Origin of the sequence: Paenibacillus silagei, assembly GCF_017874735.1 — a bacterium.
GTDB lineage: Bacteria > Bacillota > Bacilli > Paenibacillales > Paenibacillaceae > Paenibacillus_AQ > Paenibacillus_AQ silagei.
This window is the reverse complement of record NZ_JAGGLV010000001.1, coordinates 346,030-403,700: the sequence shown is the minus strand read 5'-3', so window position 1 is coordinate 403,700 and position 57,671 is coordinate 346,030. Positions and strand designations below refer to the sequence as shown.

The window sequence follows — 57,671 nt, the reverse complement described above, 5'->3', positions numbered from 1 at the left end:
CGAAGGGGACGGGCTATTTCGATGATCCCGGACTGGTGCAGGCAGCAGCGGAAGTGCAGAACCTCGTCGATATGAACGCCTTCAACAACGGTTTTAACGGCTTGTCGTATGATGAGGGCAAATCGGAATTCATGGAAGAAAAGGCGGCCATGTACCTGACCGGTACCTGGGAGTTGCCCAACTTCACGACCAACCCGGAGATTCCGCAGGCCTTCAAGGACAAGGTCGGCTTCTTCAAATTCCCTACGGTGGAAGGCGGGAAGGGGAATTCGGGCGACTGGGTAGGCGGTCCGGGTGTCGGACTGTTCGTAGCGGAATCGTCCAGGGTGAAGGAGGAGGCCAAGGCTTTTGTCGAATACTTCGTCTTCAAATGGGGCGAGGCTTCAGTGACGAGTGCGGGGGTGATTCCGGCGACCAAGGTCGATACCACGAATGAGGAGCTGCCGCAGCTATACGTGGATCTGCTGAATGAACTGAACAATGCCAGCAGTATTACCCTGTTCGCGGATGTGCAGATGAAGCCGCATGCTGCCCAGGTCCATCTGGATATGATCCAGGCGCTGTTCGGCAAAGCAGTCACGCCGGAGCAGTTCGCAGCCAGACATAAGGTTGCAGTAGCCAAGGGGAACTGAGCATGGGATAAGCTTATGACAAAGGGATGCTAATCAGCCGTATTTCCGGTGGCTGATTAGCATCCCTTATTGGTGTGGCGAGCCGGCCTGAGGTACTGCCGCAGAATTAGTGCGCCGGAGCGGCCGGAGCGGCTTCCGGCGGTTCGTGCTGGATCAGGCCATGCTTCTCCCACGCTCGGCTCTTCCAGCGGAAGTACATAATAACAGCCCGCACCCATTCGTCGAACGCTGTGGCCAGCCATACCCCGGCCAGACCCAGATCAAGTGTGAACACCAGGAAGTAGCCCAGCGGCAGACTCATGCACACCATGGAAATCATGCCCATGTAGACCGGGAACTTGGCATCGCCCGACGCGCGCAGCGAGTTGATAATGACCAGATTGCAGGTCCGTCCGGTCTCCAGGAAGAAGCTGAGCAGGATGACCTGGGCGCCCATAGCGATAATCAGCTCATTATCCGTGAACAGACCCAGCAGCGGCTTGCGGAACAGAATGACGATCAGGTCCATGATGACTGTGACCAGCAGCGCCCACTTCACACTGGTGAACACCCGTGAGTAAGCCTCCTGCGTCCGTTTTGCACCTACAAGATGCCCCACAATAATTGAGGTCCCCATTGCCACCGCTACGCTGAACAGGAAGATGTAGTTCGAGATATTAACCGCATACTGACGGGTTGCCATGGCCTCGGCCCCCAAATAGGTGATGTACAGGGTGAAGACGAGCTGGCAGCACTGGTACATTACGGATTCGAATGCGGACGGAATACCGATTTTGAGAATCTGCAGCACGTATTTCTTGGAGAGGTGAACGTAATAGCTCCATTTCACGCGTACCTCCATAATCCGGTAGAGCAGCAGGAAGAAGATCAAGAGAGCGATGGAGCGGCTGATTACGGTTGACACGGCCGCACCCTCCACGCCTAGCGCAGGCAGTCCGAAATGGCCGAAGATCAGCAGATAGTTACCGCCGACATGGATAACGTTCATCAGCAGCGATACCGCCATCGTCTGCTTGGTGAAGCCATGGGTCCGGATAGTGGCGGCCAGCGCGTTGATGAGGGCCTGCAGGAAGATCGCGCCTCCGACAATGTTGATATACGAGCGGGCGTAGGCGAGAATGTCACCCTTCACGTTCAGCGCCTGCAGCAGGTGGCCTCCGAGCAGCAGCATCACTGTACTAAGTACGATCCCTACGGCAAGATTCAGGGTCACCGCATTGCCGATCACTCGGGCGGCTTCCTTGGGCTGCTTGGAGCCGAGGTATTGCGACACGACGATCGCTGCGCCGTTCCCGATGACACTAAGCGCCAGAATGGCTATGGCAATAATCTGATTGGCCGCGCCGACACCGGAGACCGCATCATCGGACACCGAGCTGATCATGAAGGTATCCATACTGCCCATCAGCATGAACAGGAACAGTTCCAGGAAGATCGGCCAGGTCAGCTTCATTAAGTTGAATGTCTTGGGCTTACTTGTTTCCATCATACACCTTCTTATTAGGATTCCTTGCGGCTGTGAATCTTTGAATCAAATGTATGGTAGCACAGCTGTTGTGAAAATGCAGTAGGATTTCAGACATGCTGCCTGAAAATCCGCCGGCGTCGCCCAATAGTATCCTACAGGTGACTACCTCACTTTAAAGTGCCTACTTCCCTAATCGGCAGTATATCCCTAAACTGAGAAGCAGCACTTCCTAAAATATATTACGGATAAGGAGAACTTACACATATGAAATTACAGTTAGCACTCGATCTGGTGGATATTGCCGGAGCCAAGGCGGTTGTTGCAGAGGTTGCCGAATCTATAGATATCGTTGAGATTGGAACACCGGTCGTTATTAATGAGGGGCTGCATGCGGTGAAAGCGATCAAGGAAGCTTTTCCGGCGCTTACGGTGCTGGCCGATCTCAAAATCATGGATGCTGGCGGATATGAGGTCATGAAGGCAGTGGAAGCAGGCGCGGGCATCGTAACTGTGCTGGGTGTATCTGATGATTCAACGATCCGCGGTGCGGTGGAGGAAGCGAAGAAGACAGGTGCAGAGATCCTGGTCGATCTGATTAACGTGAAGGATCTCAAGGCCAGAGCCGCTGAAGTGGATGCGCTGGGCGTGGATTATGTCTGCGTGCATTCCGGCTATGACCATCAGGCTGAGGGCAAGAATTCCTTCGCAGATCTGAGAGATATTAAGAGCGTGGTTACCCGGGCCAAAACTGCAATTGCCGGCGGCATTAAGCTGAGTACGCTGCCTGAAGTGATTGCTGCGCAGCCTGATCTGGTAATCGTGGGCGGGGGTATTACTAGCGAAGCCGACATGAAGGCAACTGCTGCGGAAATGAAGCGCCTTGTAAGCCAGGCTTAAGCAGCCATGGACACGCAGCAATACGCACAGGAAATTGTGAAGGAGCTGGAGGGCTCTGTCTCCGGGCTGAATGCCGGAGAAGGTGAGGCGCTGACGGAGGAGCTGCTGCGCGCAGGGCAGATCTTCGTGGCCGGTGCCGGTCGTTCCGGCCTGATGGGCCGGGCCTTCGCCATGCGGCTGATGCAGGCCGGGCGGACAGCTTATGTGGTCGGAGAGACAGTAACGCCGGGCATTGGCCCCGGCGATGTGCTTGTACTGGGTTCCGGCTCAGGCGAGACGAAGGGACTGGTCTCCATGGCTGAGAAAGCCAAGGCAATCGGAGCAGCTGTAGTCCTCGTAACCATTCAGCCGGATTCGACGATCGGACGTCTCGCAGATTATACAGTCAAGCTGCCTGGCGCTCCCAAGGAACGGCCGGACGGCGGCTATACTACGCTGCAGCCGATGGCCTCCTTGTTTGAACAGACGCTGCTTGTATTCTATGATGCAGTTATTCTGCGGATCATGGAGCAGACGGGGCAGACCTCCGGCCGGATGTTCGGCAAGCATGCCAATTTGGAATAGCATACGATTTGGAATAGAATAGAGCTTGGAATACAATAAAGCTATCACACGGATGCTTTCCTTGACGGGAGGGCATCCTTTGCTGCTTATGTGCGGTGGGCGATGGATTTGTATTATGATGATAGCCGGAAGGGGGCTAAATATTGGCGACTGAAATTAAAGACCGTATCAACCTGAAGGAGATCAACTGCGAGAAGGAGCTTACGCTCGCTGTGATCGGCGGCAAGTGGAAGCTGATTATACTGTGGCACCTGGGTCTGGAAGGGACTAAGCGGTTCAGTGAACTCAAGAAGCTGATCCCCCATATCACCCAGAAAATGCTGACCAACCAGCTCCGCGAGCTGGAGGAGGATCAGCTGGTATTCAGGCAGGTATATGCGGAGGTTCCTCCGCGGGTAGAGTACTCCCTGACAGAGTATGGACATACTCTGATGCCGGTGCTGCGCATGATGTATGACTGGGGCAAGAATTACGGGGACAAGGTGATCTGGAAAGATGCACCTCACTGTGATAGGTAGCAACTGTAAACGAAGTCGTTCTATTTGTATTGTGCAAAATTAAGTTGTATACTAACATTTGTGAAGATTTAAATAAATGGAGGCTGATAGGTATGCTGAAGACAGAATATAGCCCGCTGCTGGAGACGTTCAAATTCAAGAACGGGATTGAACTGAAGAACCGTGTGGTCATGGCGCCGATGACTAATTTCTCCTCCAATGAGGATGGAACCGTCTCCCGGCCGGAGCTGGATTATTATATCCGCCGTTCGGGCGGGGCGGGGATGGTCATTACCGCGTGTGTCTATGTCTCACGCGGCGGGAAGGGCTTCCCGGGTGAATTCGGAGCTGATCATGACGGGCTGATTCCAAGCCTGCGTGAGCTGGCGGAGGCCATCAAGGGCGAAGGAGCGAAGGCCGTGCTCCAGATCTTCCATGGCGGACGCCAATGCCCGCCGGAGCAGCTGGTTGACGGACAGCCTGTCAGTGCAAGCGATGTGCCGGCCGAGCTGCCGGGCGGCGGACAGGGTGCGGTTCCGCGCCCGCTGACAGACGAAGAGATTACCGGAATTATCGCTGATTTCGGTGAAGCGACGCGCCGGGCGATCGAAGCCGGCTTCGATGGCGTCGAGATTCACGGTGCGAACGGATATCTGCTGCAGCAGTTCTTCTCGCCGCATTCCAACAGACGCGAAGACCGCTGGGGCGGGGATCTGCAGAAGCGTCTCGCCTTCCCGCTGGCCGTTCTGCGCAGTGTCAAGGCTGCGGTGAAGCAGCATGCAGAGGGTGCGTTCCTTGTAGGCTACCGCTTCTCGCCTGAAGAGCCGGAAACGCCGGGGATTACGATGGCTGACACGTTTGCCCTAATCGATGCGCTGACAGCGGAGGGGCTGGATTACCTGCACGCCTCCCTCATGGAGCTGTGGTCACTGCCACGCCGGGGAACGGAGGACAGCCGTCCGCGTATTGAGCAGATCGTAGACCGGGCGGGAGACAAAGCTCCGGTAATTGGCGTAGGCTCGCTCTACTCTGCCGCCGATGCCCTGAAGAGTCTGGACAGCGGCATCAGCCTGGTGGCGCTGGGCCGTCCGCTTCTGATTGAACCGGACTGGGTGCAGAAGCTGGCCGGGGGCCGGGCCGATGAGATTAAGACAGAGCTTGATCCGGCTGCCCAAGCAGAGCTTGTGATTCCGGACCCGCTCTGGAGAGCATTGATCCATACACCGGGCTGGCTGCCGGTTAAGCAATAAAGCGGCAGACGGATAACGGTCTGTGACCAAAGCAATATAAGAACCCCGTGCTCCCTGTTTCCAGGGCGGCACGGGGTTTTTGCTGTTTTTAATATAATCTTATTTACGCTTTATGTTCCGCCAGACGGGCAATCTCAACGATAACCTGTACAGCCTTCAGCATTACGTCTACAGAAGCGTATTCAAATTTGCCGTGGAAATTCTCGCCTCCGGTGAAAATATTCGGTGTGGGCAGCCCCATATAAGAGAGCTGTGAGCCGTCAGTCCCTCCGCGGATTGGACGGATAACCGGCGTGATTCCGAGGCCCTCCATCGCTTCCCGGGCGATATCGACGATATGCCGGACGGGCTCGATTTTCTCGCGCATATTATAGTATTGGTCATTCATCTCCAGGATGATGTTGTCCGCTCCGTATGTAGATTTGAATTCCTCCACAATTGCGGCGATATTCGATTTGCGGTTCTCGAACTGCCCGCGGTCAAAGTCGCGGATAATGTAATGCAGCTTGCTGTGCTCGGCACTGCCTTGCATGGAGATCAGGTGGTAGAACCCCTCGTAGCCGTCTGTGAATTCAGGGGCTTCACCGGCGGGCAGACGGAGATGGAAGGCCATGGCGATTTTGGACGAATGGATCATCTTGCCCTTGGCTGTACCGGGATGGACATTGACTCCGTGGAAGGTGATTTTGGCGGCTGCGGCATTGAAGCTCTCATATTCCAGCTCCCCAAGCGGGCCCCCGTCCACGGTGTAGGCATAGGAAGCACCGAAGGCGGCAACGTCGAACTTATGCGGGCCGCGTCCGATTTCTTCATCGGGGGTAAAAGCGACCCGGATCTTGCCATGCTTAATCTCCGGATGCGCCAGCAGATGGGCCATAGCCGTCATGATCTCAGCGATGCCTGCCTTGTTGTCTGCCCCCAGCAGGGTGGTGCCGTCGGTCGTAATCAGCGTATGCCCCTTGTAACCGCTCAGCTCCGGGAAGCTCTTCGTGGACATGATAACATTCTGGGCTTCATTCAGCACCAGATCCTGCCCGTCATAGTTCTCTACAATCTGCGGCTTCACATTCGTGCCGGTGAAATCCGTAGCGGTATCCAGATGGGCCAGGAAGCCAATCACCGGAACCTCTTTATCTGTGTTGGCGGGCAGCGAGGCCATGACATAGGCATGCTCGTCCACCGTAATCTCCGTCAGTCCCAGCTCCTGCAGCTCCTCTGCCAGCTTATGCGCCAGTACCATTTGGCCTGGAGTGGACGGGCAGCTCTCGCTGTCCTCGCTGGATTGGGTATCCATTTCAGCATACGATACAAAACGTCTAATTAATTCTTCCTTCAATGCGGGTCATCTCCTCTTCAGCTTCGTATGTCTATATTATCACGATCCGGCCCGGGTCTCATACTTTAGGCGGAGGGTGAGGAGTGAAAGGGGATGGAGGCTGGCTGGAGACTAGCTTGGCCGAGAGCAGGTAGCGCTCGGGCGCTGCGCCTACATAAGAGAATGGGTAACAGGTAATCAAGGTGAGTACGGGGTCTCTGCTGGGCTTAATCGCTCCCCGCGTATCTCCGTCAACAATCCGGCTCCCGGTGACTTCATAGGTAAAAGTGCCTTCCGCTGTAGCAAGCTCAAGCCGGTCTCCGGTCTCCAGCTCGCCGAGACTGCGGAAGACGGTATCACGGTGTCCGGCCAGCACGCTGTTGCCTGAGGCGCCCGGGGCGGCACTTGCCTCATCGTGTCCGGCGCCCCGCTTAAGCTCCGCCCGTCCGGTTCCCTCCAGAATGGCGACCCGCTTTTTAAGCTTCGGAAAATAGATCTCCCCGATTACCTCTCCTGCTATATAAGCAAGTTTGTCGCCTGTTGGTGATTCTGCGCTGCTGATCATACCTTCAGGAAGCGGCGTTTCTTCTTCGGAACTTACGGGAAGCTGGGCTTCCTCCCTCTTTTTGTCCCAGATACTCAGGGCTTCGCGGGCTTCGGCGGGCGCTTTGAGGATCTGGAAGGCGGAATATAGCATAACGCACAAGGAGAGCAGGAAGATCAGCTTGACGGCTAAAGTGAACCCGCTGCGTATCTTCATGCTCTCTCCTCCTTACATATACATAAAGTTACTTCTTCTGGCCCAGCCTGCGGAGTACAAGCACACTAATCATGGCGACAACCAGGCTGGCCGCAATCAGATTGTACCAAGGGCTGGCTGTGTCGGGCAGTCTGCCGTCTTCCTCCGGCCCGCCCAGCGGAAGCGCATCATCAGTGAGGTTGACCTCCTTCCCTGGTGAAGGGGCTGGTGTGCTGCCAAGTGCAGCGGCTCCGGAATCCGGAGTCGCGGACGGACGGTTGCCGCCGTCTTCCTCTCCCGCCCCTAGCGGAACAGGCTCCTCGCTTACGCTCACTCCATCCGGTGCTGCCGTAGCAGTTGCCGGTGCCTGTGATGGCGCTGCTGAACTGCCAGGCGATGCACTGCCGGCCGGTGAGGCTGTAGGGACTGTTGTTGCAGCAGGCGGCGTACTGCCAGGGCTGCTGGTGGACCCCGGCGTTGACGTAGGCATAGGCGTTACTGCAGCCGTTGGCGTATCTGTGGGTTGAGGTGTAGAAGTCGGCCCGGCTGTAGGCGCAGGCTCTGCTGTGGCAGTGAATTCAAAGGCGACACTTACCGTCTTCTCCTGGAACTCGTTGCCTGCCTCCGGCGGGAACAATACCTTCATTTCGATCGCTTCCTCTTCCCCTCCGGCGAGCGAGCCGATGGTCACTACCCCCGGGGCCTCGCTCATTACCCCTGAGTAGAGGATTACTCCCTCTTTTTGCAGGGTCATTTGCAGGATATTGTACAGATCTGCGTCCCCGGAGCGGAACTGAAAGGCTACTGCATAATCGAACGGATCATTTCCGTCATTGATAATCTTATAATCCGAAGCCATCGTATCTCCCGGCTGCATGTTGTTCATGGTTGCCGTACTGGTCGTATGTGAGTTGACAGTGAGCTTGATCGTATCCTCAGCGCTGACCCCTCCGGCATGCCAGATTACACCTGCCAGAACGGCCAAAATATACGCGCCAATTATAGATGTATGTCTCTTCTTCACTCTCCCCGCCCCTTCCTGTGCAGACCTTCGGCAGCCACCAGCCACAATCCGCCCCGGTTCGCCCTTCTAAATCATAGTTTGTCGAATAAAGTAGTTTCTTGAAGAACTACTACTAATTAAAGCGATGATATAAATCAGAATGAGTGCGAACGGATCTGGATGTGCCTGACGTGCGTGAATGAGGCGGAATGGTAAAAATACACTGCCGTTCGTTATAACGAATATTAATTACAGTATAATCTCAAATGGGCATAAAGAAAAACCGAAAAAGATACTTTAAGTGAATGAATTGGGGCGTTTATTATAACATAACGGCATTTATTTAATTTTTACTGCTGTTAACTCATTATTTCTCTATATATTAGTTGATTTTGTATTTTATAAAGAACAATTTGATCTGGAAAGGCTCGGCTCCATCATTTCTACACCGAACACATTTGTCTTTTGCTGCAAGACTAAAATAGCCCATTCAGCTACCTCAATGGAGTTCTCCATAGGTAGTTAAATGGGCTGAATATATAGACTGGGCAGTAATCAGACTAGTACAGTGTCAGGTTTAAAAGGGTGGATAAGCTTGTTAAACTCCACCCCGAAATCTAACGGACCGGAGAGACCTTATCCCCACGAAAACGCCACTTTTTGCAGCGTAACGGACTCAGGCGGCCTTATTGTCTCCCTAAGAGACGTTTTGGAGCCGAAGTGTAAAGGATAAGGCCCATGGAGTCCGTTACTCGCCCAGTTGGCGACTTTCTTCCCAAATAAGAGCACCTCAGTCCGTTACGCTAAGCCAAACGCCCCTGAAGAACAATCCCCGCTTGGAAAAGATGTAATTTGAAAGGTAATTGCTTCTGCTCCACTATTTTAAATCTGATGAGCTACTACGGCCTTATTACTTCTTCAACAGGTCGGCCACAAGCTCATACGAATGCAGGCGGGCAGAGTGATCATAGATCTGTGAAGCGATAATCCACTCATCGGCACCCGTCTCTTCGAGAATCTGGAGCAGCCGCTCTTCGATCAGGGCCTGGTCGCCCGCAATGGAGTATTGCTGTTTGCTCATAAGCAGTGCTTTCTCCTGGGAGGTCCAGATTCCGTCCAGACTGTCTACAGGCGGCTGGAGCTTGCCGGTGCGGCCACGAATAATGTTCAGGAATTGCTGCTGCTGGGAAGTGGCAAGTCTGCGCGCTTCCTCCACCGTATCCGCTGCCGTAATTCCCAGACCCACCATAACATAAGGCTTGTCGAGTACTGCTGATGGCTTGAAGCTGGTGCGGTACAGATGCAGGGCCGGCAGCAGATAATCCGGGGCAAAGTGGCTGGCAAAAGCAAAAGGCAGACCCAACTGGCCCGCAAGCTGAGCGCTGAAGCCGCTGGAGCCAAGCAGCCAGATCGGGATATTCAGTCCTTCACCGGGCACGGCGCGGACACCGGCCGGACGGGAGCCTGATCCTTCGGGGTCGAAATACGCCCGCAGCTCGCTAAGCTGCTCAGGGAATTCACTGCCATCGCTGCCGAGACTGCGGCGCAGTGCTCTGGCGGCTGCCTGGTCGGAGCCGGGGGCTCTGCCCAGACCCAGATCTATCCGTCCCGGATACAGAGACTCCAGCGTGCCGAATTGCTCAGCAATCACCAGCGGTGCGTGGTTGGAGAGCATGATGCCGCCTGAACCCACGCGGATGGTCTTAGTTCCGGCTGCGACATGTCCGATAACAACGGAGGTGGCGGAGCTGGCAATGCCGGTCATATTATGATGCTCTGCCAGCCAGTAACGGTTATACCCCCATTTCTCAGCATGACGAGCCAAATCAAGGGTGTTATGAAAAGAATCCGCCGCCGTTCCGCCCTCCCGGATAGGGGCTAAATCCAGTACGGAGAATGGTATGTCGTGCAATTGCTTCACATGAATCCCTCCTATAGTAGATGCATTCCGCATCAGTAGCATTATTTGCAGCCATGAATCAATATACCCGCCAATTATAACATGAAATAATATAATTTACACACTTTAAGTAAGCGGCATTACGGGGAGAGGGAGTGTGAAGGGAGAAAGGTCCAGTTACTGAAGGGATGAATTTGGAGTATTTGGACTGAATTTGGACGGTTACAACCGTACAGCAAGAGCTCAGTGGACAAAAATGTAAGCGCATAACAATTTGCTTGCCAATTTAAGGGAGCCTTGCTATAATCGCTTTGAAAAGCTTTTCTAACTTAAGCGGCTAGGCCAATCCTGATAAGGAGGGCACACGTTTCGGGCTAAAAGAATCAAGAAGGAAGTCAGACTATGAAGCCAACAATCAGAGATGTTGCCAAGATGGCCGGAGTATCCATCAGCACTGTGTCCCGTGTAATGAATGCCCCGGATACGGTCGTGGAGAGTAAGCGCAGCCGGGTCATTGAAGCGATAGAAGAGCTCAAGTATCAGCCTAATGCATTCGCACGGGGGTTAATTTACAGGAAGTCATTCACTCTTGGGCTACTCATTCCCGATATTGAGAACCTGTATTTCGCAGGGGTGATCCGGGGAATGCAGGATGCCTGCATTAAGCTCGGTTACAGTCTGATGATCTGCAATACAGACCGTGACAAGGAGCGGACATTGTCCTATATGGATACTTTTCATGAGAAGCAGGTGGATGGTGTTGTGTTCGCCAGTGATATTCTGCACCCTGAGTATTATGAGAAGCTTATAGGCTGCCGAATCCCATTCGTGCTGGTCTCTTCCCATTCCGATGAGTATGAGGTAGCGTCGGTCGAGGTGGATGATGAGCAGGCGGCGTATGATGCTGTGAAATTCCTGATTGAGTTGGGGCACCAAGAGATTGGGATGATCGGCTTCAATCATGATAATTCGGTGTCCGGACCACCGCGGATGGCGGGATTCGTGAGAGCCTTGAGCGAATCGGGGCTGGAGCGTAATATCGGGAAAATCAAGTACGCGAACCACCGCTTTGAACACGCCTATCAGGCAACGCACGAGCTGTTCACTGAATATCCGGAATTAACAGCTGTATTCTGTGTAGCGGATGAGTTCGCCATGGGAACGATCTCTTACTTAAAGGACCGCAATATTCTGGTTCCCGGGCAAGTGTCGGTCATCGGCTTCGACAATCTGCGGATGTCGGGGATGTTCATTCCGAAGCTGACAACAATCGCACAGCCTATCTATCAGCTGGGGTACCGGGCGGCCGAGAAGCTGCATGAATTGCTGACCACGGGCAAGGTGGCTGTCATGAAAGAGAAGATGGAGCATAAGCTAATCGTAAGAGAATCCTCGCGTGAGAAATGAGATGTAGTTCCTGCGGGCTGAAGCACGGCTGCCTGGGGATAGGGCAGCACGGTTTCTTTACACTCTTCTGAAAAGCTTTTCAGAGTGACGCGTTAGAGGAATGTGAGCTAATCGTTTCGGGAACCGTTTCAGGAACCGTACCCACTGAAGAAGGTACTAACTGACTAATGGAAGCGCATACATTATTGTGGGATATGGAGAATGTACGTTTGAATTAGCGGTGTTAATGGGTGTGGGCGCCTGTTGTCCGTGAATTAGGTTAAGGAGGTGGGTTACTGCTCTGCCGGAACGGATTCCGGTAATGAAGCTGGTTCAATGCAGTCTCTAAAAACAATTAAAGGGGATGTATGAAACAATGAAGAAAGCTCCAGCACGTAAACTGTCACTTGCGATGGTGCTGTGTCTATCCTTCACCATGATGCTTAGCGGCTGCGGCGGCAATAACAACGCTGCACCAACGCAGGCCCCGGCGGCTACAGAAGCGCCAACAGCAGCACCTTCGGCAGATAACAACGCAGCATCAACAGATAGTCCTGATCCCGCTGCGGCAGGCAGCCCGTTGGACTTGGCGATGAAGGGTGAATACAAAGGCACGAAGGTCACGATGTTCGGCCCGTTTGTCGATGCGGACCAGGTGAAGTTCGAGAGCAGCATTAAGGAATTTGAAGAGAAAACCGGCATTGATATTCAATACGAAGGCTCCAAGGAATTCGAAGCTACGATTAATATCCGGGTCGATGGCGGCAATGCGCCGGATATCGCGGACTTCCCGCAGCCGGGCCTGCTGGCCTCTATTGCCAAGACCGGCAAGGTCATTGATCTGACCGGGGTGCTGGATCAGGCGAAGCTGACGGCCAATTACAATAAGAGCTGGCTGGATATGTCCACCATGGACGGCAAGGATGGCAAGATTATGGCCGGGATCTGGAACCGCAGCAATGTGAAGAGCCTGGTCTGGTATCCGAAGAAGCAATTTGACGAAGCGGGATACACGGTTCCGCAGACTTGGGATGAAATGATGGCCCTGACGGAGCAAATCGCCAAAGACGGTGATCCTGCCTGGGCGATCGGCATCGAGAGCGGCGCGGCAACCGGCTGGGCGGCAACCGACTGGGTAGAGAACATCATGCTGCGGACCACGACGCCTGAGAATTACGACAAGTGGGTAAGCGGTGAGCTTCCGTTCACCTCGCCGGAAGTGAAGAACGCGGTGGAAGTGATGTCCAAGATCTGGATGAATAAGGATTATGTCTACGGCGGTGCTAAATCCATTGTCACTACTGCATTTGGCGATGCTCCGAAGCCGATGTTCGAGAATCCGCCCAAAGCCTGGTTCAACCTGATGGGGAACTTCATTACCAGCTTCTTCCCGGAAACGGCCAAGGTGGATACAGACTATGACTGGTTCTATCTTCCGCCGATTGATGAGCAGTACGGCAAGCCGGTCCTGGTGGCAGGCGACATCTACGCTATGTTCAATGACCGCCCTGAAGTACGCGCTGTAATGGAGTTCTTCACTACTGGCGAATCGATCAAAAGCTGGGTGCAATCCGGCGGTGTCATTGCCCCGATGAATGATGCTTCCCTGGATTGGTACCAGTCCGAATCCGACCGCCGGATGGCGAAGCTGGTGCAGGATGCTTCGACCCTGCGCTTCGATGGCTCGGACCTGATGCCAGGCAAGGTGGGTGCAGGTACCTTCTGGAAGGGCATGACTGACTATGTGAGCGGAACGGCTACGCTGGATCAGGCCCTGGAGCAGATTCAGTCAGGCTGGAAGAACTAAGAAGCAGGCAGCACGGGACTTAGACACCAAGAGGTTGAAGGGGCGGTCTTGAGCAATCAGGCCTGCCCCTCAGCTGGTGGTAACGGGTGCTTATGAAGAGGGCTCTGCTCTAACAGAGCCTATAGGAGGAACCGATATGGATGCACAAATAAGGCCGGAACCGGGTGCCGCCGGGGCGCAGGCCAATCAGAGAATCAGCGGCAGGGCAGTCCTGCTATCGCTGGGCGTCTTGCTTGCGAATATTGTGGTCAACGGGCTGATTTTCCTGTTTTTCCGCGATTCAACGCTTCAACCGCTGTTGACAGCGGTGCTCGCAGTGTTGTGGGGCGTGCTGGGCGTATATCTGATCTACTACACCTTGACCTGGGCCGTGGAGCAGTACCCGGACCATGTCCGCAGGAAGGTGCTGCCATATGTTTTTGTCGGACCGGCTGTCCTTATTCTCGGTTGGCTGCTGATTCTGCCTGCCCTGCGGACGCTGTACTTAAGCTTCTTCAACGCTTCCTCCGAGAAGTTCGTCGGACTCAGCAATTACGCCGCCATCTTCAGCGACCGTCTGATGGCTACGGCTCTGCGCAACAACCTGCTCTGGGTGTTCGTGGGCACGCTGGCCTGTGTCTGCTTCGGGCTGCTGATTGCCATTCTTGCCGACCGCAGCAGCTATGAGCGGATCGCCAAATCGATTATTTTCATGCCGATGGCCATTTCCTTTGTTGCCGCCGGGGTCATCTGGAAGTTCGTCTATTATTATCAGCCGGGCGATGAGCAGATTGGATTGCTGAATGCGATTGTCACTTATTTCGGCGGTGAACCGCAGGCGTGGACGAGTATGCTGCAGCCATGGAACAACTTCTTCCTTATTATCATTCTGATCTGGATGCAGACGGGGTTTGCGATGGTTATTTTCTCAGCGGCCATCAAAGGAGTGCCCGAGGATATTCTGGAGGCTGCACGGGTGGATGGCGCGGGTGAGGTGAAGATCTTTTTTGGCATCATGATTCCTTACATCTCTACGACGATTCTGACGGTGACCACCACGATTATTGTCTTTACGCTGAAAATATTTGACGTTGTCATGGTGATGACAGGCGGTCAATACGATACAGAGGTTGTAGCGACGCAGTTCTACCGACAATTCTTCATGTACCGCAACTTCGGCTACGGCTCTACGCTGGCTATCGTGCTCCTGATCGCGGTATTGCCTGTTATCCTTATTAATCTGCGGCAGTTTCGCAAGCAGGGGGGATTCTAATGGTGGGTACCAAGAAAAAAAAGGGCAGCAAAACGGCCGTCAATCTGATTCTGGGCGTCATCTGCTTCCTCTGGATTCTGCCGACCTTCGGACTCTTCGCCTCCTCCTTCCGTCCCGCAGCGGATATTCTGCAGACGGGCTGGTGGAAGGTGTTCCCCCATCAGGAATGGAAAGCGGGCGAGACGGTGCAGCTTCCCAAGGAGGTTGATCTGCGAGAGCCGATTGAGGTGAACGGCAAGACCTATACGGATGAACAGCTCAAGGCAGGGGTGAAGGCGGATGGCAGCCGCCTGATGTGGGAGAACCGCAGGGCACGCACGGTGAATATGCAAGAGCAGGGCTGGCAGGCGGTGCCTGACCTCACGCTCGACAACTATAAGAATGTGCTGTCCGGCAAGGAGTACACACTCAAGGAAGCGGACGGCAGTGAAACGGTGCAAAAGGGGAGCGGATTGTCGCAGGCGTTCTGGAATACACTGACGATTGCTGTTCCGGCGACGGTGATTCCGGTGCTGATCGCCTCTTTTGCCGCCTATGCCTTCGCCTGGTTACGGTTCCCCGGACGCAAGACGCTGTTCGTCATTATTATTGCGATGCTGGTCATTCCGATTCAGGTTGCGCTAATTCCGGTCCTCAAGGATTACACGGCGCTTGGGCTGAACGGCAGTTATCTTGGAATCTGGCTGGCACATACGGCCTTCGGGCTGCCGCTGGTTACGTACTTCATGTACAACTTCATCAGCCAGCTGCCGAAGGATCTGTTTGAATCGGCTTTTATTGACGGCGCCAGCCACTTTACTATTTTCAGCAGACTGATTCTGCCGCTCTCCGTGCCCGCGCTCGCTTCCATCGGGATCTTCCAGTTCCTCTGGGTATGGAATGATTATCTGGTGTCGCTGATCTTCATCGGGAACCAGCCGTCGGTGCAGGTCATGTCGATGAAGATCGCCGATCTGGTCGGCTCGCGCGGCAATGACTGGCATCTGCTGACCTCGGCAGCCTTTATCTCGATGCTGATGCCGCTGGCGATCTTCTTCCTGCTGCAAAAGTATTTCGTCCGGGGTCTGATGGGCGGCTCAGTCAAAGGCTGATCTGCGGCTGGGACAAGAGAAGCCGGCAATCGGGAGGAGAATACGAAGATGAGACCGGAGACAAATACGGAGATAAGTACGGAGATAAGTACGGAGATAAGTACGGAGATGAAAATAAAGATGAAGTCCTGTGAGAATCCTTCCACCTTATACCCTTACAGGGAGTGGAGTATTGAAGAGGAACACTACGAGGATGAATACAATCAGCGGAGCGAGAGTGTCTTTGCACTAGGCAACGGCTATATCGGTATGCGCGGGAATTTCGAGGAAGGCTATCATGGCAAGGCGGGGGCTTCGGTAGCCGGAAATTATCTGAACGGCTTCTTTGATTCTGAGCCGGTTGTCTATCCTGAGGGAGCCTTCGGGTACCCCTCCCGCAACCAGGCTATGCTGAATGTCAGCGATGCCCGTATCATCCGGCTCAGCATCGAAGGCCATGAGTTCCGGCTGGATCAGGGGAAGCTACACCGGTATAAGCGCCGGCTGGATATGCGCAGCGGTATGCTGCACCGGGAGCTGGAGTGGGAATCTCCCGCCGGGCACCGGGTACTGCTGGTGATCCGCCGGATGGTTGCCTTGACGCATAAGCATCTGGCCGCTATCGACTATGCGGTGACGGCGCTGAACTTCTCCGGGACACTGAAGTTCGATTCTGCGGTGGACGGCGAGATCCGGCGGCCGGAGGCGACGGATGATCCAAGGCTGGGAGCGGGCAGTGCGGTGCCCAGCCTGCTGCTGGAGGATACCGGTTATGACGAAGCCTCCGGGAACCTGTGGATGAAGCAGCGCACCCGCCACACGCGGTTTGCGCTGTTGACCGCTGTCAGCCATGCGCTGCAGGCGAAGTCCGGGCGGGAGATGAGCCACCAATTGATCGGGCAGCGCATCTCCGTCTGTTACGCCGCTGCTGTCCGCAGCGGAGAGACGGTGACGCTTACCAAATATATAACGTATCATACCTCCAGAGATTACGGGGAGGAGGAGCTGGCCGGCAGGAGTGCTGATGTCTTGGCGCTGGCCAAGGAGCTGGGCTTCGCCGGTCTGGCCGGGGAGCAGCAGGCGTATCTGGACAGCTTCTGGGCACATGCGGATGTTGAGATTAGCGGTGATCTTGCACTCCAGCAGGGCATCCGCTTCAATGCTTATCAGCTGCTGCAATCCGTGGGCCGGGACGGAGCAACGAATATCGGAGCCAAGGGCCTGACCGGCGAAGGCTATGAGGGGCATTATTTCTGGGATACGGAGATGTACATGCTGCCGTTCTTCACCTTCACGCAGCCGGAGATCGCCCGTGCGCTGCTGGAATTCCGTTATGCTACGCTCGGCAAGGCCAGAGAGCGGGCAGCGGTCATGTCGCAGAAGGGGGCACTGTACCCGTGGCGGACCATTGACGGCGAGGAGAACTCCGCCTACTTCCCCGCAGGCACTGCACAGGCGCATATCAATGCGGACATTGCCTACGGCCTGAAGCAATATATCCAGGCCACAGGCGATATGGAATTTCTGGTTAGCCGGGGTGCGGAGATGCTGTTCGAGACCTCAAGGTTCTGGGCCGATCTGGGCCACTATAACCCCGCGCGCGGAGGGGCCTTCTGCATCGATGCAGTAACAGGGCCGGATGAATACACGGCGATTGTCAATAACAATGCTTACACCAACCTCATGGTGCAGGATCAGCTCCAGTATGCCTATGAGACAGTTCTGCTGCTTCAGCGGGACTATCCCGCGGATTACGAACGGCTGCGGCAGGCGATCAGGTTAACTCCCGAAGAGGCAGAGGGCTGGAGAGAGGCCGCAGCACGGATGTTTATTCCTTTTGACGAGCAGCTCGGGATCTATGCCCAGGATGATACCTTTCTGAGTAAGCAAAAATGGGATTTCGAGCATACGCCTGCGGATAAGTATCCGCTGCTGCTTCACTACCACCCGCTGGTGATCTACCGGCATCAGGTGCTGAAGCAAGCCGATCTGGTAATGGCTCTGTTTCTGCTCGGAAACAAGTTCAGCCTGGCGGATAAGCTGCGCAACTACCATTATTATGAGCCGCTGACGACGCATGACTCCTCGCTGTCTCCTTGCATCCACAGTATTATGTCTGCGGAGATCGGCGATCTGGCCGGGGCATACCGTTATTTCAGCCGCACAGTACGGATGGATCTGGACGATATCAACCACAATGCCAAGGACGGGCTGCATATGGCAGCGATGGCCGGGTCCTGGATGTCGATGGTGAACGGCTTCAGCGGCATGCGGCTGTCTCAGGGAGAACTGGGTTTTGCCCCTGTCCTGCCGGAGCAGTGGGAGAGCTACCGCTTCAAGGTTACAGTGGGCGGTCAGCTGCTGGAAATCTCCGTTGAACGTGAGGCGGTAGTGTATACGCTGCTGGAGGGGACGGCGCTTGAGATCAGGCATAAGAAGCAGGCGCTGCAGCTGCTTCCGCAGGAGCCGGTGAGGCTGTCGCTGGCGCAGCGGCTGGAGGCTGTAATCTTCGATCTCGACGGCGTGATTACGGATTCCGCCGAAGCTCATTATCTTGCCTGGCAGGCCCTCGCGGATGAGCTGGGTATCCCCTTCAGCCGGGAAAAGAATGAACGGCTGAAGGGCGTCAGCCGGGTGGAGTCGCTGGAGATCGTGCTGGAGGGCAGCGCCCTTGCGAAGCTGCCTGAAGCCGGGAAGCTCCGGCTGGCGGAGCAGAAGAACGATCATTACCGGCAGATGATCGGCCGTATCACCCCGGCGGACCTCCTGCCGGGGATCCGGGAGCTGCTCGATTCCCTGCGCGAGCGGGGAATCTCCGTGGGGCTGGCCTCGGCCAGCCTGAATGCGCCGCTCATTCTGGAGCGCCTCGGCGCAGCCCGGTGGTTCCAGGCCGTTGCCGACCCGGCTGCGCTCCGGAAGGGCAAGCCCGATCCGGAGATCTTCCTGCAGGCGGCAGAGCGGCTGGGTGTTCCGCCGGGCAACTGCATCGGCGTGGAGGATGCAGCCGCAGGCGTGGACGCGATCCGGGCGGCGGGCATGAAGGCTGTAGGTATTGGGTCGGCCGAGCAGCTTGGCGCGGCCGACCTGGTGCTGCCCACTACGGCGGAGCTGGACGCCGGGAAGCTGCTTAAGCTGTTCGCGCGTTAGCCGCTGGCGGAGGGGGCATCGGGCAGCGAGTTTGTTGTCCGTATAGTAAGGGAGCAGGCGCGTGGCTAGATGTATGCCGAAAACCGAACACATTGTGCTGCGAGAAGGCACGCGGCCGCAATGTATGCGGAAAACCGAATACAATGTGCTAGTGCGAGGGCTAGTGGGCCGAATGTATGCGGAAAACCGAATACAAATTGCGGCGAGAGGGCACATTGGCTCAATGTATGCGAAAAACTGAATACAATATGCTGGCGAGAAATAGAACGTTATTTACTCAAAAGTTGCTGTCTTCATAATTACACACCATTTACTATGAGATTTTTAAAAAGCCTCTGCAGGTATGCAGAGGCTTTTTGGCTAGCAGGGCATGAGCTCTAAAGAAGTGAATACATTCATAAATGCGGCGATGGTTGGAGTTTAGTTCGAAGCGAACTTTCGTTGATAGATGTATTCTGTACAATTAAAAACCGTAAAATGGCAGGATTTCCTCTTCTAAGTGTAGTCTGTACAACTAAATTTGCCCAAATGGGTGATAACCAGCCACAGCTGGAATTTTAGTTGTACGAAATACAGCTAAGTGGATTTTCGGCGGCACATCGGATGATTTAGTTGTACGGAATACAGTTAAGTACCTCACCACTCGCGCCTTTATCGGGTACAGCCAGCAAACCCTCAGCCCCCACCTACTTTAAGTGGCAGCCTTTCCGGGTAGTAGCCCCCTCAGGTAGTGGCCCTGACAGGTAGTAGCCCTGACAGGTAGTAGCCCTCCCAGGTAGTAGCCCTCCCAGGTATCAACCCGCTCAAATAGCAGCCTCCTCAAATAGTAGCCCCCTCAGGTAGTGGTCCTTCAAGTAGCAGTCCCCTCAAGTAGTAGCCCCCTCCTCCAGCTCCACAGGCAGAATGTGCGCAGCGGCTACGCTGTGGCCCTGCACCTGCTGCAGGATCAGGTCCACGGCGAGCTTGCCGATCGCTTCCATTGGCTGGCGGATGGTGGTGATCGGCGGGTCGAGCAGGCTGCGGAGCATGATGCCGTCGTAGCCGACGATCTTCACATCCTCCGGGACGCGCCGTCCTCTGGTGCGGCAGGCCTTCAGGGCATAGGCGGCGATGATATCGCTGCCCGCAAAAATCCCGTCCACCTCAGGATGCTCCGCAAAGAGCTGCCCGAGCAGCTGCTCGTAAGCTTCGAAGTCGAAGCTGTTGTTGTCGGTATGGAGGGTGACATACTCCAGATTGTGCTGCTTCGCCATATCCTCGAAGGCCACACACCGCAGATGGGATAAGATATTCAGCTTGGGATGCCCGCCGATATGGGCGAGGTGCCGGCAGCCCTTTTGAATCAGAAGAGTGGTAGCCAGCTTGCCTCCCTCATAATTATCCGAGCAGACATAAGGGATATCCGGTGAGATCTGCCGGTCGAAGGTCACCAGCGGCAGATTCATCTGCCGATAGGCTTCCACCTCCAGTGTATGGCTGCCCATAATAATGCCGTCTACCCGGCTCGCGCGCAGCATGTGGATGTATTCCTGTTCCTTCTGCTTGTCCTGCCACGAATTGCAGAGCAGCAGCTTATAGCCTTCCCGGTAGGCATGTTCTTCAATATGACTGGTCAATTCGCCGAAAAAAGGCAAAGACACATGCGGAATAATCAGTCCGATGATGTTGGATTTCGAGCGGCTAAGGGAGCGGGCCAGTTCGTTCGGCCGGTAATTCAGCTCCTCCATCGCCTGGTGAACCTTGTGCTTCAATTCCTCGCTTAAGTAACCCCTGTTATTCAGTACCCGGGATACGGTGGTTGCCGATACGCCAGCCTTTAGCGCAACGTCTTTAATGGTCGGCATGGCCTGGCCTCCTGTCTGAGCAGTCAACTGCAGATTCATTCTAACGTGAGCGGTCGGCTCTGTCCAATATCGACGCCTGCTGTCGCTTTTTGTTGTTTCTAAAAACACCTTTTCCCCCTATAATTGTATCAAAGCAGTCCCCGTAATGAAGCCCCATGTATACATTATCCTTCAACTTGTCAGATTCCGATTATGAGATAGATGAACGGGAGTGTGCGAATGAGTGTAGATCATATTCATCTCAGGTTGTTAAGAAGCTTGCTTGTGCCTCTGTTGATCTTCCTGTGTACAACAGCCCCGGCAGGAGCTGCATTCGCTGCAGCCGAGGAGCTTCCCGCCCGGAACGTGCTGGTGCTGCATTCCTATCAGAAGGGCTTTGCCTGGACCGATGACCAAAGTGCCGGAATAGAGGAACGTCTCAAGGGCACAGCTAATCCCCCCGTCATCTACACTGAATATATGGACTGGAAAAGGTACCCCACGCAGGGGAACCTCGAACATTTCTACGAAACCATCCGCTTCAAATATCAGAACATCCCTATTCATACGATCATCACAACGGACGATGCGGCGCTGAGCTTCGCGATGAAGTACCGCCATGAGCTTCTGAACGATGCTCCGATTATTTTCAGCGGGGTCAACGAGCTGGGGGTGGACAGCCTACCGGATAAGCGCAACATGACAGGCGTTATTGAGAAAATCGATGCAGCGCCCACCATCCGCATGGCCATGGACCTTAACCCTTTGCTGAAAAAGGTGTATGTCGTCTTCGATAATTCGGAGAGCGGGCTGTCGACCGGCCGGATGGTGATGGATCAGATTAGCTCCTTGAATCCGGGGCTTGCGCTGTTCCCGATGAACCGCATGTCCATGGAACAGATCAAAGCTACGGCATCGGCGCTGTCCCCGGACAGTATTGTGCTGATGACTACATATTATAGTGACTCTACCGGAAGAATTGTGGAGTTCGACAGGTTCGCAAGCGAGCTGGGCAAGAGCAGCAGTGTTCCGGTGTATCATATCTATGATTTTGCATTGAATCATGGCGCCTTCGGCGGGAGCCTGATCAGCGGCAGAATGCAGGGGCAGACGGCGGCCGATCTGGCGCTGCGTATCCTGAAGGGGGAGCGTGCCGGGGATATCCCGGTGGTGACCGACAGTAATGTACGCAAGGTGTTTGATTACAATGAGCTGCAGCGGTTCAAGATATCACCGGATAAGCTGCCGAAGGGCAGTGAAGTGATTAACGAGCCGTTCTCCTTCTATCAGACGTACAAGGTGCTGGTGCTGAGCATCGTGGCAGCCTTTGCAGTGCTGGTAACCTTCATTCTGGTGTTGTTATTCTATGTGCAGCTGGTCAGAAGGATTAGAAGCAACCTGGAAAAAAGCAATGAACGCTTCAGCCTGGCAACCTACGGCTCGGATGCGGTAATCTGGGACGTTGATATGTCTACGATGATCTATTATTTCTCGGACAGCTGGTATGAGGTGCTAGGATATGCCCGGGATGAGCTGAATGAGAGCCGCGGCGGCTGGCGGGATATTCTCCATCCGGAGGATGCCGAGCAGGAGAATCGGCTGCGCATCCAGCATCTGGAGGGGCGTTCTTCTTACTACTACGCTGAATACCGGATGCGGAGCAAGGCAGGCGAATACAAGTGGTTTCAGGCCCGGGGCAAGGTGCTGCGTAATGCGGGCGGCGGATATATCCGGTTTGCCGGGTCAATGGTGGATGTCACGGACCGCAAGGGTTATGAGAGTAAGCTGCAGACGAGCTATCAGGAGCTGGAATCGACCTATGAGGAGCTGACAGCTCTACAGGATGAGTTGCTGGAGCAGTATAACAAGGTGGTGGAGAATCAGGCGCTGCTGCAGACCAGTGAGGAGAAATACCGGCTGCTGGCTTATAATGACGTGCTTAGCGGTCTGCCGAACCGGCTGTCGTTATCCGAGGAGCTGGAGCAGTTCATTGAAGAGCATTCCGGCGGCCATGCGGCGCTGTTCTTCCTGGATCTCGATAACTTCAAGTACATTAATGACTCCATGGGCCATACCTTCGGGGATGAGCTGCTGGTGCAGGTCGGGGAACGGCTGCTTAGCCGCTCTGACGGGCGCAGTAAGTATTTCCGCTTCGGCGGCGATGAGTTTGTGATTCTGTTCAAGGATGTGGCGGAGGCAGGTGAGGTTATCCGCTATGCGGATTCCCTGGTACAGGGCTTCATGGAGCCGTTCCAGCTTCATGCAAGTGTGGTGCATATCACGGCCAGTATCGGGATTGCCCAATACCCGGAGAACGGGAAGAGTGCGGAGGAGCTCCTGAAGAATGCCGACATTGCCATGTACAAGGCCAAAGAAGCGGGCAAGGGCAGCTATATGATCTACGGGCAGGAGATGCAGCAGTATTTTGACGAACGGATGATTATTGAGAATCACTTAAGAAGCGCGGTCTCCAATAATGAGCTATCGCTGCATTACCAGCCGCTGGTGGATACCGGCACAGGTGAGCTCTGGGGCTTCGAGGCGCTGATCCGCTGGAACAGCCCGGTGCTCGGCTTCGTCTCCCCCTTATCCTTCATCCGCATTGCCGAGGACTGCCGCCTGATCGTTCCCATAGGGGAGTGGGTGCTGCGCGCCGCCTGCCGGTTCACCAAGGATCTGCAGAATCAGGGCTATGAGGGCTACCATATCTCGGTTAATATCTCGGTCATTCAGCTGATGCTGGATGACTTCACGGAGATGGTGCTGAGCGTGCTGGAGGATACCGGACTTGCGCCGGAGTATCTGGAGCTGGAGATTACAGAATCCATCTTCATGGAATCCTTCGAGGCGATCAGCTCCAAGCTGGAGGCGCTCAAGGAGAGGGGGATTGGCATTGCGCTGGATGACTTCGGAACGGGCTATTCCTCACTCAGCTATCTGAAGCAGCTCCCGATTACTACCCTGAAGATCGACAAGTCCTTCATCGACAGCATCGATACCCCGAACAATAGGTCGCTGGCCAGCTCCATCGTCACCATCGGCCATGATATGGGACTGAACGTTACGGCTGAAGGAGTAGAGACCCCGGAGCAGCTTGCTTTTCTGGAGCGGACCCGCTGTGACAAAATTCAGGGCTACTATATCAGCAAGCCTATTCCGGAGAAAGAGGTCGCGGGCTGGGTGGCTGGGCGGATGGCGGGTTGAGGTGAGGGTCAATCCATACTACACCACAAAGGAAACCTTCCTTCTATATAAAAAAGGTTTCCTTTGTGCTTTTTGCTTCTGCCCCGGCGCTATTTCAGCAGCTTCCGCGCCAGCTTGACCTTGCTGCCGTAGGGTGGGTAGACAATGCCGAGGTCCAGACGGGTGCCTCGCTTAACAATGCTTTTGTGGTGGGAGAAGAGGTCGAAGCTGTATTTGCCGTGGTAGCCGCCGATCCCGGAGTTCCCGACACCGCCGAACGGCAGCCGGGTGCTGGCTACATGGGAGATGGTATCGTTGATGCAGCCGCCGCCGAAGGACACCTCGGTCATCACCTGTTGCTCCACCTGCTTATCGCAGGTGAACAGATAGAGAGCGAGCGGCTTCGGACGGGCGTTGATGCTCTGGATGGCCTCCTCCAGCCGGGTATACTCCATAATCGGCAGCACAGGCCCGAAGATCTCATCCTCCATGGAAGCGTCACTCCAGGCCGCCGGATAGATCAGAGACGGCTCGATATATAGCTCCTCGGGAATGACCGTCCCGCCCAGAATCAGCTTATCGCGGTCCCGCTCCAGCATCTCCCCGATCCGCCGCAGCTGGCGTTCATTCACGATCCGTCCGTAGTCTGTGTTCTTCCGGATGTCTGTGCCATAGAAATCAGTGACGCAGCGCTTCATCCGCTCAATCAGCTCGGCTGCTACCTCCCTATGGACCAGCAGATAATCAGGCGCAATACAGGTCTGTCCCACATTGATCAGCTTCCCCCAGACAATCCGCTTCGCTGCAGTCTCCAGGTCGGCGCTCCGGTCTACGATTACTGGGCTTTTGCCGCCCAGCTCAAGGGTGACGGGTACCAGGTTCTTCGCCGCCGCTTCCATGACAATTCTGCCGACAGGCACACTCCCGGTGAAAAAAATATAATCGAACGCCGCATGAATCAGCAGATTCGTCGTTTCCTTCTCACCCTGTACTACCCGGATATAGGCGGGATCAAAGGTCTCTCGGATCATATCCTCAATGACAGCGGAGGTAGCGGGCGTGCTCTCGGAGGGCTTCAGTACGGCGCAGTTCCCGGCGGCAATGGCGCCGATTAACGGCTCGATCAGCAGCTGGAACGGGTAGTTGAACGGCCCGATAATTAGCACCGTCCCGTAAGGCTCGGCTATGATTCTGCTCCGTGCCGGGAACAGGTGCAGCGGTGAGCCTACCTTCACCGGCTTCATCCAGCGCCGTAGATGCTTCATCATATAGCCGATGCTGTCCAGCGTGAATCCGATCTCTGTGGCGTAAGCCTCGAATTCGCTTTTATGCAGATCCTGGTTCAGTGCAGCGATAATCCGGGCTTCATTGCGTGAGATGGCATCCTTCAGCTTCTGAAGCTGCTCCAGCCGGAAGCCGGGGGTTCTCGTGACTCCGCTGGCGAACCATTGTCTATGCTCAGCCAGCAGCCGGTCGATCTGTTGTGCAGTGTATGGTGGCATGCTTGTATCCTCCTTGGTTATTTGCGGTTTCTATAGATTGCCTGCCGAAGAGGGCAGAGTCTGGATGTAATCATGCATCCGGCTCCGGTTCAGCAGGGTGATTTCATTGCCCTTGAATTCGATCCAGCCCTGGTCGCGCAGGAATCCCAGCTCCCGCGACAAGGAGGGGCGGGCTGTATTCATATGCTCGGCCCATTCCTTCCGGCTGAAGGGGAGCTTCAGCCGATCGGACTCCTGCTGCTCTCCCTGCTCCAGCAGGAAGTCTACGATACGGCGGCGCAGCGGCCCGGCGGACAGGTTCTCGATCTTCCGGTTCACGAGCACCAGCCGCTCGGACAGATTCTCGATGAAGCGGGTGAGGATATCGGTGTCGGCCGCGAATAATCTCAGCAGCTCCTGCTTGCTGATGAACATCACCTTGCAGGGGCCAGTGGCTGTGACGGTGGCGGGCACGGTGTTATTCCTGCGGAATAATACAGCTTCGCCTATGGTCTGCCCTTCCTTCAGGTGGGCGATGGTTACACTGCTGCCGGTAGGGTGTGTCTTCTGCACCTCAATGCGGCCGGAGAGCAGAATACCAAGCCGGTCCGCCGGATCACCCTCTGCCAGAATAATCGCATTCTTATGGTAGGAACTTACAGAGTAAGCCAGTGTATGCAGCAGCTGTTCGATCTCATCTGCGGACTTTCCGCGAAATAGCAGGCAGGATTGCAGCGAAGCAGGCTCCGGTCTCATACTTTTCCTCCCGATGTGTTGTAATTGGTAACATTCGTTACCGATTGATAGACGAAAGTCTACTACAATTATTGGTAACTGTAAAGGCGAGGCACAGAGCGATTCCATTAATGATAAGGAGTGATTCAGGTAATGAGCGAAATGTTTTGTTTCCAGTGTCAGGAGGCAGCTAAGGGGACCGGTTGTACGATTCAGGGGGTGTGCGGCAAGACCAGTGAGGTAGCGAATCTGCAGGATCTGTTGGTGTATACACTCAAGGGCATTGCCATCTTCGCGCGCAGCGGGCGTGAGCTGGGGATTACTGATCCGGTGACGGAGAAATTTATGATAGAGAGCTTGTTCGCTACCATTACCAATGCTAACTTTGTGCCGGAATACTTCACTGCGAAGATCCGGGAAGGACTGGCCCTGCGGGATCTGTGGCACAGCAGAGTGGCTGATGCCGGAGTGATGGCCTATTTGTCGGAGCATGACGCGGCGAACTGGAATGCAGTGACCGATGAAGAGCTGATGGACAAGGCGGCAACGGTAGGTGTGCTAGCTACAGAACATGAGGATATCCGCTCTTTGCGCGAGCTGCTGACCTATGGCCTGAAGGGAATGGCTGCTTACATGGAGCATGCTGCGGTACTGGGCTTCTATGAAGCAGGAGCACATGCTTTTATGGAAAAAGGCTTGGCAGCTGCGCTAGATGACAATCTGAGCGGCGGTGAGCTGACAGCGCTGGTGCTGGAATGCGGCAAGTTCGGCGTGGATGTGATGGCGCTGCTTGACCGTGCGAACACCGCAGCCTACGGCAATCCGGAGATTACCACAGTCAATATTGGGGTAGGCACGAACCCTGGTATTCTGATCAGCGGTCATGACCTCAAGGATATGGAGGCGCTGCTGAAGCAGACCGAGGGTACCGGAGTGGATGTGTATACGCACAGTGAGATGCTGCCAGCCCACTACTATCCGGCCTTCAAGAAGTATAGCCACTTCGTAGGCAACTACGGCAATGCATGGTGGAAGCAGAATGAGGAATTCGCCAGCTTCAATGGTCCGATTCTGATGACTACGAACTGTATTGTGCCGCCGAAGGACAGCTACAAAAACCGGCTGTACACGACAGGCAACACCGGGTATCCGGGAATTCAGCATATCGCGGCAGGCGCGGACGGAGAGAAGGATTTCTCGGCGCTGATTGAGCAGGCCAAGAGCTGCAGCGCTCCGGTGGAGATTGAGACAGGCGAGATTATCGGCGGCTTCGCGCATGCGGCTGTAATGAATGTCGCGGATCAGGTGGTTGGAGCAGTAGAGAGCGGCGCCATCAAGCAATTCTTCGTCATGGCTGGGTGCGACGGACGGATGAAGAGCCGGAATTATTACACCGATTTCGCGGCAGAGCTGCCGAGTGATACGGTGATCCTTACCGCAGGCTGTGCCAAATACAAATATAACAAGCTGGCGCTTGGCGATATCGGCGGAATTCCCCGCGTGCTTGATGCCGGCCAGTGCAATGACTCCTATTCTCTTGTGGTTATAGCGCTTAAGCTGAAGGAAGTGTTCGGTCTTGCGGATATCAACGATCTTCCGATCTCCTATAACATTGCCTGGTATGAGCAAAAGGCGGTGATCGTGCTGCTGGCCCTGCTGCATCTGGGTGTGAAGAACATTCACCTGGGTCCTACACTTCCGGCCTTCCTGTCGCCTAATGTAGCTAAGGTTCTGGTAGATACCTTCGGCATCGGTGGTATTACTACCGTACAGGAAGACATGGAGCAGTTCATTGCTGCGGTATAATGCAATACAGCTTCAGCATTAGCCAAAATACACAAAAGCGAGTCTCCGTATACGGGGGCTCGCTTTTGTGTATGGATATGAACGTCACCGTCAGCGCTTACGGCAGCCGGTAGACTGCAAACGGCTCGCCGGTGCGGAAGGCGGCGCTGGCCTGGTCAAGCTGCTCAAGTATTCCCGCATCCGGTGAAGCGGAGAGACTCTGCAGATTGTGTTGTACCTGCTCTACTGTAGTTGCACCGACAATCACCGTGGAGACGGCGGGCCGGTTCATCAGCCAGGCCAGGGATAGAGCTGCAGGTGAGGTGCCCAGTCGCTCCGCAATGGCCTGAACCTGCTCCCCGAGCGAGATGCGCTCCGGGGTAAGGAAGTGGCGGAAGTTCGGATCGGTCTCTGCTCTGGAGCCGGCAGGGACCTTGCTGCTGCCAGTATATTTGCCGGTAAGAATGCCGCCCGCCAGAGGGAAGTATGGGATGATACCCAGACCCTGATCCAGGCAGAGCGGAAGCAGCTCCGCTTCGGGCGTGCGGTCAGCCAGCGAATAGCTGCACTGGATAGAGATGTATTTCGCGAAGTGCCGGGCTTCGCTGATTCCAAGCGCCTTCATCAGCTCCCAGGCGGCATAATTGGAGGCTCCGATATAGCGCACCTTGCCTGCGGAGATCAGATCATCCAGCGTACGCAACGTTTCCTCCAGCGGTGTGTAGGGATCGAAGGTGTGAATCTGATACAGATCCACATAGTCGGTCTTCAGCCGGCGCAGGCTGCCCTCCAGCTCCTGCATCAGATGATGGCGCGAAGAGCCGCTGCCGCCGGGTCCCTCATGCTTCGGCAATCCGGCTTTGGTCGCCAGCACTGCGTTATGGCGTTTGCCTTCAAGCGCAAGGCCGATGATCCGCTCCGATTCAGATCCGGCATAGATATTGGCGGTATCGATGAAATTGATGCCCTGATCCATAGCGGTGTGCAGAATGCGGACCGAGGTCTCCTGATCTGCCCGTTTGCCGAAGGAATTGGTTCCAAGACCCAGGGCGGACACCTGCAGGCCGCTATTGCCCAGACGGTTATATCGCACGCTCTCACTTCTCCTTATATAGTAGTAGTCTTAGCAGGAATCACGCACAAGCAGCTTGCCGCCGGACTCCAGGCGGCTGTCCTGTGACCGGGCGAGATTAATCACCGCATGCTCCTCCTGGAGCAGCTCAATCTCCTCACCCAGCTTAAGCAGCAGCCTGGAGAAGCGGCTTAGGACACTGTCCGTGATGTACCCGGTGAATTGTCCCGGATGGGCGAATACCTCAAGCATCTGCCAGAGCTGGTCCGTGCCGGAGCCGAACGCCCCGTTCATACGGCTTAGCGCAGCCTGAAGATCACGGATCAGGCTGCCCAAGTGGCTGTATTTATCCTCCAGCAGCAGCATGACTACCAGGCCGTAATTCACGGATTGCTGGCGGGATTCCACATTCTTGGCCAGCTGGCGCGCCGCCTCAAGCAGTCCGTCCGTCTCTGTCCGCAGCAGGCTTGCGAGGCTGTGCAGACGATGCTGCATTACCCCGGCGTGCCCGGCGTACAGGCCGCTGCCGGTGACCTGGCCGCTAACGTAAATACTGCCGGTGGCTATAATTGTAGATTGGCGGATATCGCCATAGACGTACACATTCCCGAGGGCTTCAATTCGTACAGGTCCTTCCAGATCTCCCGGTACAATGATGTCACCTGCGAACATAACATCGCCCACAGGATCTGTCATCTCTCTGGCCAGAAGACTGACCGGAGGGAAGTCACATATCCGGACGCTGCCGCTTCCCCCGCAGATACGGGGCCTGCCGGTGTGCCGGGCTACGATATTACCACAGGGAAGGAGCTTGGCATGATTACCGGCAGCAAAGTAGATATCCTGCGGCGGGGGAGGGGGCAGGACCCTTCCGTCTGTGTCGAGGCCGGGAATGCCTTCTTCCGGCGGCAGCTTGCGGGCGAAGACTTCGCCTGCAAAGGCAAAGGGGGCTCCCGGGAAACGGAGATACTCCAAGGGTTCCGCAGGCTTCTGGCCCCGGGCTCCCTGTCCCTGAAGCATCCGGTTCCCCTCCAGTGTATGCTCAGGCAGCAGGAATTCCAGCCGGGCTTCCTTGCCGGGCAGCGGGGCTCTGCCTTCAGCGATGCATACGGGGAGATATGTAGGGTTCTCCAGCTCCGCGTACAGGGCGGGAATGTTCAGGTTGCGCAGAATAAAACGGTTGTCCAGTGAGGCGATAATCTGTTCTATGGTGAGCGTGGACAGCAGCATCGCCGGATTGGGCTGGGCACGGACGACCGCTTCGAAGGCGGCGGGGCAGTTGACCAGATTCCAGGCGTACTTCTCTGCACGGTATAAAGTGAAGTGGACCTTGAGCTTGTCAGGCGATACGGTAATTTCATATTGCGGCTTCTCACAGATCTCCCAAGTGATATAATCCGCTCTGGTCACCTCGGTTGGCTCTGTAACGGTCTTCCAGTTGATCTTCAGGACAACAGGGTGGACCGCAGAAATGCGGGCGGGAGCACCTCCGGGGAGCGGGGGAGTAATGAATATCTGGTTGTCCTGCACGAGGATAATTCCATTCTTATCTCCAGTTGTCCCGTCAGAAGCTCGGCCCTCCACAGAGAATGAATCCAGGAGACCTTTACGTTCGAGCATCAGGGACTCTACGAATTCATATCGGCTTGGTTCGATATCCTGCTGCGGCATGGTTGTAACCTCACTTTTTCGTATGATCAATGGCAATTCGTACAGAAAAAGAACATCATCAAGCCTGGGAGGCTTTCCCTCCTGAATAGCTGGCTTAAGTGGTCTCTATTGGCAGCCTGGCAACCGTAAACGCAGATTCCGGCGTTCTTAGGCCCATAGCTTTGCGTCCTGCCCTTTCGGGGAGTTTGCCTTTAGAAATAGATCAATGATATACATCCTGTAGAGGTGGGAGTTATGGTCGACTGTAATCGACAAAAAGAGTCATAAATAGTTCTTACGCGTCATTAACTTCTGCAAACAAGCTTAATTCTAGTACTTAAAGAGCTATTTTTCAACTATATTATGCCTATTTATCAAAAAACTCGAAATATGCAGCTCTATTTCGACAAAAAAACTGGTTTCCCAGCGCTTACAGCTTATGGAAGAGGCAGGGGGAGGAAAGTATGAGCATTCAACTGTTGGGACACCCTGGGCTTGGTAAGACTCAGAGTGTTCTTTTTTGATAAGCGGTTTTGCGAGTGTTAATGTTATGTATATGTTAACTATGTAAATAAACACAAACATTCAGTGTATTATTTCGTAATAAAACCGAAGACATCGCAAATTCATTGTAATATAATCTAACTCATACCAAGGAAACACGAATTAATGTTAACTAATGTGACATTAATAGAGATAGCGACATCAGGAGAGGAGCATAAACCATGCAGATTGCAGCAACACCTTACATCTGGCCTTATGACGGGGCTGTGGACCCGGCGAAGACAGCGCTGATGATTATCGACATGCAGACGGATTTTTGCGGCAAGGGCGGTTACGTCGAGAGAATGGGTTATGACCTCTCATTAACAGCGAGGGCGATCCAGCCCATTCAGCGGCTGCTGGCCCGTATCCGGGACATCGAAGGCTTCACCGTGATCCATACCCGCGAGGGGCATAAGCCGGATCTGTCGGATCTGCCGGCGAACAAGCGGTGGCGCAGCCGCCAGATCGGGGCCGAGATCGGCTCCGAAGGACCGGCGGGACGAATCCTCGTGCGGGGGGAGCGCGGCTGGCAGATCATTGATGAGCTGGCGCCTGCCCACGGAGAGTACATTATAGACAAGCCGGGCAAAGGGAGCTTTTACGCAACAGACCTGGACCTGATCCTGAAGAATAAAGGAATTACCCATCTGATTCTGACCGGTATTACTACCGATGTCTGTGTACACACCACGATGAGGGAAGCCAATGACCGCGGGTACGAGTGTCTGATCCTTGCAGATTGTACAGGAGCGACGGATGAAGCGAATCACCTGGCGGCGCTGAGTATGGTTCAAATGCAGGGCGGAGTGTTCGGCAGTGTAAGTGATTCACAAGCGGTGCTGAAGGCGCTGGAGCAATACTAAATCATTTATAAACGGGGGAATAACCATGTGGAACAAGTCCAGAACAAAAGCGCTGATGCTGTTAACCTCGCTAATGCTGCTCCTGACCGCCTGCGGTAACAATACGGAAGCCGGGAAGGCTGAAGGCCAGGGAGCGGAAGGCTCGGGCGAGCTGAAAAAGGTGGTGCTCCGGCTGAAGTGGATTCACCAGGCGCAGTTTGCCGGCTTTTATACCGCGGTGGAAAAAGGCTTCTATAAAGATGCGGGGCTGGATGTTGAGATCCGCCCGGGGGGCTCGGATTTCCCGGCTGTGCAGATGGTAGCTTCCGGCAGTGAGGAGTTCGGAGTTACCGGTGCCGACCAGATCGTCATCGCCAGAGAGAAAGGCGTCCCGGTCAAAGCGTTGTCCGCGATCTACCGCAAAACCCCGTTCGTCATGTTCACGCTCAAAGAGTCCGGGATCAAGACGATGGAGGATCTGGTCGGGCAAAAGGTGGGCATTAAGCTGGGCGGCAATGAAGAGCTGACCTTCCGTGCCATGGAGAAAAGCGCGGGTATCGCCCCTTCGCAAATCGAAGAGATGCCGGTCAAATATGATCTGAGTCCGCTGTTAACCGGTCAGGTCAAGGCCTGGCCCGGCTATGTTATTAATGAAGTGCTGGCTGTAGAGGAGCAGGGCAAGGAAGTGAATATTATCGACCCGAACGACTACGGCATCAATTTCTATGCCGATACCTTGTTCACTACGGAGTCTATCATCAAGAAGGACCCGGAGATGGTCACAAGCTTCGTGCAGGCGTCTATGCAGGGCTGGGATTATGCAGTGAAGCATCCGGAGGAGGCAGCCGAATTTGGTCTGAAGTATGGCGAGAAGCTGGATCTGAAGCATGAGGTCAATATGATGAAGGCCAGCATTCCGCTGCTTGATCCGGAGAAGCTCCCGCTGGGCTCAATGGACGAGGCATCTTGGGAGACATTGCAGAAGAATCTGGTCGAGCTGGGATTTGTGAAAAAGGAACAGGACATCGGCGGATTGTTCACCAACGAGTTTTTGAAATAAGGAGGGGACCGACAATGACAACAGCGATCAAAGAACAGTTGGATGCTGCCGCCGCGCAGCATCCCGGTACCCGGGAAACCATGCTCTCCCTGCGCAATTGCTCTCTGTCCTTCGGCAACGTGCCTGTGCTGAATCAGGTCAGTCTTGATGTATACCGCAATGAGTTCATTTCGATCCTCGGACCGAGCGGCTGCGGGAAATCCACAACACTCCGGTTGATGCTGCGGCTGTTAAGCCCGGAGGCCGGTGGAGAGGTGGCGTATGCTTCACCTGATCTGTCCCTGGGCATGGTCTTCCAGAAGCCTGTCCTGATGCCGTGGCTCAGCGCGCTGCAGAATGTCATGCTGCCGCTGGAGCTGGGCGAGAAGAAGAAGTTCAGCAAAGCCGAGGCACGTGAAAAAGCAGAAAGTGCCCTGCGCCTGGTCGGCCTCCAGGATTATCTGAGCCACTTCCCGCATCAGCTCAGCGGCGGGATGCAGCAGCGGGCAGCGATTGCCCGGGCTCTGGCGGCCGATCCGACGGTGCTGCTGATGGATGAGCCGTTCGGCGCGCTGGATGAGCTGACACGCGAGAAGCTTAATTTCGAGCTGCTGCGGCTATGGGAAAGCCCGGAGACCAGTCTAAGCAGCATTGTGATGGTCACCCATTCGATCCATGAATCCGCGCTGCTGTCGGACCGGGTCGTGATGATGTCTCCCCGGCCTGCCGGTGTGACGGATATCATTCCGGTGACGCTGCCCTCCCCGCGTGAGGCGGGCATGGAGGAGCTGCCGGAATTCCACCGGATTGTCAAGGAACTGAGAAAGCGGGTGAAGCATCTATGACGGTCAAAATCAAAGACACCCTGTACCCGGTCACGTTTGCGCTCGGCTTCCTGCTGCTGTGGGAGCTGGCTGTACGTCTCCTGTCGGTTCCGATGTATCTGCTGCCTGCGCCTACGCAGGTAGTCTCGGCTATCAATGGCTCGCTGTGGTCGCATACGCTGGTTACGCTGGGCGAAGCGCTGACCGGGTTCATTCTCGCCAATATCCTCGGCCTGGCTACCGCAGTGATTTTTGTTCATTCCAAGCCGATTGAGAAAGGGATGTTCCCGCTGGCCATCGCCCTTAAGACTACGCCGCTGGTGGCGCTGGCCCCGCTGCTGGTCGTCTGGCTGGGGACCGGGTATACCTCGAAGGTAATCGCTTCGATGCTGATCTGTTTTTTCCCGATTCTGGTGAACAGCGTCAAGGGTCTTAAGGCGATTGAATACGAAGCCTGGGAGCTGTTCTCCACCTACAAAGGGACGAAAAGCGAAATCTTTTGGAAGTTGCGCCTGCCGACGAGTCTGCCTTATATCTTCTCTGCCCTCAAAATCTCCACCTCGCTCGCGATAGTCGGTGCCATAGTCGGCGAATTTGTCGGAGCGAATAAGGGACTCGGTTATGTAGTGCTTGTCTCTTCCTATCATATGGATACGCCGGTGATGTTCTCGGCCATTATTGCTTCGGCGCTGTGCGGCCTGCTGCTGTTCTGGTGTATCGGGCTGCTGGAGAAACGGGTTATTTTCTGGACAAGGAGCGATGATCTATGATGAACTGCTCGGTCATTCGAATCCCGGCAGGCGCGCCGCATGATATGTCCGGCCTTGGCGCAGCGGTGGAAGCAGGCCTGTTCCGGCCGGAGGAAGTGGTCGCGGTGCTGGGGAAGACGGAGGGCAACGGCTGTGTGAATGATTTTACACGGGGTTATGCTGTGATGGCCTTGAAAGGATTCTTTGCTGAAGCGGCAAAAGGAGGAGCTGCCGACATCTCTTATGTGATGTCCGGCGGTACGGAAGGGGTGCTCAGCCCGCACTTCACGGTTATCAGCCGCAGCGGGCAGAAGGAGCCGGGTGTGGTCACTGATGGCCTGAAGTCACTCGCCATTGGAGTCGCCAGAACCCGGAGCTTCCGGCCGGAGGAACTGGGACGGCTCCCTCAGGTGGACGCCGTGGCGGATGCCGTGGCCCGTGCGGTCATGGATGCGGGCATCACCTCACCGGAGGATGTGCATTTTGTACAGATCAAATGTCCGCTGCTTACCGCTGAGCAGATCTATGAGGCACACAGCCGTGAGGGTTCGCTCGTCACAGAGGATACTTATAAATCGATGGGCTATTCCAGAGGAGCTTCTGCACTGGGTGCCGGGGTAGCGCTGGGTGAGGTGGATCGTGCGGCCTTGCAGGAAGAAGAGATCTGCACGGACTGGACTCAATTCAGCGCGGTAGCCTCCACTTCGGCGGGCAGTGAGCTGTCCTGCTGCGAAGTGATTGTGTTCGGGAACTCACTGTCTGCGGACGGCCCGTACCACATCGACCATGCCGTGATGCAGGATGCTGTGGATGGCGCTGCGCTTCAGGGCCTGCTGGACCGTTATCCCGGTGAAGAGCTGGTGCAGGTGCTGGCCAAGGCGGAAGCCGATCCCGATGGCGTCATCCGCGGACGCCGCCATATCATGCTGGATGACTCGGATATCAATCATACCCGCCATGCGCGGGCTGTAGTCGGCGGTGTGCTGGCCTATGTCGGCGGCGACCCGATGATCTACGTCTCCGGCGGAGGCGAGCATCAGGGGCCGAAGGGCGGAGGACCGGTGGCGGCTGTGTTCCGCCGCAGGTAGCAGAGCTTTTTGACAGGAGCTATGTATTATCACTATCCATCATGGGGGAATCGAATATGCATACACAGGAAACGAAAGTGCTGGCAGCAGCAGATATGACATGGGAGCTTATGCCGAATCACATAGAGCTGTATCACCGGGAGATTGTCTCGGCAACGGAGGCGGACCGCCTGGGCATCCGCATGAGCTCGATTCTGTGGGAGAAGCTGGGGATCGGCGGCCAAGTCTTGCCGCATTATCATGATGTAGTCGAAATCATTCATATTACCGTAGGAGAGGTCAAGCTGCTATGTGACGGGGAGTGGTACAGCTACCGGGCCGGAGATACGTTCCATGTGCCTGCGGGCGTAGTCCATTCTGTTAGAAATACAGGGGATTCTCCTTCGGAGCAGATCAGTATTTTTGTACCGGCGGAGGCGGAGGTGCCGTCCAACAGCTTCTTCGGCACTACACTAATCGAGGATATCTATTCTTCCAAGCTATAGTAAAGGCGGCGGAGCCATGGGCAGCAATGTAATTACCGGTTTGACCTGCAGCGATATCCTGCTGATTCCCGACCTGAAGGAAGCGGCCCTGCTGGCTGGGGCCGGGGGCCTTGGGCGTTATATTAACCGGGTCAATGTAATGGAGGTTCCCGATGTCATTGACTGGGTGCGTCCGGGGGAGTTCCTGATTACAAGCGGCTTCCCCTTTCATAACCGGCCGGAGCTGATCGCAGAGATTATTCCCCAGCTGAACCAGAAGGGAGTGTCCGCGCTCGGGATCAAAACCAAACGTTATATCGATGAGATTCCGCCGAGGGCGTTGGAACTCGCGGATCAGCTGGGCTTCCCGATCTTCGAGCTGCCCGCCTCCACCTCCTTCTCCGATGTGGTCCGCGACATTATGGAGCGGGTGCTGGTGCAGGAGGCGCGGGAGCTCTCGCAGCTGCAGAGCCGGTTCCAGAAGCTGTCGAAGCAGCTTCTCCATGGCGACGGGATTGAGGATTTCCTGCTGACGCTGGACGGGATGCTGCATAATCCGGTCGTCCTGCTGGATGATACCGATCAGGTCTTCTGTTCTCCGCAGGCGGATGCGCTACAGCTGGAGGAGCAGCTTCCGGCCTGGATACAGCTTCGCCAGGAAGGCAGTCTCGGCATTACATTCCTCACAGTTGGAGAACGGCGTATCCGAGCTTATGTCTCGGCTGTCAATGACAAGGGAGCAGAGCAATGTCTGCTGGTGCTGCTGGAGTGGAACAGCGAGCTATCGGTAGTGGATCAGTTAACGATTGACCGGGTCGGTGTACTGGTCGGACTGGAGATGATCAATGCCGGGGCCCGCCGCGAGGTGGAGCTGAAGTATGTGGACCAGTTCCTGCAGGACTGGATCAGCGGGCGGATTGCCGCTGCCGAGGATCTGAAGCTGCGTGGCGCAGCCTGCGGCTGTCCGCTACCGGAGCGTCCGCTGCGTGCTGTAACCATCGGATGGCTGGAGGATAAGCCGGAGCTTAAGCAGCTGCAGCAGGTAGTGAAGCGGGTGCGTGCCCGGGCAGACCTTCAGCATGTGAAGCTCACCATCCTTGAAGGGGAGCTGGTGCTGACCGTGCCGGAGCAGCCGGAGCTTCCGCTGGAGGAGACGCTGGGTCGTCTGCTGGCCGAGATGAACCGGATAGTTGTCAGCGGGAGCTGCGCCTTCTGTATTGGCGATCTTGCGGACGGCCCTGATCAGGTGCGGTTCAGCTATGAATCCTCCCGCAAAATCGCCCGCATCCGCCAAATCAGCGGCTACAGCGGGTCTTATGTCGATTACCGGAAGCTGGGTGTCTTCCGGCTGCTGTACCATCTGCCCGAGCTGGAGGAGATTACCGAGTACAGGGATCAGTATATTGCTCCGCTGCTGGAGTACGACCGCAAGCATAATGCTTCGCTGCTCCAGACGCTCCAGCTGTATTTCAAATGCAACCGCAACGTCAAGCGGACCTCCGGCGAGCTGTTCACTCATTATAATACGGTCACCTACCGGATCGACCGGGCCTGTGAGCTGCTGGGATTAAGCCAGGATGACGGTGACGATATGCTGGAGCTGCAGCTTGCGCTGAAGCTGCATGAGATGGGCAAGGGCCGCAGGTCCGGCACCGATACGCAGAGAAGGAGATGAAGCCTGATGACAGCAATAACAGAATGGCCCGCGAAGCTGACAGCCGGCTGGCTGCGGGAACAGTATTTGAGCGGCACGCTGGACCCGGAGGAGGTTATCCGGGAGATCATCCGCCGCGCTGCGCGGGATAAGGACATGAACATCTGGATTGAAGCGCCCGCCGTGGCGCAGATCGCTCCCTACCTGGCAGCGCTCAAAGAGCTGAATCCGCAGGAGCATCCCTTGTGGGGCATTCCATTCGCGGTGAAGGATAACATCGATGTGAAGGGGCTGCCCACGACGGCGGCATGTCCTGAATTCGCTTATCAGCCGGAAGCCGACGCAGCGGTCGTGGCGAGATTGGTGGCTGCGGGGGCGATCCCTGTCGGCAAAAGCAATCTGGACCAGTTCGCCACCGGACTCGTCGGTGTGCGCAGCCCTTACGGCGAGACGCATAATGCCCTGCGTCCCGAATACATCAGCGGCGGCTCCAGCGCCGGTTCGGCGGTTGCTGTAGCCCGGGGCCAAGCGGTATTCAGCCTGGGCACTGATACCGCCGGCTCGGGCCGTGTGCCGGCCGCACTGAACGGGCTGGTCGGCTACAAGCCCAGCCTGGGCGCCTGGCCGGTGCGCGGCGTAGTGCCGGCGTGTGCCAGCCTGGATTGTGTCACCGTATTCGCGAACAATCTGGAGGATGCACTCACGGTGGACCGCGCAGCACGCGGCTTCGAGGCAGCCGATCCGTGGTCACGTTCCGTGAAGCGGGAGGCTGCCGCTCTGCCGGGCAAGCTGCTGCTGCCGGAAGCGCCGCTGGACTTCTACGGGCCCCATGCGGACGAATACCGCCGGACCTGGGAACGGGCCGAAGCGGCGGTTCAGGCGCTGGGGCTGCCGGTTGAACGGGTGGACTGTACGCTGTTCTCCGAAGCGGCAGCCATCCTGTACGACGGCCCCTGGGTAGCCGAACGCTGGGCGGATCTGGCCGGATTCGTAGAGAGTCACCGTGAAGCAGTGCTGCCGGTAACGGAGTCGATTCTCTCCTCCGGGGCCGCGGAGCGCCACACTGCTTCGAGCCTGTTCCAGGCCATGCACCGCTTGCAGCAGTATAAGCGGGAAGCGGAGCTGCTGCTGCGGGATGCGGTGCTGGTCCTGCCGACCTGCGGCGGAACCTGGACCCGGGAGCAGTTGGCTGCGAACCCGGTAGGGGCCAACTCCGATATGGGCCGCTACACCAATCACTGCAACCTGCTCGACCTGTCGGCGGTGGCAATTCCCGCCGGGGAAGCGGCGGGGAACCTGCCGTTCGGCATTACGCTGTTCGCTCTGGCGGACAGTGAGCATCTGCTTGCCGGAGCCGGGGCGCGGTTTCTGGCGGAGGGGGATGATGGTGAGAGTGGGGGGAGTTCTGCCGGGGCCGAGGCCCAACTTCTGGCAGAGCACCAATCGCTGGAGCCGGAAGCTGGCGGAGGTACTAGTGGTGCAGGTGGTACTGCTGGGGCTGACGTTGGTGAGGCTGGAGGTATTGGTGCTGCTACTGGCGCTGCTATTGCTGCCGAATCACCAGCGTCCGGCATGGTTACACTTGCGGTCTGTGGGCTGCATATGCGCGGCTTCCCGCTGGAGAAGCAGATGCTGGAGCATGGCGCGCACTTCTGGCAGGAGGCGCGGACCGCTGCCTGTTATGAGCTGGTCAAGCTCCCTACCGTGCCAGCGAAGCCGGGGCTGCTGAGACAGGCTTCAGGGGGAAGTGCTGTCGAGCTGGAGCTGTGGCAGATGCCGGTGGAAGCGCTGGGCGCGTTCGCTGCGCTTATCCCGGCTCCGCTGGGTCTCGGGCGGGTGGCCCTCGCGGATGGGCGCGAAGTGACGGGCTTCATCTGCGAAGGCTATGCCGCCGCCGGAGCTGAGAACGTTACAGCCTACGGGGGCTGGAGATACCTGCCTGCTGAATAAATACCGCTTTCAGCGTGCAGCTCTGCATGCCGATTAACTGCCGCTTTCGGCGTTCACCTCTGCGTGCGTTATACTAAGGTGGAATTTGGATATCCCATTTTGCGTCACCGGCATACATGTAGTAATTAGTTGGATTTTCTCCATTTGCTGCTGGTGGAATACCTCCTATGGGAACAGCAAATGGATAAACAACACTTATTTTCCTCGCTTTTAAGGGATTCCATAGAATTCGGCGGATTAGGTGTACTTTATCCAACCGCTTCAGTCAAACCGGTTAGGTTGGCTGAATTAAGTGTCATTTTTCCAACTACTATTACTTTACGTCTGCCATCCAAGCTACTTTACCCGCGCGCATCCCATCCCGTCAACAAGTTACATCAACGGCAACGTTCTGAATCAAGACGGCAACCGCTTCTGTGGGGAGCTTGAGAGTCGGAGGGGTGCGGAGTGACTGACCTGGATAGAATACAAAAAAGGACTCTCCCAAGCTTATAGCTTGTGGAAGAGTCCTTTTTGTATGAATTGGATGGCGCGTGCAGGCTGTGCCTTGACATGCTGTGGTACGGTGGAAAGGGCCGCATAATCGGCGCGTTCAATCTCTTCAAGAATCCGGTTCAGGTGGGAGAATACCGCACCGAGATCACGGAAGGCGGCGAGCGGGCACTGATCCTGCAGCTCCGAGAACCAGGCGAGCTGCACATCGCGGGCTCTTCTCAGACTCTCGGGGAGTGACCGTCCGCTGCATTCGGCATCCGATAGCGTTCGTGTGCCGTACAGGGCGATACAGTCTGCCGTTGCGGTTACAACCTCCAGCATCCAGTCGGCTGCGGCATAATGGGCCGGCAGCAGGGCGATCTCTTCGCTTATGGCTTTGACATAGGAGTGGACCTTGATGAGATGGGTGGTCGTCTGTGTCAGCTTGCCAATGTCCTTGCGGCACTGGTAATGAGACAGCGTGTAATGCATCTCCTTCTGCAGCCGGTCGCTCTTCTTCAGCAGCTCGCCGGAGCTCTCAAGAGCAGCCTTGGCCTGTGCGGCATCCCGGCCGCTTGCAGCGAATCCGGTTAAGGCATCGGATAAGGTCAGGCTGCCCTTCAGCGCCAGGTCCTTGACCTTGACGAAGCTCTTGGGCGGCACGATAATCATATTGATGATGAGGGCAATCAGCACGCCGATCAGCGTCTCGGCGACTCTCCAGACGATATATTGGTCATGATAGAAGGTAAGTGCGAGAACCGAGGTGACGCCCACCTGGGAGACGGCCTGGATATTGATCCGGCAGGCTGTAGCCACCCCGATGCCGATCAGCAGCATCAGCAGAATCGACAGCGCACCCACATCGAAGAATTTGCCTACGATCAGGCTGACGATGCCGCCAAGAACCACGCCGGTCATGCGGTAGACGCCTTTTTCAAGGGAGGCCTTGACACTGCTCTGGGTAATCAGAATCGCCGCCAGCGGCGCGAAGTACAGGTAATGGTCCCCGTAGATAATGTGCACAGCCAGCCACGAGAGCGAAGCGGCGAGCGTAATCCGTATCATATATAAGGATAATCCGAACTTTTCAAGGCGCTCCTGTAAGCCCTCGTTCATGTTTGTCATCTTCTTTCATGTAAATAGGAAAAATTTTATGGTTTTCATCCGTTTTCATTATAGCACCTCAAAACAGGCTGGAGGCGGGCAAGATTTTACGAACTTGTTAAGTTTTTGTGCGCGATTTCACAATGTAAGCTATCGCATATATTGCAGGATTCATTTATGCTATATATATTGAAGTCTGTCGAACCAAGGCAAGAATTGTCGCTTATCCGTGCTAAGCATGCTGCTGCCGGATTGTCTCCCGTAAGAAGCGGGTAAAATAGGTTGTACTACATAAGTAAGGGAGGTTGTTAGCTATAGCTACCCCGGAAGGCACTATTATTTCTTTTGACCAGGTGATTAAGCAATACGACGACGAAGAGGCTGTACTCAAAGGCGTGAGCTTCGAAATTGAACGCGGTAAATTCTACACGCTGCTGGGCCCTTCGGGCTGCGGAAAAACGACCATTCTGCGTCTTATCGCCGGCTTCGCGGAGCCGACTGAAGGTTCGATCTATCTGAACGGCAAAATTATCAACCACATTCCCGCCAATGAGCGGCAGGTCAATACGGTATTTCAGGACTATGCGCTGTTTCCGCATCTGAACGTATTCGAGAATGTGGCGTTTGGACTGCGCATCAAGAAGATGAAGAAGGATGTCATTCAGCAAAAGGTGCAGGAAGCGCTGCGCTTCGTCAACCTGGTCGGCTATGATCAGCGGGCCATTAATGAAATGTCCGGCGGGCAGAGGCAGCGTGTCGCCATTGCACGCGCCATTGTCAACGAGCCGCAGGTGCTGCTGCTGGACGAGCCGCTCTCGGCGCTTGATCTGAAGCTGCGTACGGAGATGCAGTATATTCTGCGGGAGATGCAGCAACGGCTGGGCATCACCTTCATCTTCGTCACCCATGACCAGGAAGAGGCGCTGGCGATGTCCGACTGGATCTTCGTCATGAACGGCGGCAAGATTGAGCAGAGCGGCACGCCTAATGATATCTACGATGAACCGATTAACCGGTTCGTGGCTGACTTCATCGGAGAGTCGAACATTGTACCGGGTGTGATGATTGAGGACTATGTAGTGGAATTCAACGGTCACCGGTTCGAATGTGTCGATGCCGGTCTGCGGCCGAATGAAGCGGTGGAGATTGTCATCCGTCCCGAGGATCTAGAGATTGCTACAGTTGAGGCGGGCAAGCTGAAGGTGCGTGTGGATTCGCAGCTGTTCCGCGGGGTTCACTACGAGATCAGCTGCTATGACGGCTCCGGCCATGAATGGCTCGTCCATTCCACCCGCAAGGCGGAGGTGGGCTCCGAGATCGGGCTGTATTTTGACCCGGAAGCGATCCATGTTATGCGGTTCGGTGAAACGGAGGAGGAGTTCGACAAGCGTCTGGAGGCTTACGCCGAGGTGGAGAGCCATGATGACTAAGGGCAAGTCGTATTACCTCATTCCGTACTACCTGTGGATCGCGCTGTTTGTCATTGCGCCGGTGCTGCTGGTGGTCTACTATTCCCTGTTCGATCTGGAGGGGAAGCTGACGCTGAATAACTACGTCAATTTCTTCACACCGGTCTATATGCGGATGATGCTGAATTCGTTCTGGTACGCTTTTCTGATTACGCTGTTCTCGCTGTTGGTGGCTTATCCGGCCGCTTATCTGCTGACGCGAACGAAGCACAAGCAGCTCTGGCTGCTGCTGATTATTCTGCCGACCTGGATCAACCTGCTGCTGAAGACTTATGCCTTCATCGGGATCTTCGGCACCTTCGGTCCGGTCAATAATTTCTTTGATTTATTGGGTCTGGGCGAGCAGCAGATTCTGTTCACGGGCTTCAGCTTCGTGTTTGTGTCGGTCTATATTTTCATTCCATTCATGATTCTGCCGATCTTCAGTGCCCTGGATGAGATGAATCTGTCGCTGGTGGATGCCGCGCGCGATCTGGGTGCATCGGGATGGACAACGTTCCGGCGGGTGGTTTTTCCGCTGACGATCTCGGGTGTACGCTCCGGCTGCATGGCGGTATTCATTCCGGCGCTGTCGCTGTTCATGATTACGCGTCTGATTGCCGGGAACCGGGTGATTACGCTCGGCACCGCGATTGAGCAGCACTTCCTGGTCACACAGGATTGGGGTATGGGCTCCACCGTTGCGGTGTTCCTGATCGCCATTATGGCGCTGTTCATGATTCTGACCGGCGGCTCCCGGAAGGGGGTGCGCGGATGAAGAACAGACGCAGGATTAAGAACAAGAACGGCATCGCCAATATCTATCTGGTGCTGGTCTTCCTGGTGCTGTACGCGCCGATCTTCTATCTGATGTACTACTCGTTCAACAGCGGCGGTACGATGCACAAGTTCGAAGGCTTCACGCTGGATTATTACCGTGAGGTAGTTGCCGATACCCGGCTGATGATTATTGTGATTAACACACTGGTCATCGCCCTTCTGTCATCGGCCATTGCGACCATCATAGCGGTAATCGGTGCGCTGGCGATCCATCATGTCCGCAGCCGCCGGGCCAAAAACACGCTGCTCTCGCTGAACAATGTGCTGATTGTCAGCCCGGATGTCATTATCGGTGCCTCCTTCCTGATCCTGTTCACGATTGTCGGGATCAAGCTCGGTTTCACCTCCGTGCTGCTCTCGCATGTGGCGTTCAGCATTCCGATTGCGGTCATTATGATCCTGCCGCATCTGCAGGAGATGAGCCCGACCCTGACGGATGCCGCGCGTGATCTCGGCGCTACGCGCCGGGATGTGCTGACAAAAGTCATTCTGCCGATCATCAAGCCGGGAATCTTCAGCGGATTCTTCATGGCCCTGACCTATTCCCTGGATGATTTCGCAGTCACCTTCTTCGTCACGGGCAATGGCTATTCCACCCTGTCGGTGGAGATCTATTCCCGTGCCCGTCAGGGGGTCTCGCTGTCGATTAACGCGCTGTCGACGCTGATTTTCCTCTTCACAATTCTGCTGGTCATCGGTTATTACTACCTGAACCAGCGTAAAAGCCGCCCGGCGGCACAGATTGCCGAGCCGGTGGCCGAAGCGGGGGTGCCTAGATGAAGCAGCTAGTCAATACGTTCCTGGCGATTCTGATCGTCGCCTTCGGACTGATGTTCCTGGCCTCCCGGCTGAACTCGGCCCAGGGCTATTCTGGCGGCAACACGCTGACTATCTATAACTGGGGCGACTATGTGGACCCCGATCTCCTGAAGCAATTCCAGGAGGAGACCGGGATTACGGTCATCTACCAGACGTTCGATTCCAATGAAGCGATGCTGACCAAGGTAGAGCAGGGGGGTACGATCTTCGATGTCGTAATCCCGTCTGACTACGCGATCGCCAAGATGCGGGAAGAGAATCTGCTGCTGCCGCTGGATCACAGCAAGCTGCCGAATCTCGCCAACATCGATTCCAAGTTCATGAATCTGTCCTTCGATCCCGGTAACAAGTATTCGGTTCCTTATTTCTGGGGGACGGTGGGGATCATCTTCAACCCGGAGATGACGAAGGGCATCGATTTCAGCAGCTGGAATTCCTTATGGGACAAGCGGCTGAAGAATAATATCTTCCTCGTGGACGGAGCCCGTGAGGTCATGGGCATGGCGCTGAACAGCCTGCACTATTCCGTCAATGACACGAAGGAGGAGCATTTGCAGGAGGCGCTCGCGAAGCTGAACAAGCTGTCCCCAAATGTGAAGGCCATTGTGGGTGACGAGGTCAAAATGCTGCTCGCCAACGAAGAAGCGGCGGTCGGTATCGTCTGGTCCGGCGACGCTTCGGAGATCATGGATGACAACGACAAGCTGGACTTTGTCGTGCCGGAGGAAGGCTCGAACAAATGGTTCGACAACATGGTCATCCCACGCACCGCCGGCAATGTCGAAGGCGCGCATAAGTTCATCAACTTCATGCTGCGGCCTGATGTGGCGGCCCAGAATACGGAATACGTCGGCTATTCCACGCCGAACGTTCCCGGCCTGAAGCTGCTGCCGGAGGACATCTCCGGTGACGAGCGCTTCTACCCGCCCGCCGAGCTCACCGACCGGCTGGAGGTCTACGACAACCTCGGCAAGCGGATACTTGCCCACTATAATGAGCTGTTCCTGATGTTTAAGATGAATAAGAAGTAGCTGGCGTAAGCGCCGGAAGAGTACAGAAGCCCCCTGCATGCGCGTATTGCGTAGGCGGGGGGCTTTTGCTTGCCAGGGGGTAAGGTGGAAGTGGGTGGCGGGAGTTGCATAGGGGATAGGAGCGGGACTATAACGGTGTGGAGGAATGGGGACTGACGAGGATTGAAAAAGTGGGGTGCTGGCGGCTGATGGTTTGATAGAGGATAAGAACGGTGTTGCCGATGCTTGTGGAGTAATCTATGTTGGTGGAATCGGGTTTTTGTGGCTGCGGAAACGGAAAATAGTTGGATTTTGTCCACCTGCTGATAAGTATTAATGGGTTGTGGGGGAGAGAGTTGGAAAAACAGCACTTAAATTTCCCCAGATCGTTCTATAGCGGCAAAACCAGGAGCAGCAGTTGCTGTTTTTCCACTTGTTGTCGAGTATTCCTTGGGAATAGCGAAATTAAGATGCGTTTTTCCAATTATTTGCCGAAGGCTAATTAAAATATTCCAGTACACCGCGCTTCAACTCATATCGTGCGGTTCGTTCCTGATTGCTGGTGGGAACCGGTACGAGCCAGCCCTTGTCAGACAGACTTCGCAAGGTGCGGACAGCGGTTCTGTAATCAATTGAGAAATGCTGCTTTACATCCTGCGGGCGAATAGGCCGGGCTAGATGAACGGTTAACCGGATGACCTCCTGCTCCATCAACTGTACGCGCGATACTGGGGTTGCCGCAGGCTGATATCTGCCCAGCACCATCCGCAGCAAGGTTATGCAGAGCTCGGGACGCTGTTCAACATCATCGTATGCGAAGGAAATCACATGATAGCCCATGGCGTACAGGAAGGTCTCGCGGTTCAGCTCGCCGCAGTATTTGTTGCGGTCCATATCACGTACATGCGAAGCATAGCCTTTGATTTCGATCAGCAGCTTTACGTATCCGGGCAGCCAAGCAAAGTCAGCGAAATAAGATCGTCCCCGCCAATCCATCACCTCATACTCCGGGTGAAGTCCGGTAAAATGTCCCCGCAAAGGCCACCATACATTCTTCAGGAACAGCACCTCGGCATGCCGATGCCCCCTTTCCAAGCGTGCTCTTCGTTCCCCCTCAGGTCTGCAATTCAAGTGTCCGCTGATAAATTGTTCATGTGCTTCTTCAAAAGTCATGCTCCTCATCCTCTCCGGAAAATAGAAAACGCCCCGGCTTCCCCTAAAGGGGTAACCGGGACGTTCTTCGTCTCGCTGATGTTAAGTATAGGGTAAATTTGGAGGCTTGGCTAGATGTGGAGCGAGCAAAATGTTACTTCACAGCGGTCCGCATCCGGTAGCTAACCGGTACCTGCAAGGTCCGGCCCTGGAAGAACTCCTCTACCTCTGCCGAGAATTCGGCAATATCCTGTTCAAGTGAGGCCGGGCTGAGCTTCAGGAGGGACTGGAGGCCGCCCTGGCTGAGGGCCAGCCCGATATAGCGCTGTGCATCGCATGACTCCATATTGTGAAAAACAATCTCTCTCGCGTACGTAAACCGTCCGCTGGCTTTAATCCGGTTCAAATGACCTTCCTTGTCCCATTTGCTGGCCTGGTCGGCACCGGGCTGAAGCTCCGCAAGCATGGCATCCGAAGCCGCAATCAGCCGGTTGTAACGGGCTTCAATAGCGGGATGCAGCACCAGAGGCCAGTCACAGTCATAGGCGGCAAAGACTCCGCCGGGCCGCAGACAACGGGCGATTTCCTGAAGAGTGCTGTCCGGGTCCATCCAGTGGAACGACTGGGAGCAGGTGATAATGTCCACACTCTCCGTATCGAAAGGAAGCTGGTTGGAGTAGCCCTGCACAAAAGACAGGTTATCCGCTCCGCTGCCGAGAAGACGGAGCTTGTCCTGAGCCTTGCCCAGCATATCCGGGTTTGGCTCCACTCCGGTCACTGCATTGGCGGCATCCTTCCACAGAAAGGTGGACAGGCCGGTGCCGCAGCCAATATCTGCAACATGGGCAGGACGGTGGCCCAGGTAACTGGTGAGCAGTTCAATCACCATCGGCGGCGCTTCCGGCCGGTAACGGTCGTAGTCATTTTGGTACCCCAAAAAACGGTCGATATTAGCCTTGCTGTTGCCTGAAGGAATCATAGGAAGGGCCTCCTCGCTATAGGTAGCTAAGTGTAGGATAAGTTAGTCATGCCTGCTGTTCAAAAGGAACGGAGGGTCATGAAGCTCCCCCCCTGCTAACGCAAAAGCGCCGGATCAACCGCAGGTACAAGCCCTTCGGCAGCAGCCCGGTTCAGCAGTGCAGAGATGGCCGCATAGCCGTCCTCGCCAAGGCTCATCGTGAATTCATTGACGTACAGATCAATATGCGATTTGGCCACTTCCGGCGATAGCTCCTGGGCGTGGCTTAGCACGTATTCCTGGCAGTCCAGAGGATGGTCCCAGGCATACTGGAGTGAGCTGCGAATCCAGCCGGCAATGGCTTCAGGGTCCAGATCGCGGCGGGCAATAATCGCACCGAGCGGAATAGGCAAGCCGGTATCGCTCTCCCACCAGCTCCCGAGGTCAGTCAGCAGGTTGAGATTGTAAGACGGGTAAGTGAAGCGGGCTTCGTGGATGACGAGTCCGGCATCGATCTCTCCCTTCTGTACGGCAGGCATGATCTCATCAAAAGGCATAACGACGATCTCGGCCGGACCGCCCTGCACCTGCTGTGCTACCCAAAGACGGAACAGCAGGTATGCCGTAGAGCGTTCGCTCGGGACGGCAATTCTGCGGCCGGACAGCTCGCGCGGATGTTTGATGGCGCCTGCGCCTTTGCGGGTTAGTACAAGCGGGCCGCAGCCCCGTCCCAGCGCACCGCCGCAAGGGAGCAGCTTGTACCTGTCCAGCACCCAAGGAAGGGCGGCGTAGGAAATCTTGAGCACTTCAGGCCCGGCGCCGTCTGCTGCAAGCCCGTTCGTAATATCGATATCGGCAAACATTACATCCAGCTTGGGTGCGCCGGGAATCAGGCCATGCGCCCAGGCATGAAAGACAAAGGTATCGTTAGGACAAGGGGAATAAGCAATATGAAGCTCTTGTGTCATTACAGCACCTCCCGTAAAATAGCCGCCGCCGCTGCCAGAGCGTCGAGCGCTTCATTGATCTTCCACGCGGCCCGGTCGCGCGGGCCGACCGGGTTCGAGATCGCGCGCAGCTCCAGCGCCGCGATTCCCAGCGCCTGGGCGGCCACGGCGACCCCGTGGCCTTCCATCCCTTCCGCCGCCGCCTCCGGGTGGCGCGCGGCCAGAGCCGCGGCCGTCCCGGCGGTGCCGGTCGCGGTCGACACGGTAAGCACGGTGCCCGTGCTTACCGTGAGGCCGGCCGCTGCCAGCGCGGCCGCAAGGGCCTGTACCGTGCCGCCCGGCGCAGGCACGGACACGCTGCCGAAGCCGAGCTCGGCAGCGCTGCGGAAGCCCTCCGGCGTCTCTGCGCCGAGGGCCGCGTCCCGCATCTCGCTGGCGACGACCAGCGAGCCTACGGGTGCGCGTCCCGGGAAGCCGCCGCCGATCCCGGCGCTGACGACGCAGCCGTACGAGCCGGCTGCCAGGGCGGCGGCGGTGCCCGACGCAGCCGCAGCGGGGCCGGCGCCCGCCGCGATGACGTCGAACCTGCGGCTGCCGGCGAGGCCGCGCAGGACCGCCTCGCGCTCAGCCGCGACTGCCGTCACGATCAGCACGCGCGGCGCGGGGGCTTCTTCCGCCGCAGCACTGCGCGCGGCGGCCCCGGAATGATGATGATCCTTCGATTCCATAATCAGCCTCCTTTTGTAGCCTTGGTATAAGTTAGGATAGGATTCATTTGAAGTATTAGGAATAACCGATAAGTTGCTTGCTAAGAGCCGTTTGCTTCGGTGTATACTCACCTTTTGAAAGTCTACGCCGTTTTAGAGAACAAATCAAATATGCGGAGCGGGAGATAGATGAATTTTCTCCACTTGCTGATGAACGAATAAACCCTGCTAAAACAGTAGCTGGATAAAAGGCACTTAATTAAGGATGATCCGCCCAAAGTGGCGAAATTCAGCTCTATTAGATGTAGATTTTCCACTTGCTTCCGTATAAATTACGAAAATAGAATAACTAAGATACAGTTTTCCACTTGCTTATTGCGGGAGTTGGAGGGGGTGATTGTTGCGCGGGTTGGGGGGGATTTACCCGCAGAGGTTAGCTTTTTTGTAAGAATTAGGCTTCACATGACCGCAGCATAGAGCGATCCTTCCTTGCGCCGGGCGGAATGAAAATTAATTCACCTCCCGCGCTTGACAGACTGCTTCCAATAACGTATATTTATCTTAACTTAAAGATAATTAACTTGAAGATAAATGCAGCCGGTCAGGAGGTGTACCAAAATGAGCAGCAAGAATAAGACAGCAGGAACAGAGACAGATACTACGCTGGAGCAGGAGCAGGCAGCATCGCTGAAATTGTTCGTCGTTCTGTCGAAGGCGTACAAGAGCCTGATGGATCAGGCGGTGAAGGATATGAAGAGTCACGGGCTGGCCTCGGCGGAGTTCATGGTGCTGGAGGTGCTGTATCATAGAAACCGGATTCCACTTCAGCAGATTGGCGAGAAGATCCTGGTCACCAGCGGCAGCATCACCTACAATATCGACAAGCTGGAGAAGCGGGGACTGCTGAAGCGCGTTCCTTGCGAGGATGACCGCCGTGTTACGTATGCCGAGATTACGGAGGCGGGACGGGAGCTGTTTGATGATATTTTCCCGCAGCATGTCGATTCTATACACAGCCTGATGGGCGGACTGGACAGCGAAGAGAAGACTCAGGCGACGCTGCTGCTGAAGAAGCTGGGCAAGGGCATATAGAAGGAAGTCCGTAGCAGCCCAGCGGCGGTAAGGTTGTCTGCTTGTTAGCAAGCTGAATGAATGAAGAGAATAATAGCTCAGCAATTTTTTTAGCCAATATCTTAAGGTTAAGATAATTAAAATCAAGAGAATGGAGAGTGTTTAAAATGGTTAGTGTAGGTTTATTGTTGATGAGATTGGTGATTGGTGTAGTGTTCATCGGGCATGGCGCACAGAAGCTGTTCGGCTGGTTTGGCGGATATGGGCCGAAGGGAACAGGCGGCTGGATGGAGTCGATTGGTATCAAGCCGGGCGTGCGTATGGCGGTGCTGGCAGGTCTGATGGAGCTGGTCGGAGGCCTGCTGTTCACTCTGGGTCTGCTGACTCCGGTGGCTGCGGTGCTGATTGCGGCAACGATGCTCGGTGCCATTGTGAAGGTTCATGCTCCTAACGGATTCTGGTCCACGGCGAACGGGATTGAGTTTCCTTTAACGGTGCTGGTAGTCGCTGTAGGTATAGCGCTGACAGGCGCGGGTTCGATTTCACTAGACGCAATATTCTTCAATTAAAATAAGCGCATCATCATCACAACTATCAGGAGGGTTCACTCATGACTATGCATACTGCAGGGATTCATCATGTTACCGCTTTTGTTGGAGACGCTCAGCGTAATGCTGATTTCTATGCCGGAATTCTGGGCCTGCGGCTCGTCAAAAAAACCATCAATTTCGACGCCCCCGAGGTCTACCACCTCTACTTCGGCAATGAGCAGGGTGCGCCGGGTACGATCATCACCTTCTTCCCTTGGGCTCATGGCCGCAAAGGCAGAATCGGCGGAGGACAGGTCGGTGTGACCACTTATGCTGTACCGGCCGGCTCTTTCGGATTCTGGGAGCAGCGGCTGGCCGCTTACCAGATTCCTGTGACTAAGGTTACCCGGATTGGCGAGTCGTATCTCTCTTTCGCGGATTTTGATGGGCTGCGGATTGAACTGGTAGAGCGGGAAGAGGGTGCGCTGAGCACCTGGTCGTTCGGCGGCGTTCCGGTAGAGCATGCGGTTAAAGGCTTCGGAGGTGCTCTCCTCTACAGCACGGCCCCGGACCGGACAGCGGATACACTCTCCCGCACCCTGGGAATGGAGCGTATCGCTGAAGGGGACGGCTACATCCGCTACAGAGCTTCAGGCAATATCGGCAATATTATTGATCTGAAGGCCACTCCGGTTCCGCAGGGCGGCGGCGGTACAGGTACCGTTCACCATATTGCTTGGCGGGCCGCAGATGACAAAGAGCAGCTGGAGTGGGGACGCCGGGTTCAGAGTCACGGCTACCAGCCGACTCCGGTGCAGGACCGCCAGTACTTCAATGCCATCTACTTCCGGGAAGAAGGCGGAATTCTGTTCGAGATTGCAACCGATCCTCCGGGCTTTGCCCGTGATGAAGCACCTGAGGCGCTGGGGCAGAAGCTGATGCTTCCGGCTTGGTTTGAGCCGCAGCGTGCGGCGATTGAAGCGAATCTAAGCCCGTTTGAAATCCGTGAACTGGAGGTGAAGCCGGTATGATTCATGTATTTGAGCAAGGTACGGACCTAACCCAGCCAACACTGGTTTTATTCCACGGCACAGGCGGCAACGAGCGTGATCTGCTGCCGCTGGCAGAGCTGCTGGCACCCGGAGCCTCTGTGCTGGGCATCCGCGGCAACGTACTGGAGAATGGCATGCCCCGCTTTTTCCGGCGGCTGGCGGAGGGGATTTTCGATGAGGAGGATCTGATCTTCCGCACCCATGAGGTGAAGCAGTTCCTGGAGGAAGCGGCTGCAAAATATGGCTTCGATGCCGGTAATCTGGTGGCTGTCGGCTATTCCAACGGTGCGAACATCGCAGGCAGCCTGCTCTTCCATTACGGAGCCCTCTTCCGGGCGGCAGTGCTGCTGCATCCGATGGTTCCGCTGCGCGGCCTGGCGATTCCTTCGCTGCAAGGGGTTCCGGTCTTTATCGGGGCAGGGACCAATGATCCGATTATCCGCTCCGAGGAGACCCGGGAGCTGGAAGCACTGTTAAGCGGCGCCGGGGCAGAGGTTACCTCGCACTGGGGCCATCAGGGGCACCGCCTGAGCGCCGCCGAGGCGGAGGCGGCAAGAGATTGGCTGGCCGCTCTTACAGATTCTGAGGAGTAACAACAGCACCACCCGAGATAACCGCCTGCGGGCCTGCCGATCACCGAGAGGATTGGCGGCTACGGCAGGCGGTTTTTTGTTGCACTTGAATTGATGCTTATCGTCTATTGTGTGCTGGCGGTGGGTAGGGGACGGACAGGATGTAAGCGAAAAACCGAACACAATGGGCAGAGTTGGGGGTGTGCGGGCTGCGAATGTTGCACTTCGTGCAGGATTTGCGCGCAGGCCGCGCCTATCTAGCTGCATTGTTGCACTTCGTGCAGGACTTTTCTAAATTTGTTACTGGCTCTGGCGCATTGTTGCATCTTTTGCAGGAATTCTGGCGATTTGGGGCAAGTTAGGACTGCGAATGTTGCATTTCGTGCAGGATTTGCTGATAAGCCGCCCGACTTGAGCAACATTGTTGTATTTTCTGCAGGATTTCCATGCAGGCCTGCCGAGCCACTCCTCCTAAGCCACACCAATCAAGCCGCCTATCAAACCCGATTTTATCAGACAGCACCTACTCATCTGCACCCTCTGCATCAGTCCCCCTAATTTCACCGGCCACCCGCTGCCGCACTTTCCCTCCAACTAGAAATTCATTGAACATTCCGGCGGTAATCGGTAGTATGGAGAAATATATTAACGGACCTGAACATAAATGGCACTGCCGTCTTACTAAAGGTTACGGGCAAGAAAGGATGTATCCTGTTCATGATGAAGCAAAATTCGGTGACAAGCCTGGCTGAGGGCGGGCCGTCCAGAAGCCAGCGGCTGCAGCTTGCCGTGATTCTGGGAGCCATCGCTACCATTGGTCCCCTGTCGATTGATATGTATCTGCCTGCCCTGCCTGCTCTTGGTCTCTATTTCGATACCAGTCCCGCCATGGTTCAACTTACCCTGACCTTCTTCCTGCTGGGACTGGCTTCGGGCCAGCTTGTGGCCGGACCGCTCAGTGATGTGCATGGGCGCCGGATTCCGCTGTTGTTCGGAATGATGATCTATGCGGTATCCTCGCTGCTCTGTGCGTTCAGCCCGTCCATCGGACTGCTGATTGTGCTGCGCTTCATTCAAGGCCTGGCCGGATCGGTAGGGGTGGTAATCTCCCGTGCGGCGGTCCGCGATATGTACAGCGGCTCGGAATTAACCAAGTTCTTCTCGCTGCTGATGATTGTCAACGGACTGGGTCCGATTGCAGCGCCGGTCATCGGGGGGCAACTGCTGAGAGTGACGGACTGGAAGGGGGTATTTATCGTCTTGTTCGTATGCGGGCTGCTCTTCGCGGCGGTCATCCTGTTGCGGCTGCCGGAGACTCTGCCTAAGGAACGGCGTATCCGCAGCGGGCTCAGAGGGACCCTGCGTACCTTCCGCATCCTGCTCGGCAATGCCGGATTCATGGGCTACGCGCTCTCCCAGGGCTTTGTTATGGCAGGCATGTTCGCTTATATCTCGGGATCATCCTTTGTTCTGCAGACGATTTATGGGGTATCCCCGCAAATGTACAGCCTGATTTTCGCCGTGAATGGCCTCGGCATTATTCTGACCGGGCAGATTGCCGGGCGGATGTCGGCCAGAGTGGGTGAGCGTAAGCTGCTGATCTGCGGCCTTCTGCTCAGTACCTCTGGAGGTATTCTGCTGCTGATTACCCTCCTCGCCGATGGCGGGCTGCTGCCGATCCTAATCTGTCTGTTCGCTGTGGTTGCAAGTGTAGGTCTTGTGGGTACGACCAGCTTCTCGCTGGCGATGCAGGATCAGGGGGAGACCGCTGGCAGCGCCTCTGCGCTTCTGGGTCTGCTTCCCTTGCTGCTGGGGAGCTGCGCGGCTCCGCTGGTCGGACTTGGCGGCAGCGGCTCGGCCCTGCCGATGGCGCTGGTCATCGCGGGAGCGGGCCTCCTGTCGGTTCTGTCCTATCTGCTGCTGTGCAGAAGAGAGGTTAAGCTGTGAGCCGCAAGGACTTTGCTACCCTGTTGCTGCTTGCTTTTGCCTGGGGGGCTTCCTTCCTGTTCATGCGGATTGCCTCGCCGGAGCTCGGTCCGGTCTTCACGACAGAGCTGCGCGTTACGATTGCCGGAGCTGCTCTGCTGCTCTATGCGCTGCTGACCCGGCGCAGGCTGGGCCTCCTGAAGCACTGGAGATCTTTCCTGCTGCTCGGTGCGGTTAACGCGGCGCTTCCGTTCACGCTGATCTGTATGGCTGAGCTGCATCTGAGCGCCTCCCTGGCGGCGATTCTGAATGCTACAACTCCGATGTTCGCGGCACTGGCGGCGTGGGGTACCCGGAAGGAGAAGCCGGGGGCGGCCAAATCAGCCGGGCTGATCATAGGCCTGGTAGGTGTGGGTGTGCTGGTCGGCTGGAGTCCGCTCCCGCTGACCGGCACGGTTCTTTTATCCGTAGGTTACTCTCTTGGAGCCGCGCTCTGCTATGCGTTCGGAGGATTATACGCATCACGCGTAGGCTCCGGTCTCACTCCGCTGGCGCTTGCTGCGGGACAACAGCTGGGCGCAAGTGTGGTGCTGCTGCCGCTGGCGGTGATTTTTGCCCCGGATCATCTGCCTTCTTCCGCCGCTGTATATTCTGTCCTCGGCCTCTCGCTGATCTGCACCTCAGTGGCGTATCTGCTGTATTTCCGGTTGATTGCCAATATCGGCCCGGTCAAGACCGTTAGTGTTACCTTCCTCGTGCCTGTATTTGGCCTGTTGTGGGGCGTAATCTTCCTGCAGGAGCAGGTCTATGCCAATACCATCGCCGGGCTGGTCATCATCCTGCTGAGCGTTATGCTGGTGAACCGGAGGGCCAGGAAGGGTTGAAGGGATATTCAGCAAACTTTCAGCGCATTTTAACGTTCATTGTAGAGAAAAGGGATATATTGAAGAGGTGAAAGGAGGGACACCCATGAATGTCTCATCCGTTGCCGCTTCATCATCTGTATCTTATACATCCTCCAGCGCCAGCGATACCGCTGCACTTGAGAAGCAGAAGGCGAAGCTGGAAGCTGAGCTTGAGAAAGTAAGCGCAAGCAAGGACAGCGAGCAAGCCAAAGAAACCAAAACCAAGCAGCTAGAACAGCAGATCAAGCAAATCGAAGCACAAATTACCCAGAAGTCACAGGCTGCGGGCAGCTCCGCTTCTGCCCAGAGCGCTGCTGCGCCTCCGGACAAGCCTGCCGGTAACCATAAGCTGACAGCAGCATCCGTTCAGGAGATTGCTAACGCAACCACCGACAGCGCAGGGAGATTCGACATCCGAGTATAGCCTGAGCGAGAACAGCATGTCTCTGAAGGGAGCCGCCATTGCCATGGTGACAGGCTCTCCGTTAGGGGATGACAACCCTTGGTACGATGATAAAAGCACCCGGACTAACCGCAGTCCGGGTGCTTTTAAAATATAGATGTATACGCTTCCCGCCATCACCGGATAAATATAAATCTGATGCAGGGACTTATCCTCCGCCCGCCGTCTAACTCTTATAGGCATGTGACCATTATACGGGAGTTCTGTTGCGGATCTTGTTATAATGGGTTCGTATGAAGAGGGCTGAATATGTTCAGGCAACAAGAGCGTTCGGCAGTGAGGACAGGTGAAGTCATGCATACTGTAATCAAAAATAAATTGGAACGCTTCAAGCTCGTACGGCTGCTGATATCCATCTACCGGATTAAGGCGGTGCGTGCGCTTTTTCCGCTGCTGATTATCGGTCTGGTCTATCTGGAGGGGCAGCATGAGCTGAAGCAAATTCATTTAGGCAAAATTATCCGTGATCTGAAATCCGTTCCCGTACCCTCTATTATGCAGATGCTGGGAATTTCGCTGCTGTCGGTGGCGGTCATGAGTACTTATGATTACTTGATCCGGCGGCATTTCCGCCTGCAGATCGGCTGGTTGCGGACCTTCCGCTATGCCTGGATCGCCAATACGTTCAATAATATGATCGGGTTCGCCGGTCTGGCTGGCGCGGGCCTTAGAACGCTGCTCTATAAGCGGAGCAGTGTGCCTGCATCCTTGCTCGCGCCGGCCATTGTGTTCCTGTCACCGCTGATGATTACGGGGCTGTCGCTGCTTGGGTGGGGGACGATAACCGGACTTCTGCCGGCGGACCGGCTGCTGGAGGCGCATCGCTGGCTGGGTTTTGCAGTCTGGGGGATAGCACTGTATCTGCCGTTCTTTGTACTCCTCCAGCGCTCTGCGCTCTTCGCCAAATGGGTCAACCGGGGTGAGGGGAGAACCGCCTGGCTTACTGTGGTTGCTTCTGTGGGTGCCTCCTTCCTGGAGTGGGTGTTCGCCGGGCTGACCTTCTGGTTCATTGCCGGTGAGATGCTCGGGAGCGCTCCGTTTCTCACCGTCTTCAGTATCTATGTAGTGGCTGCGATAGCGGGAATTCTAAGTATGGCTCCCGGCGGCATCGGCGCGTTCGATCTGATTGCGCTGCTCGGGCTTACCCAGCTTGGCATTAAGAGCGACCATGCTATGGCAGTTCTGGTCATCTACAGATTATTCTATTATATTATCCCTTGGCTGCTCGGACTGGTGCTGGCTGCGCTGGAGTTCGGGCTGCCGGGTACGAAGGGCGCTGAACGCAGCGGCGACAGAGTGGAAGCCCCCCTGACGGTCTGGCAGAAAATATGGGGCTGGCCCGGTCAATATACCTTCCTCAGCGATCTGGGCGTATGGGCACTCGGCAAGCTGGTCTTGGCCAGCGGTCTGCTTCTACTGCTGTCGGCAGCTACGCCTGAGCTGCTCTACAGGCTGAAGGTGACAGAGGAGCTCCTCTCGCTGCCAGTGATGCAGATCTCGCACCATCTGTCCGTGCTAATCGGCTTTATGCTGATTCTGCTGTCGCGGGGAATCTCCCTGCGTGTCCGCAGGGCTTATGTCTGGACGAGCCTGCTCCTATTGGGTGGGGCGGTATTTGCATTCACGAAGGGATTCGATTACGAGGAGGCTCTGTTCCTGCTGGTGGTGGCGATGATCCTCTGGATCTCACGAAGCCGGTTTTACCGGGTCAGCGTTCCGTTTAGCGCCAAAAGTACCTTATGGTGGCTGCTCCTGACTTCGGCTGTAGCCCTCAGCTATTACGGGCTGGCGAGTTATACCCATCACGGCTTCCTGAAGCATCTCCCGCCCGGCATCCAGCCGGAATGGCTGCGGCAGCACAGTAATGTGGCCGCCACG

Annotated in this window: 47 protein-coding genes and 1 riboswitch (2 of these 48 only partly in view); of the genes, 32 read left to right on the top strand and 15 right to left on the bottom strand. The window is 55.8% G+C overall.

The genetic code is table 11. The features are described from left to right. On the top strand, positions 1 to 632 hold the end of the coding sequence (locus tag J2Z70_RS01615) for an extracellular solute-binding protein (RefSeq protein WP_036728095.1). The gene continues 694 nt to the left of window position 1, outside the view; 632 of the gene's 1,326 nt are visible here — the last part of the coding sequence; the start codon falls outside the window, past its left edge; the stop codon is at positions 630 to 632. A 106-nt stretch (positions 633 to 738) separates the two neighbouring features. On the opposite strand, the gene J2Z70_RS01610 is transcribed toward J2Z70_RS01615, so the two are convergent. Next, complete coding sequence (locus J2Z70_RS01610; protein WP_209868681.1) at positions 739 to 2,118, bottom strand: MATE family efflux transporter; 1,380 nt, start codon at positions 2,116 to 2,118, stop codon at positions 739 to 741. Positions 2,119 to 2,364: 246 nt separating this feature from the next. Here J2Z70_RS01610 and hxlA point away from each other — a divergent pair, with 246 nt between their 5' ends. From hxlA to J2Z70_RS01590, 4 genes are all read left to right on the top strand, one after another. After that, positions 2,365 to 2,997, top strand: coding sequence for a 3-hexulose-6-phosphate synthase (gene hxlA, locus J2Z70_RS01605; RefSeq protein ID WP_036728098.1), 633 nt, complete (start codon positions 2,365 to 2,367; stop codon positions 2,995 to 2,997). A 6-nt stretch (positions 2,998 to 3,003) separates the two neighbouring features. After that, entirely contained in the window at positions 3,004 to 3,561 is a 558-nt protein-coding gene (gene hxlB, locus J2Z70_RS01600; protein WP_209868679.1) for a 6-phospho-3-hexuloisomerase, read from the top strand. A 143-nt stretch (positions 3,562 to 3,704) separates the two neighbouring features. Continuing rightward, positions 3,705 to 4,079, top strand: coding sequence for a winged helix-turn-helix transcriptional regulator (locus tag J2Z70_RS01595; RefSeq protein WP_036728101.1), 375 nt, complete (start codon positions 3,705 to 3,707; stop codon positions 4,077 to 4,079). A 95-nt stretch (positions 4,080 to 4,174) separates the two neighbouring features. Then, positions 4,175 to 5,308, top strand: a complete 1,134-nt coding sequence (locus J2Z70_RS01590; protein ID WP_155991606.1) for an NADH-dependent flavin oxidoreductase — start codon at positions 4,175 to 4,177, stop codon at positions 5,306 to 5,308. Between the two features lie 103 nt (positions 5,309 to 5,411). Here J2Z70_RS01590 and pepT read toward each other — a convergent pair whose 3' ends face one another. From pepT to J2Z70_RS01570, 4 genes are all read right to left on the bottom strand, one after another. Then, positions 5,412 to 6,644, bottom strand: coding sequence for a peptidase T (gene pepT, locus J2Z70_RS01585; protein WP_209868677.1), 1,233 nt, complete (start codon positions 6,642 to 6,644; stop codon positions 5,412 to 5,414). A gap of 58 nt (positions 6,645 to 6,702) precedes the next feature. After that, positions 6,703 to 7,383, bottom strand: coding sequence for a sortase (locus J2Z70_RS01580; RefSeq protein ID WP_209868676.1), 681 nt, complete (start codon positions 7,381 to 7,383; stop codon positions 6,703 to 6,705). 28 nt (positions 7,384 to 7,411) lie between these two features. After that, the gene (locus J2Z70_RS01575; protein WP_209868674.1) at positions 7,412 to 8,386 is read right to left on the bottom strand and encodes a hypothetical protein; all 975 of its coding nucleotides are present in this window, start codon (positions 8,384 to 8,386) and stop codon (positions 7,412 to 7,414) included. Between the two features lie 889 nt (positions 8,387 to 9,275). Next, positions 9,276 to 10,319 (bottom strand): LLM class flavin-dependent oxidoreductase, encoded by a 1,044-nt coding sequence (locus J2Z70_RS01570; RefSeq protein WP_209868672.1) that lies wholly within the window; start codon positions 10,317 to 10,319, stop codon positions 9,276 to 9,278. Between the two features lie 348 nt (positions 10,320 to 10,667). On the opposite strand from J2Z70_RS01570, the gene J2Z70_RS01565 reads away from it, so the two are divergent. The 5 genes from J2Z70_RS01565 (at position 10,668) to pgmB (ending at position 18,927) form a co-directional block, all read left to right on the top strand. Beyond that, positions 10,668 to 11,672, top strand: coding sequence for a LacI family DNA-binding transcriptional regulator (locus tag J2Z70_RS01565; protein ID WP_209868671.1), 1,005 nt, complete (start codon positions 10,668 to 10,670; stop codon positions 11,670 to 11,672). A gap of 355 nt (positions 11,673 to 12,027) precedes the next feature. Next, positions 12,028 to 13,458, top strand: coding sequence for an ABC transporter substrate-binding protein (locus J2Z70_RS01560; protein ID WP_209868669.1), 1,431 nt, complete (start codon positions 12,028 to 12,030; stop codon positions 13,456 to 13,458). Between the two features lie 136 nt (positions 13,459 to 13,594). Then, positions 13,595 to 14,710 (top strand): carbohydrate ABC transporter permease, encoded by a 1,116-nt coding sequence (locus tag J2Z70_RS01555; protein WP_051478249.1) that lies wholly within the window; start codon positions 13,595 to 13,597, stop codon positions 14,708 to 14,710. After that, positions 14,710 to 15,801: a carbohydrate ABC transporter permease gene (locus J2Z70_RS01550; protein WP_076074751.1), complete on the top strand. Its 1,092-nt coding sequence runs from the start codon at positions 14,710 to 14,712 to the stop codon at positions 15,799 to 15,801. Before J2Z70_RS01555 ends, J2Z70_RS01550 begins: the two co-directional genes overlap by 1 nt. A gap of 108 nt (positions 15,802 to 15,909) precedes the next feature. Beyond that, a complete protein-coding gene (gene pgmB / locus J2Z70_RS01545; protein WP_209868667.1) occupies positions 15,910 to 18,927 on the top strand; it encodes a beta-phosphoglucomutase in 3,018 nt (1,005 codons plus the stop codon). Between the two features lie 866 nt (positions 18,928 to 19,793). Here pgmB and J2Z70_RS01540 read toward each other — a convergent pair. Continuing rightward, the gene (locus J2Z70_RS01540; protein ID WP_036728113.1) at positions 19,794 to 20,771 is read right to left on the bottom strand and encodes a LacI family DNA-binding transcriptional regulator; all 978 of its coding nucleotides are present in this window, start codon (positions 20,769 to 20,771) and stop codon (positions 19,794 to 19,796) included. 219 nt (positions 20,772 to 20,990) lie between these two features. On the opposite strand from J2Z70_RS01540, the gene J2Z70_RS01535 reads away from it, so the two are divergent. Next, on the top strand, positions 20,991 to 23,954 hold the full coding sequence (locus J2Z70_RS01535) for an ABC transporter substrate binding protein (RefSeq protein WP_209868665.1): 2,964 nt from the start codon (positions 20,991 to 20,993) through the stop codon (positions 23,952 to 23,954). Between the two features lie 89 nt (positions 23,955 to 24,043). Here the strand turns inward: J2Z70_RS01535 and J2Z70_RS01530 are convergent, their stop codons facing one another. Continuing rightward, the gene (locus tag J2Z70_RS01530; RefSeq protein ID WP_209868663.1) at positions 24,044 to 25,435 is read right to left on the bottom strand and encodes an aldehyde dehydrogenase; all 1,392 of its coding nucleotides are present in this window, start codon (positions 25,433 to 25,435) and stop codon (positions 24,044 to 24,046) included. Positions 25,436 to 25,465: 30 nt separating this feature from the next. Beyond that, on the bottom strand, positions 25,466 to 26,170 hold the full coding sequence (locus tag J2Z70_RS01525; protein WP_076074736.1) for a Crp/Fnr family transcriptional regulator: 705 nt from the start codon (positions 26,168 to 26,170) through the stop codon (positions 25,466 to 25,468). A gap of 132 nt (positions 26,171 to 26,302) precedes the next feature. On the opposite strand from J2Z70_RS01525, the gene hcp reads away from it, so the two are divergent. Continuing rightward, the gene (gene hcp / locus J2Z70_RS01520) at positions 26,303 to 27,955 is read left to right on the top strand and encodes a hydroxylamine reductase (RefSeq protein ID WP_209868661.1); all 1,653 of its coding nucleotides are present in this window, start codon (positions 26,303 to 26,305) and stop codon (positions 27,953 to 27,955) included. Positions 27,956 to 28,052: 97 nt separating this feature from the next. On the opposite strand, the gene J2Z70_RS01515 is transcribed toward hcp, so the two are convergent. Together J2Z70_RS01515 and J2Z70_RS01510 are read right to left on the bottom strand one after the other, a co-directional pair. Beyond that, complete coding sequence (locus J2Z70_RS01515; protein WP_209868660.1) at positions 28,053 to 29,027, bottom strand: aldo/keto reductase; 975 nt, start codon at positions 29,025 to 29,027, stop codon at positions 28,053 to 28,055. A gap of 30 nt (positions 29,028 to 29,057) precedes the next feature. Then, positions 29,058 to 30,707, bottom strand: a complete 1,650-nt coding sequence (locus J2Z70_RS01510) for a flagellar assembly protein A (protein WP_209868658.1) — start codon at positions 30,705 to 30,707, stop codon at positions 29,058 to 29,060. Between the two features lie 77 nt (positions 30,708 to 30,784). Then, positions 30,785 to 30,877, bottom strand: a riboswitch (cyclic di-GMP riboswitch). Between the two features lie 504 nt (positions 30,878 to 31,381). Between J2Z70_RS01510 and biuH the strand changes: the two genes are divergently transcribed. The 8 genes from biuH to J2Z70_RS01470 are packed head-to-tail and all read left to right on the top strand — an operon-like array spanning position 31,382 to position 39,812. After that, a complete protein-coding gene (gene biuH / locus J2Z70_RS01505) occupies positions 31,382 to 32,065 on the top strand; it encodes a biuret amidohydrolase (protein ID WP_036728124.1) in 684 nt (227 codons plus the stop codon). A gap of 25 nt (positions 32,066 to 32,090) precedes the next feature. Continuing rightward, positions 32,091 to 33,104, top strand: coding sequence for an ABC transporter substrate-binding protein (locus J2Z70_RS01500; RefSeq protein ID WP_209868656.1), 1,014 nt, complete (start codon positions 32,091 to 32,093; stop codon positions 33,102 to 33,104). A 14-nt stretch (positions 33,105 to 33,118) separates the two neighbouring features. Next, entirely contained in the window at positions 33,119 to 33,928 is an 810-nt protein-coding gene (locus tag J2Z70_RS01495) for an ABC transporter ATP-binding protein (RefSeq protein ID WP_209868655.1), read from the top strand. After that, complete coding sequence (locus tag J2Z70_RS01490) at positions 33,925 to 34,677, top strand: ABC transporter permease (RefSeq protein WP_036728133.1); 753 nt, start codon at positions 33,925 to 33,927, stop codon at positions 34,675 to 34,677. Before J2Z70_RS01495 ends, J2Z70_RS01490 begins: the two co-directional genes overlap by 4 nt. Beyond that, complete coding sequence (atzD, locus tag J2Z70_RS01485; protein ID WP_209868653.1) at positions 34,674 to 35,744, top strand: cyanuric acid amidohydrolase; 1,071 nt, start codon at positions 34,674 to 34,676, stop codon at positions 35,742 to 35,744. Before J2Z70_RS01490 ends, atzD begins: the two co-directional genes overlap by 4 nt. A 56-nt stretch (positions 35,745 to 35,800) precedes the next feature. Continuing rightward, a complete protein-coding gene (locus J2Z70_RS01480; protein WP_036728136.1) occupies positions 35,801 to 36,229 on the top strand; it encodes a cupin domain-containing protein in 429 nt (142 codons plus the stop codon). A gap of 16 nt (positions 36,230 to 36,245) precedes the next feature. Further along, positions 36,246 to 37,883: a PucR family transcriptional regulator gene (locus J2Z70_RS01475; protein ID WP_076074703.1), complete on the top strand. Its 1,638-nt coding sequence runs from the start codon at positions 36,246 to 36,248 to the stop codon at positions 37,881 to 37,883. 6 nt (positions 37,884 to 37,889) lie between these two features. Next, on the top strand, positions 37,890 to 39,812 hold the full coding sequence (locus tag J2Z70_RS01470; RefSeq protein ID WP_209868651.1) for an allophanate hydrolase: 1,923 nt from the start codon (positions 37,890 to 37,892) through the stop codon (positions 39,810 to 39,812). A gap of 489 nt (positions 39,813 to 40,301) precedes the next feature. Here J2Z70_RS01470 and J2Z70_RS01465 read toward each other — a convergent pair whose 3' ends face one another. Then, on the bottom strand, positions 40,302 to 41,405 hold the full coding sequence (locus tag J2Z70_RS01465) for an FUSC family protein (protein ID WP_051478252.1): 1,104 nt from the start codon (positions 41,403 to 41,405) through the stop codon (positions 40,302 to 40,304). A 293-nt stretch (positions 41,406 to 41,698) separates the two neighbouring features. Between J2Z70_RS01465 and J2Z70_RS01460 the strand changes: the two genes are divergently transcribed. From J2Z70_RS01460 to J2Z70_RS01445, 4 genes are read left to right on the top strand one after another with little or no spacing between them, the layout of a single operon-like run. Further along, positions 41,699 to 42,823 carry an ABC transporter ATP-binding protein gene (locus J2Z70_RS01460; RefSeq protein WP_209868649.1) on the top strand — a complete coding sequence of 375 codons (1,125 nt, stop codon included), beginning with the start codon at positions 41,699 to 41,701 and terminating at the stop codon, positions 42,821 to 42,823. Further along, positions 42,813 to 43,619 carry an ABC transporter permease gene (locus J2Z70_RS01455; protein WP_209868647.1) on the top strand — a complete coding sequence of 269 codons (807 nt, stop codon included), beginning with the start codon at positions 42,813 to 42,815 and terminating at the stop codon, positions 43,617 to 43,619. Before J2Z70_RS01460 ends, J2Z70_RS01455 begins: the two co-directional genes overlap by 11 nt. Positions 43,620 to 43,633: 14 nt before the next feature. Beyond that, the gene (locus J2Z70_RS01450; RefSeq protein WP_076074941.1) at positions 43,634 to 44,461 is read left to right on the top strand and encodes an ABC transporter permease; all 828 of its coding nucleotides are present in this window, start codon (positions 43,634 to 43,636) and stop codon (positions 44,459 to 44,461) included. After that, positions 44,458 to 45,531, top strand: coding sequence for an ABC transporter substrate-binding protein (locus tag J2Z70_RS01445; protein WP_209868645.1), 1,074 nt, complete (start codon positions 44,458 to 44,460; stop codon positions 45,529 to 45,531). Before J2Z70_RS01450 ends, J2Z70_RS01445 begins: the two co-directional genes overlap by 4 nt. 477 nt (positions 45,532 to 46,008) lie before the next feature. Here the strand turns inward: J2Z70_RS01445 and J2Z70_RS01440 are convergent, their stop codons facing one another. The 4 genes from J2Z70_RS01440 to J2Z70_RS01425 all read right to left on the bottom strand — a co-directional run bounded on the left by J2Z70_RS01440 (position 46,009) and on the right by J2Z70_RS01425 (position 49,295). Continuing rightward, on the bottom strand, positions 46,009 to 46,605 hold the full coding sequence (locus J2Z70_RS01440) for a Brix domain-containing protein (protein WP_342547855.1): 597 nt from the start codon (positions 46,603 to 46,605) through the stop codon (positions 46,009 to 46,011). 211 nt (positions 46,606 to 46,816) lie between these two features. After that, on the bottom strand, positions 46,817 to 47,641 hold the full coding sequence (locus tag J2Z70_RS01435) for a class I SAM-dependent methyltransferase (protein WP_209868643.1): 825 nt from the start codon (positions 47,639 to 47,641) through the stop codon (positions 46,817 to 46,819). Positions 47,642 to 47,736: 95 nt separating this feature from the next. After that, positions 47,737 to 48,588, bottom strand: a complete 852-nt coding sequence (locus J2Z70_RS01430; RefSeq protein ID WP_209868642.1) for a 1,4-dihydroxy-6-naphtoate synthase — start codon at positions 48,586 to 48,588, stop codon at positions 47,737 to 47,739. Then, positions 48,588 to 49,295, bottom strand: a complete 708-nt coding sequence (locus tag J2Z70_RS01425; RefSeq protein ID WP_209868640.1) for a futalosine hydrolase — start codon at positions 49,293 to 49,295, stop codon at positions 48,588 to 48,590. The genes J2Z70_RS01430 and J2Z70_RS01425 overlap by 1 nt, the downstream gene beginning before the upstream one ends. Positions 49,296 to 49,892: 597 nt before the next feature. On the opposite strand from J2Z70_RS01425, the gene J2Z70_RS01420 reads away from it, so the two are divergent. From J2Z70_RS01420 to mprF, 8 genes are all read left to right on the top strand, one after another. Beyond that, positions 49,893 to 50,366 (top strand): MarR family winged helix-turn-helix transcriptional regulator, encoded by a 474-nt coding sequence (locus tag J2Z70_RS01420; RefSeq protein ID WP_209868639.1) that lies wholly within the window; start codon positions 49,893 to 49,895, stop codon positions 50,364 to 50,366. Between the two features lie 146 nt (positions 50,367 to 50,512). Next, positions 50,513 to 50,914, top strand: coding sequence for a DoxX family protein (locus tag J2Z70_RS01415; protein ID WP_209868637.1), 402 nt, complete (start codon positions 50,513 to 50,515; stop codon positions 50,912 to 50,914). A 41-nt stretch (positions 50,915 to 50,955) separates the two neighbouring features. After that, on the top strand, positions 50,956 to 51,906 hold the full coding sequence (locus tag J2Z70_RS01410; protein WP_209868636.1) for a ring-cleaving dioxygenase: 951 nt from the start codon (positions 50,956 to 50,958) through the stop codon (positions 51,904 to 51,906). Next, on the top strand, positions 51,903 to 52,520 hold the full coding sequence (locus J2Z70_RS01405; protein ID WP_209868634.1) for an alpha/beta hydrolase: 618 nt from the start codon (positions 51,903 to 51,905) through the stop codon (positions 52,518 to 52,520). Before J2Z70_RS01410 ends, J2Z70_RS01405 begins: the two co-directional genes overlap by 4 nt. 696 nt (positions 52,521 to 53,216) lie before the next feature. Further along, positions 53,217 to 54,446, top strand: a complete 1,230-nt coding sequence (locus tag J2Z70_RS01400; protein ID WP_425355091.1) for a multidrug effflux MFS transporter — start codon at positions 53,217 to 53,219, stop codon at positions 54,444 to 54,446. Next, complete coding sequence (locus tag J2Z70_RS01395) at positions 54,443 to 55,309, top strand: DMT family transporter (RefSeq protein WP_036728171.1); 867 nt, start codon at positions 54,443 to 54,445, stop codon at positions 55,307 to 55,309. Before J2Z70_RS01400 ends, J2Z70_RS01395 begins: the two co-directional genes overlap by 4 nt. A gap of 85 nt (positions 55,310 to 55,394) precedes the next feature. Next, on the top strand, positions 55,395 to 55,754 hold the full coding sequence (locus J2Z70_RS01390; protein WP_036728173.1) for a FlxA-like family protein: 360 nt from the start codon (positions 55,395 to 55,397) through the stop codon (positions 55,752 to 55,754). A gap of 333 nt (positions 55,755 to 56,087) precedes the next feature. Next, positions 56,088 to 57,671: the 5' portion of a bifunctional lysylphosphatidylglycerol flippase/synthetase MprF gene (gene mprF / locus J2Z70_RS01385; RefSeq protein WP_209869313.1), read on the top strand. Its footprint extends 1,071 nt past the window's final position; the window shows 1,584 of its 2,655 coding nt (coding positions 1-1,584); the start codon lies at positions 56,088 to 56,090; its stop codon lies beyond the right edge, outside the window.

Bases quoted from the DNA above. Each gene is read 5' to 3' on its own strand.
- J2Z70_RS01610 (WP_209868681.1), bottom strand. From the start codon at position 2,118: ATGGAAACAAGTAAGCCCAAGACATTCAACTTAATGAAGCTGACCTGG.
- hxlA (WP_036728098.1), top strand. From the start codon at position 2,365: ATGAAATTACAGTTAGCACTCGATCTGGTGGATATTGCCGGAGCCAAG.
- hxlB (WP_209868679.1), top strand. From the start codon at position 3,004: ATGGACACGCAGCAATACGCACAGGAAATTGTGAAGGAGCTGGAGGGC.
- J2Z70_RS01580 (WP_209868676.1), bottom strand. From the start codon at position 7,383: ATGAAGATACGCAGCGGGTTCACTTTAGCCGTCAAGCTGATCTTCCTG.
- J2Z70_RS01570 (WP_209868672.1), bottom strand. From the start codon at position 10,319: ATGCGGAATGCATCTACTATAGGAGGGATTCATGTGAAGCAATTGCAC.
- J2Z70_RS01565 (WP_209868671.1), top strand. From the start codon at position 10,668: ATGAAGCCAACAATCAGAGATGTTGCCAAGATGGCCGGAGTATCCATC.
- J2Z70_RS01560 (WP_209868669.1), top strand. From the start codon at position 12,028: ATGAAGAAAGCTCCAGCACGTAAACTGTCACTTGCGATGGTGCTGTGT.
- J2Z70_RS01555 (WP_051478249.1), top strand. From the start codon at position 13,595: ATGGATGCACAAATAAGGCCGGAACCGGGTGCCGCCGGGGCGCAGGCC.
- J2Z70_RS01550 (WP_076074751.1), top strand. From the start codon at position 14,710: ATGGTGGGTACCAAGAAAAAAAAGGGCAGCAAAACGGCCGTCAATCTG.
- pgmB (WP_209868667.1), top strand. From the start codon at position 15,910: ATGAAAATAAAGATGAAGTCCTGTGAGAATCCTTCCACCTTATACCCT.
- J2Z70_RS01540 (WP_036728113.1), bottom strand. From the start codon at position 20,771: ATGCCGACCATTAAAGACGTTGCGCTAAAGGCTGGCGTATCGGCAACC.
- J2Z70_RS01535 (WP_209868665.1), top strand. From the start codon at position 20,991: ATGAGTGTAGATCATATTCATCTCAGGTTGTTAAGAAGCTTGCTTGTG.
- J2Z70_RS01530 (WP_209868663.1), bottom strand. From the start codon at position 25,435: ATGCCACCATACACTGCACAACAGATCGACCGGCTGCTGGCTGAGCAT.
- J2Z70_RS01525 (WP_076074736.1), bottom strand. From the start codon at position 26,170: ATGAGACCGGAGCCTGCTTCGCTGCAATCCTGCCTGCTATTTCGCGGA.
- hcp (WP_209868661.1), top strand. From the start codon at position 26,303: ATGAGCGAAATGTTTTGTTTCCAGTGTCAGGAGGCAGCTAAGGGGACC.
- biuH (WP_036728124.1), top strand. From the start codon at position 31,382: ATGCAGATTGCAGCAACACCTTACATCTGGCCTTATGACGGGGCTGTG.
- J2Z70_RS01500 (WP_209868656.1), top strand. From the start codon at position 32,091: ATGTGGAACAAGTCCAGAACAAAAGCGCTGATGCTGTTAACCTCGCTA.
- J2Z70_RS01495 (WP_209868655.1), top strand. From the start codon at position 33,119: ATGACAACAGCGATCAAAGAACAGTTGGATGCTGCCGCCGCGCAGCAT.
- J2Z70_RS01490 (WP_036728133.1), top strand. From the start codon at position 33,925: ATGACGGTCAAAATCAAAGACACCCTGTACCCGGTCACGTTTGCGCTC.
- atzD (WP_209868653.1), top strand. From the start codon at position 34,674: ATGATGAACTGCTCGGTCATTCGAATCCCGGCAGGCGCGCCGCATGAT.
- J2Z70_RS01480 (WP_036728136.1), top strand. From the start codon at position 35,801: ATGCATACACAGGAAACGAAAGTGCTGGCAGCAGCAGATATGACATGG.
- J2Z70_RS01475 (WP_076074703.1), top strand. From the start codon at position 36,246: ATGGGCAGCAATGTAATTACCGGTTTGACCTGCAGCGATATCCTGCTG.
- J2Z70_RS01470 (WP_209868651.1), top strand. From the start codon at position 37,890: ATGACAGCAATAACAGAATGGCCCGCGAAGCTGACAGCCGGCTGGCTG.
- J2Z70_RS01465 (WP_051478252.1), bottom strand. From the start codon at position 41,405: ATGAACGAGGGCTTACAGGAGCGCCTTGAAAAGTTCGGATTATCCTTA.
- J2Z70_RS01455 (WP_209868647.1), top strand. From the start codon at position 42,813: ATGATGACTAAGGGCAAGTCGTATTACCTCATTCCGTACTACCTGTGG.
- J2Z70_RS01445 (WP_209868645.1), top strand. From the start codon at position 44,458: ATGAAGCAGCTAGTCAATACGTTCCTGGCGATTCTGATCGTCGCCTTC.
- J2Z70_RS01435 (WP_209868643.1), bottom strand. From the start codon at position 47,641: ATGATTCCTTCAGGCAACAGCAAGGCTAATATCGACCGTTTTTTGGGG.
- J2Z70_RS01430 (WP_209868642.1), bottom strand. From the start codon at position 48,588: ATGACACAAGAGCTTCATATTGCTTATTCCCCTTGTCCTAACGATACC.
- J2Z70_RS01425 (WP_209868640.1), bottom strand. From the start codon at position 49,295: ATGGAATCGAAGGATCATCATCATTCCGGGGCCGCCGCGCGCAGTGCT.
- J2Z70_RS01420 (WP_209868639.1), top strand. From the start codon at position 49,893: ATGAGCAGCAAGAATAAGACAGCAGGAACAGAGACAGATACTACGCTG.
- J2Z70_RS01415 (WP_209868637.1), top strand. From the start codon at position 50,513: ATGGTTAGTGTAGGTTTATTGTTGATGAGATTGGTGATTGGTGTAGTG.
- J2Z70_RS01410 (WP_209868636.1), top strand. From the start codon at position 50,956: ATGACTATGCATACTGCAGGGATTCATCATGTTACCGCTTTTGTTGGA.
- J2Z70_RS01405 (WP_209868634.1), top strand. From the start codon at position 51,903: ATGATTCATGTATTTGAGCAAGGTACGGACCTAACCCAGCCAACACTG.
- J2Z70_RS01400 (WP_425355091.1), top strand. From the start codon at position 53,217: ATGATGAAGCAAAATTCGGTGACAAGCCTGGCTGAGGGCGGGCCGTCC.
- J2Z70_RS01390 (WP_036728173.1), top strand. From the start codon at position 55,395: ATGAATGTCTCATCCGTTGCCGCTTCATCATCTGTATCTTATACATCC.